The 57,671-nt window shown below is 66.3% G+C and carries 46 protein-coding genes and 1 tRNA gene (2 of these 47 running past the window's edge); 20 read left to right on the plus strand and 27 right to left on the minus strand.

Annotated features, from left to right (window positions below; all coding sequences use genetic code 11):
* The 8 genes from AC1DD3_RS03475 to AC1DD3_RS03510 all read right to left on the minus strand — a co-directional run.
* Positions 1-1,254 carry the 5' portion of a SufS family cysteine desulfurase gene (locus AC1DD3_RS03475; RefSeq protein ID WP_230119838.1) on the minus strand. It extends 72 nt beyond the left edge of the window, so 1,254 of the gene's 1,326 nt are visible here — the first part of the coding sequence; the start codon lies at positions 1,252-1,254; its stop codon lies beyond the left edge, outside the window.
* Between the two features lie 504 nt (positions 1,255-1,758).
* Positions 1,759-4,503: a LuxR C-terminal-related transcriptional regulator gene (locus AC1DD3_RS03480; RefSeq protein ID WP_476880942.1), complete on the minus strand. Its 2,745-nt coding sequence runs from the start codon at positions 4,501-4,503 to the stop codon at positions 1,759-1,761.
* Positions 4,481-7,219 carry a LuxR C-terminal-related transcriptional regulator gene (locus AC1DD3_RS03485; RefSeq protein ID WP_476880943.1) on the minus strand — a complete coding sequence of 913 codons (2,739 nt, stop codon included), beginning with the start codon at positions 7,217-7,219 and terminating at the stop codon, positions 4,481-4,483. The genes AC1DD3_RS03480 and AC1DD3_RS03485 overlap by 23 nt, the downstream gene beginning before the upstream one ends.
* 226 nt (positions 7,220-7,445) lie before the next feature.
* Positions 7,446-8,030 carry an aminoacyl-tRNA hydrolase gene (gene pth / locus AC1DD3_RS03490; protein ID WP_230119841.1) on the minus strand — a complete coding sequence of 195 codons (585 nt, stop codon included), beginning with the start codon at positions 8,028-8,030 and terminating at the stop codon, positions 7,446-7,448.
* 100 nt (positions 8,031-8,130) lie between these two features.
* Positions 8,131-8,730: a 50S ribosomal protein L25/general stress protein Ctc gene (locus AC1DD3_RS03495; RefSeq protein ID WP_230119842.1), complete on the minus strand. Its 600-nt coding sequence runs from the start codon at positions 8,728-8,730 to the stop codon at positions 8,131-8,133.
* 245 nt (positions 8,731-8,975) lie between these two features.
* Positions 8,976-9,956, minus strand: a complete 981-nt coding sequence (locus tag AC1DD3_RS03500; RefSeq protein WP_230119843.1) for a ribose-phosphate diphosphokinase — start codon at positions 9,954-9,956, stop codon at positions 8,976-8,978.
* Positions 9,953-11,446, minus strand: coding sequence for a bifunctional UDP-N-acetylglucosamine diphosphorylase/glucosamine-1-phosphate N-acetyltransferase GlmU (glmU, locus tag AC1DD3_RS03505; protein WP_230119844.1), 1,494 nt, complete (start codon positions 11,444-11,446; stop codon positions 9,953-9,955). Before glmU ends, AC1DD3_RS03500 begins: the two co-directional genes overlap by 4 nt.
* A 109-nt stretch (positions 11,447-11,555) precedes the next feature.
* Positions 11,556-11,627 (minus strand) — tRNA-Gln (locus AC1DD3_RS03510).
* A gap of 213 nt (positions 11,628-11,840) precedes the next feature.
* Here AC1DD3_RS03510 and AC1DD3_RS03515 point away from each other — a divergent pair.
* Positions 11,841-12,485, plus strand: a complete 645-nt coding sequence (locus AC1DD3_RS03515) for a TetR/AcrR family transcriptional regulator (protein WP_476880997.1) — start codon at positions 11,841-11,843, stop codon at positions 12,483-12,485.
* Positions 12,486-12,634: 149 nt separating this feature from the next.
* Here the strand turns inward: AC1DD3_RS03515 and AC1DD3_RS03520 are convergent, their stop codons facing one another.
* From AC1DD3_RS03520 to AC1DD3_RS03540, 5 genes are all read right to left on the minus strand, one after another.
* Positions 12,635-14,464, minus strand: a complete 1,830-nt coding sequence (locus tag AC1DD3_RS03520; RefSeq protein ID WP_230119845.1) for an ABC-F family ATP-binding cassette domain-containing protein — start codon at positions 14,462-14,464, stop codon at positions 12,635-12,637.
* Between the two features lie 50 nt (positions 14,465-14,514).
* Positions 14,515-15,477 (minus strand): 4-(cytidine 5'-diphospho)-2-C-methyl-D-erythritol kinase, encoded by a 963-nt coding sequence (locus tag AC1DD3_RS03525; protein WP_476880944.1) that lies wholly within the window; start codon positions 15,475-15,477, stop codon positions 14,515-14,517.
* Positions 15,478-15,574: 97 nt separating this feature from the next.
* Positions 15,575-16,462 carry a 16S rRNA (adenine(1518)-N(6)/adenine(1519)-N(6))-dimethyltransferase RsmA gene (rsmA, locus tag AC1DD3_RS03530; protein WP_230119847.1) on the minus strand — a complete coding sequence of 296 codons (888 nt, stop codon included), beginning with the start codon at positions 16,460-16,462 and terminating at the stop codon, positions 15,575-15,577.
* Positions 16,463-16,573: 111 nt separating this feature from the next.
* Positions 16,574-17,764 carry a resuscitation-promoting factor gene (locus AC1DD3_RS03535; protein ID WP_230119848.1) on the minus strand — a complete coding sequence of 397 codons (1,191 nt, stop codon included), beginning with the start codon at positions 17,762-17,764 and terminating at the stop codon, positions 16,574-16,576.
* Positions 17,765-18,029: 265 nt separating this feature from the next.
* The gene (locus AC1DD3_RS03540; protein WP_230119849.1) at positions 18,030-18,917 is read right to left on the minus strand and encodes a TatD family hydrolase; all 888 of its coding nucleotides are present in this window, start codon (positions 18,915-18,917) and stop codon (positions 18,030-18,032) included.
* Positions 18,918-19,130: 213 nt separating this feature from the next.
* On the opposite strand from AC1DD3_RS03540, the gene AC1DD3_RS03545 reads away from it, so the two are divergent.
* The 3 genes from AC1DD3_RS03545 to AC1DD3_RS03555 are packed head-to-tail and all read left to right on the plus strand — an operon-like array spanning position 19,131 to position 24,289.
* Positions 19,131-20,282, plus strand: a complete 1,152-nt coding sequence (locus AC1DD3_RS03545; protein ID WP_230119850.1) for an AAA family ATPase — start codon at positions 19,131-19,133, stop codon at positions 20,280-20,282.
* Positions 20,283-20,294: 12 nt separating this feature from the next.
* Positions 20,295-21,722, plus strand: a complete 1,428-nt coding sequence (locus AC1DD3_RS03550; RefSeq protein ID WP_230119851.1) for a DUF58 domain-containing protein — start codon at positions 20,295-20,297, stop codon at positions 21,720-21,722.
* Positions 21,719-24,289 (plus strand): transglutaminase TgpA family protein, encoded by a 2,571-nt coding sequence (locus tag AC1DD3_RS03555; RefSeq protein WP_476880945.1) that lies wholly within the window; start codon positions 21,719-21,721, stop codon positions 24,287-24,289. The genes AC1DD3_RS03550 and AC1DD3_RS03555 overlap by 4 nt, the downstream gene beginning before the upstream one ends.
* Here AC1DD3_RS03555 and AC1DD3_RS03560 read toward each other — a convergent pair.
* Complete coding sequence (locus AC1DD3_RS03560; RefSeq protein ID WP_476880946.1) at positions 24,286-25,785, minus strand: NAD-dependent succinate-semialdehyde dehydrogenase; 1,500 nt, start codon at positions 25,783-25,785, stop codon at positions 24,286-24,288. The genes AC1DD3_RS03555 and AC1DD3_RS03560 overlap by 4 nt on opposite strands.
* A 193-nt stretch (positions 25,786-25,978) precedes the next feature.
* Entirely contained in the window at positions 25,979-26,824 is an 846-nt protein-coding gene (gene rsmI / locus AC1DD3_RS03565) for a 16S rRNA (cytidine(1402)-2'-O)-methyltransferase (RefSeq protein WP_476880998.1), read from the minus strand.
* Positions 26,825-27,025: 201 nt separating this feature from the next.
* Here rsmI and AC1DD3_RS03570 point away from each other — a divergent pair, with 201 nt between their 5' ends.
* The gene (locus tag AC1DD3_RS03570; RefSeq protein ID WP_476880947.1) at positions 27,026-28,729 is read left to right on the plus strand and encodes a dolichyl-phosphate-mannose--protein mannosyltransferase; all 1,704 of its coding nucleotides are present in this window, start codon (positions 27,026-27,028) and stop codon (positions 28,727-28,729) included.
* Positions 28,730-28,781: 52 nt separating this feature from the next.
* Here the strand turns inward: AC1DD3_RS03570 and AC1DD3_RS03575 are convergent, their stop codons facing one another.
* The 5 genes from AC1DD3_RS03575 to AC1DD3_RS03595 all read right to left on the minus strand — a co-directional run bounded on the left by AC1DD3_RS03575 (position 28,782) and on the right by AC1DD3_RS03595 (position 33,933).
* Positions 28,782-30,029, minus strand: coding sequence for a TIGR01906 family membrane protein (locus AC1DD3_RS03575; RefSeq protein WP_476880948.1), 1,248 nt, complete (start codon positions 30,027-30,029; stop codon positions 28,782-28,784).
* Positions 30,030-30,204: 175 nt separating this feature from the next.
* On the minus strand, positions 30,205-31,437 hold the full coding sequence (locus AC1DD3_RS03580; protein WP_476880949.1) for a L,D-transpeptidase: 1,233 nt from the start codon (positions 31,435-31,437) through the stop codon (positions 30,205-30,207).
* Between the two features lie 207 nt (positions 31,438-31,644).
* Complete coding sequence (gene ahcY, locus AC1DD3_RS03585) at positions 31,645-33,132, minus strand: adenosylhomocysteinase (RefSeq protein WP_476880950.1); 1,488 nt, start codon at positions 33,130-33,132, stop codon at positions 31,645-31,647.
* 53 nt (positions 33,133-33,185) lie between these two features.
* Entirely contained in the window at positions 33,186-33,467 is a 282-nt protein-coding gene (locus AC1DD3_RS03590; protein ID WP_476880951.1) for a Trm112 family protein, read from the minus strand.
* Positions 33,468-33,543: 76 nt separating this feature from the next.
* Positions 33,544-33,933 (minus strand): DUF3499 domain-containing protein, encoded by a 390-nt coding sequence (locus AC1DD3_RS03595; protein WP_253073894.1) that lies wholly within the window; start codon positions 33,931-33,933, stop codon positions 33,544-33,546.
* A 119-nt stretch (positions 33,934-34,052) separates the two neighbouring features.
* On the opposite strand from AC1DD3_RS03595, the gene AC1DD3_RS03600 reads away from it, so the two are divergent.
* The gene (locus AC1DD3_RS03600; RefSeq protein ID WP_476880952.1) at positions 34,053-34,565 is read left to right on the plus strand and encodes a metallopeptidase family protein; all 513 of its coding nucleotides are present in this window, start codon (positions 34,053-34,055) and stop codon (positions 34,563-34,565) included.
* 39 nt (positions 34,566-34,604) lie between these two features.
* Here AC1DD3_RS03600 and AC1DD3_RS03605 read toward each other — a convergent pair whose 3' ends face one another.
* Genes AC1DD3_RS03605 through AC1DD3_RS03615 form a run of 3 tightly spaced genes read right to left on the minus strand, consistent with a single transcriptional unit; the run spans position 34,605 to position 40,313 of the window.
* Complete coding sequence (locus tag AC1DD3_RS03605) at positions 34,605-36,389, minus strand: DUF5719 family protein (RefSeq protein WP_476880953.1); 1,785 nt, start codon at positions 36,387-36,389, stop codon at positions 34,605-34,607.
* A complete protein-coding gene (locus tag AC1DD3_RS03610; protein WP_476880954.1) occupies positions 36,382-39,741 on the minus strand; it encodes a glycosyltransferase in 3,360 nt (1,119 codons plus the stop codon). The genes AC1DD3_RS03605 and AC1DD3_RS03610 overlap by 8 nt, the downstream gene beginning before the upstream one ends.
* A 29-nt stretch (positions 39,742-39,770) precedes the next feature.
* Entirely contained in the window at positions 39,771-40,313 is a 543-nt protein-coding gene (locus AC1DD3_RS03615; protein WP_476880955.1) for a WhiB family transcriptional regulator, read from the minus strand.
* A gap of 410 nt (positions 40,314-40,723) precedes the next feature.
* Here AC1DD3_RS03615 and AC1DD3_RS03620 point away from each other — a divergent pair, with 410 nt between their 5' ends.
* Positions 40,724-41,422, plus strand: coding sequence for a TIGR03089 family protein (locus AC1DD3_RS03620; protein ID WP_476880956.1), 699 nt, complete (start codon positions 40,724-40,726; stop codon positions 41,420-41,422).
* 48 nt (positions 41,423-41,470) lie between these two features.
* On the opposite strand, the gene AC1DD3_RS03625 is transcribed toward AC1DD3_RS03620, so the two are convergent.
* Positions 41,471-42,037 (minus strand): GtrA family protein, encoded by a 567-nt coding sequence (locus AC1DD3_RS03625; RefSeq protein ID WP_230117175.1) that lies wholly within the window; start codon positions 42,035-42,037, stop codon positions 41,471-41,473.
* Between the two features lie 244 nt (positions 42,038-42,281).
* Between AC1DD3_RS03625 and AC1DD3_RS03630 the strand changes: the two genes are divergently transcribed.
* The 5 genes from AC1DD3_RS03630 to AC1DD3_RS03650 are packed head-to-tail and all read left to right on the plus strand — an operon-like array spanning position 42,282 to position 47,912.
* Positions 42,282-43,430: a 5-(carboxyamino)imidazole ribonucleotide synthase gene (locus AC1DD3_RS03630; protein WP_476880999.1), complete on the plus strand. Its 1,149-nt coding sequence runs from the start codon at positions 42,282-42,284 to the stop codon at positions 43,428-43,430.
* Entirely contained in the window at positions 43,427-44,014 is a 588-nt protein-coding gene (purE, locus tag AC1DD3_RS03635) for a 5-(carboxyamino)imidazole ribonucleotide mutase (RefSeq protein ID WP_476880957.1), read from the plus strand. Before AC1DD3_RS03630 ends, purE begins: the two co-directional genes overlap by 4 nt.
* Before the next feature lie 9 nt (positions 44,015-44,023).
* Complete coding sequence (locus AC1DD3_RS03640; RefSeq protein WP_476880958.1) at positions 44,024-45,661, plus strand: LCP family protein; 1,638 nt, start codon at positions 44,024-44,026, stop codon at positions 45,659-45,661.
* Positions 45,662-45,696: 35 nt separating this feature from the next.
* Positions 45,697-46,947, plus strand: a complete 1,251-nt coding sequence (gene manA / locus AC1DD3_RS03645; RefSeq protein ID WP_476880959.1) for a mannose-6-phosphate isomerase, class I — start codon at positions 45,697-45,699, stop codon at positions 46,945-46,947.
* Positions 46,948-46,952: 5 nt separating this feature from the next.
* A complete protein-coding gene (locus AC1DD3_RS03650; RefSeq protein WP_476880960.1) occupies positions 46,953-47,912 on the plus strand; it encodes a lipid II:glycine glycyltransferase FemX in 960 nt (319 codons plus the stop codon).
* A 93-nt stretch (positions 47,913-48,005) separates the two neighbouring features.
* On the opposite strand, the gene glpX is transcribed toward AC1DD3_RS03650, so the two are convergent.
* Positions 48,006-49,028 (minus strand): class II fructose-bisphosphatase, encoded by a 1,023-nt coding sequence (gene glpX, locus AC1DD3_RS03655; RefSeq protein ID WP_230117193.1) that lies wholly within the window; start codon positions 49,026-49,028, stop codon positions 48,006-48,008.
* 193 nt (positions 49,029-49,221) lie between these two features.
* Here glpX and AC1DD3_RS03660 point away from each other — a divergent pair, with 193 nt between their 5' ends.
* From AC1DD3_RS03660 to AC1DD3_RS03670, 3 genes are all read left to right on the plus strand, one after another.
* Positions 49,222-49,917 carry a DUF4245 domain-containing protein gene (locus AC1DD3_RS03660; protein WP_476881000.1) on the plus strand — a complete coding sequence of 232 codons (696 nt, stop codon included), beginning with the start codon at positions 49,222-49,224 and terminating at the stop codon, positions 49,915-49,917.
* Between the two features lie 10 nt (positions 49,918-49,927).
* Entirely contained in the window at positions 49,928-50,542 is a 615-nt protein-coding gene (locus AC1DD3_RS03665; protein ID WP_476880961.1) for a carbonic anhydrase, read from the plus strand.
* Between the two features lie 87 nt (positions 50,543-50,629).
* On the plus strand, positions 50,630-52,051 hold the full coding sequence (locus AC1DD3_RS03670; RefSeq protein ID WP_476880962.1) for a class II fumarate hydratase: 1,422 nt from the start codon (positions 50,630-50,632) through the stop codon (positions 52,049-52,051).
* Between the two features lie 95 nt (positions 52,052-52,146).
* Here the strand turns inward: AC1DD3_RS03670 and AC1DD3_RS03675 are convergent, their stop codons facing one another.
* The gene (locus AC1DD3_RS03675; protein WP_476880963.1) at positions 52,147-52,632 is read right to left on the minus strand and encodes a VWA domain-containing protein; all 486 of its coding nucleotides are present in this window, start codon (positions 52,630-52,632) and stop codon (positions 52,147-52,149) included.
* Positions 52,633-52,866: 234 nt separating this feature from the next.
* Here AC1DD3_RS03675 and AC1DD3_RS03680 point away from each other — a divergent pair, with 234 nt between their 5' ends.
* Positions 52,867-53,559 (plus strand): TetR/AcrR family transcriptional regulator, encoded by a 693-nt coding sequence (locus AC1DD3_RS03680; protein WP_230117167.1) that lies wholly within the window; start codon positions 52,867-52,869, stop codon positions 53,557-53,559.
* The gene (locus AC1DD3_RS03685) at positions 53,556-55,316 is read left to right on the plus strand and encodes an MDR family MFS transporter (protein ID WP_230117166.1); all 1,761 of its coding nucleotides are present in this window, start codon (positions 53,556-53,558) and stop codon (positions 55,314-55,316) included. The genes AC1DD3_RS03680 and AC1DD3_RS03685 overlap by 4 nt, the downstream gene beginning before the upstream one ends.
* Before the next feature lie 115 nt (positions 55,317-55,431).
* Here the strand turns inward: AC1DD3_RS03685 and AC1DD3_RS03690 are convergent, their stop codons facing one another.
* The gene (locus AC1DD3_RS03690; protein ID WP_230117165.1) at positions 55,432-55,989 is read right to left on the minus strand and encodes a prepilin peptidase; all 558 of its coding nucleotides are present in this window, start codon (positions 55,987-55,989) and stop codon (positions 55,432-55,434) included.
* Positions 55,990-56,047: 58 nt separating this feature from the next.
* Between AC1DD3_RS03690 and AC1DD3_RS03695 the strand changes: the two genes are divergently transcribed.
* The 3 genes from AC1DD3_RS03695 to AC1DD3_RS03705 form a co-directional block, all read left to right on the plus strand.
* The gene (locus AC1DD3_RS03695; protein ID WP_230117164.1) at positions 56,048-56,842 is read left to right on the plus strand and encodes a hypothetical protein; all 795 of its coding nucleotides are present in this window, start codon (positions 56,048-56,050) and stop codon (positions 56,840-56,842) included.
* A 93-nt stretch (positions 56,843-56,935) separates the two neighbouring features.
* Complete coding sequence (locus AC1DD3_RS03700; protein WP_230117163.1) at positions 56,936-57,478, plus strand: hypothetical protein; 543 nt, start codon at positions 56,936-56,938, stop codon at positions 57,476-57,478.
* A 90-nt stretch (positions 57,479-57,568) separates the two neighbouring features.
* Positions 57,569-57,671 carry the 5' end (the start) of a GNAT family N-acetyltransferase gene (locus AC1DD3_RS03705; protein ID WP_476880964.1) on the plus strand. Its footprint extends 542 nt past the window's final position, so 103 of the gene's 645 nt are visible here — the first part of the coding sequence; it begins with the start codon at positions 57,569-57,571; the stop codon falls past the right edge of the window.

A 57,671-nucleotide genomic window follows, 5' to 3' on the forward strand; every position in this document is an offset into this window, starting at 1 on the left:
CAAATAGGCGCTGGCGCGCGTTGTGGCCGTCAGGCCGAGGCGCCGGTGCAGCGGCTGGGCGCAGTGGTGACCCACGCGGACGGCGATTCCGCGCGCATCGAGGAACTGCCCGACGTCGTGCGCATGCACGCCCGCCACATCGAACGCCGCCAGGCCAATACGCTCCTTGCCGGCCCCCGGGCCAAGCACACGGACGCCGTCGATGGCTTCAAGGCCTGCCACCATGCGCTGGCCAAGTTCGGATTCCCAGCGGTGGACACGGTCGATGCCGGTCTCGGTCAGGTAGCTGACGGCTGCGGCGAGGGCCACGGCCTGGGAGATCTTTTGCGTCCCGGCCTCGAACCGCTGCGGTGCCGGAAGGTATTCTGCCCGGTCCATGGTCACGGTGGTGATCATGGAACCGCCGGTCAGGAAAGGAGGCAGCACGTCCAGGAGCTCCTGCTTGCCGTACAGCACGCCGATGCCGGTGGGGCCCAGCATTTTGTGGCCCGAGAACACGGCAAAGTCGACGTCCAGCTCCTTGACGTCGAGGGACAGGTGCGGCGCCGACTGGCACGCATCCAGCACCACCAGGGCGCCGGCCCGCCTGGCCAGCGCCACGAGCTCGTGTACCGGATTGATCGTGCCGAGTACGTTGGACGCATGCGTGAAGGCGAGAAGCCGCGTCCGTCCGCCCACGATTTCCGCCGCCTGGTCCAGGTGCAGCGCCCCGGCGTCGTCCACCGGAATGTGGCGGAGCGTGGCTCCGGTTCTGTAGGCAAGTTCCTGCCAGGGGATCAGGTTCGCGTGATGTTCCATCTCGGTGACCACGATCTCGTCCCCCGGGCCGAGCCCGAGTTCCCGGAGCCGCGCATCACCGCGCCCCTGCGCAGCCCACAGGCTGGCGTTGGACAGCGCATAGCTGATGAGGTTCAGGCCCTCTGTGGCGTTGGACGTCCAGACGATTTCCTCGTACTGAGCGCCGACGAAATCGGCAACCGTCTGCCGTGCGTCCTCGAATACCTCCGTGGCCTCGACGGCAAGGTGGTGTGCGCCCCGGTGTACCGCGGCGTTCCGCTGCTCGTAGAATTCCTGCTCGGCCTCGATAACGCTCAGCGGATTCTGCGACGTGGCACCGGAATCCAGATAAATGAGCGGTCGGCCATTGACCAGCTGGTCCAGGACGGGAAAGTCGTTCCGGATCCGCAGGACCTCGGCATTATCCATCGCGGGAAGGGCGCGCTCCAGCGTGGTTGGCGTTGATATTACGGCCAATGGGACTCCTTGGGATGCCTTGAGGTACCTCTCAATTGTCCCACAGAGCAGCCTTGTCCAAACGGCAGCGAAAGCGGCCCGTCCAACTGGAGGGCCGCCCTCGCGGTGCCGGCGCGTGCCGGCTGTTCTACTACTTGTAAGGGCCGGCGACGGCTGGGGGGAGAGCCTCGGTCTCAGAAGGCTCTGACGTCGCCGGCCCCGCCTGAACCCGGTCCCTGGGGCCGGAAGTTCGTGTGCGAGACCTGATGTGCTGGCGGCAGCTTCGGCGATGGAGTCCTCCTCCGCATTCCGCTGCCACTAATAGTTAATCGCGTACTGGAACCCACAGCACGAGTACCGAGTACTCGTTTTTTCAGGTACTCGACTACTGGTTTCCGCAGGTGGTCATGCTGGCGCGGAAAAGCTCAAGTTTCCCGGCGGGCACGGCATTAAAAACGGCGGCATTGAGCACGTACTTTTGGGAAGGGCTTACTTTTTGGGCAGCGCTTACTTCTTGGGAAGTGCTTACTTTTTGGGAAGGGCCAGGGCGAGCTCGTCCCGCCGGCGCACTCCAAGCTTGACGTAGCTTCGGTACAGATGCCCTTCAACAGTCCTGACCGACACCATCAGCTGCTGGGCGATTTCCCGGTCAGAGAGTCCTTGTACGGCCAGCTCCACGATGTCCCGCTCCCGGCGTGTCAGGTGGACGCTGGGCACCGAGGCAATGAAGGGACTCTCCCGGAACCGCTCACCAAGCTCCTGGTCACATTTCTCGCGGTGGGCCACTGCCTGCCGGGCGCGGCGCCGCTCCCCCGCAGCGTCCCAGATGGCGCCCGCCTGGGCATACGCCTCGCGGGCGAGGTTGATCAGGCCCGCCTCCTCCAGCCCGGCGGCGGTTTCCATGAGCACGTCTGCGTCCCCGGTGGCCCACGCCTGGGCTACCTGGTGCCAGCCTGCTGCCCAGCGGCCCTCGACGGCGTCCGCAAGTGATGCGAGCTCTTCAATTACCGAGCGGTCGCCAAGATCGGAACAAAGAATCAGGCACTCCATGCTGGTTCCCGGCTGCGCGGCGACCGGCGGTGACGCGGCCAGCTCACGAAGCTTGGCGAGGCCGCTGCCCTTGCGGTCCAGATATTCAGCCGCGGCGGCCGCGTACCCTTCGGCGAGCAGTTCGCACCCGGGTCCGCTGGCGTGCCTGGCGGCGATCAGATCCTGTTCGAGGCGCTGGGCCTGCGCTCCATCCCCCAGGCGCGCGGCGGCGTAGAAGGCGAGGGACGAACCGAACCGGAACTGCTGGAGCGGATCATTGACGCGCAGGGCTTCAACAGCTGGCAGGAGAATCCGGTAGGCCCGTTCCAGCTGTCCCTGGCGGAGGAAGCCCAGACCGCGCAGCACCTGGATGCCGCCGCCAAAAGTGGCTGCCCCCTCGTTCACCTCCGTGGGGTAGCTGGCCAGCTCATGTTCCGCCGCCTCCCAGTTACCGGCGGCGAGCGAAGCCGACACAAGGCGCGTCAGGACGAACTCATTGAAGAAGTACAGACCGTCCTGGAGCGCCGGCAAGGACGGCGCTGCGCCCAGGGCGGCGGTGTGCGCCTGGTGGGCCTGACCTGCAGACACCAGGGTCTGGGCGAGCAACGCGTGTGCCACGGCGTGAGTGGCTTCGGCCACAGTTGCCGTGCTGGGGTCTGCCCGGGCGCGCTGCAGGACCGTCTCACCCTGTTCGGCTGCCCCGGCCATCGCTTCTCCGGTTGAGGCTATAAGAGTCCTTATCCCCTCGTGATCGCCGGCATCGGCCATCTCAAGCAAATGGTGGATCCTGTCCTGCCAGGAAGCCGCGACCTCTTTCCCGGCGTCCGCGAGCTGGTGGCGGGATTCGGCCCGCAGCAACCCGGTGGATTTCCCCAGCGCGAGATGCGCCGACGCCCTGAGCATGAGAATGTGCGGGGCTTCGGGTTCCCCGGCCAGTTCCAGCCAGCAACCGTCCAGGAGAGTCGCAGCCTCCCGGTACTTGCCTTCGTTGAAGAGCGCCCTCGCGGTGATCGACTGTGCATGGGCCTGCAGTTCCGGCGCCCGGACATGCCCGGCCATGAGCCGCGCACCTGAGTTGTTGAACATCGTCACTGCCAGCAGGGCAGCGTCAAGCAGTTCGAGATCAGGCACTTCCAAACCGCATTCCAGCGACCACTCCACCATCCGCAGCCTGCCCTCGGCGCCTGCCGTCCGCGTGTCGAGGTAGTTGTCCAGTTTTTGCCGGAGCTGCAGGCTCCGGGAGACAGACACCTGGTGCCTCATGGATTCGCCGAGGATGGGGTGCCAAATCCGCAATTCCGTGTGCCGTCCGGTGGATTCGCGGACCATCTGGTGGTCCAGGAGGGACCGGACCACCGCGCCCCCGCACACATCTTCGATGAGGCTGCGGTGGACGGGCTCAGCCAAGGCGATGAGCCTCAACGCGTCCTGCTCTTCCGTGGTCCTGCGGAGGAGGTCTTTGATAACAACGTCGGAAAGCCTGGGGCCGTCAGCCGGAAGGAGGCCCAGGAGCAGCCAGATCCCGTTTCGCTTCGCCAGTATGCCCGCTTCGACCGCATCACCCAGCAGGCAGTTCAGGAGCAGGGGGTTGCCGCCGGAGGCAGACCACAAAGACTGCACCGTGCTGGCGGGGACTGTCCCGTGGAGTGTGTGCTCCACGACCTCCGTCACCTGGTCTCCGTTGAGCGGCCGCAGATCGATCCGCTCGGCCTGGCCGTCGTACCACAGCTGGTTCAGTGCCTGCGGCAGTCCGGGCCGCGGGCGCCCGGATGCCAGCACGCGGGCCCATCCCGCCGACATCATGTCGACCACCATGTTCGCGGTGGCTTCATCGAGGTGGTGGGCGTCATCGACTACCAGGAGCAAGGGCACGTCCTTGCCGGCCTTGAGTTCCTGGAAATAGGTCCAGACCGCCCTGAGCACTGCGACGGGCGAGTCTGCTTCTTCTGGAGGGAGGTCCGCCGTGTACGGGGCGAGCACGCCGTAGGGGACCTTGGCCAGCGATGAGCTCCCGTGGATCCGAAGGATTGTCATCTCAGTGCTCATCTCCTCGCTGACGGCGTCCGTCACGGAAGACTTCCCGATCCCCGGGCCGGCCATGAGGAACACAGCCTGGCTCGCACGGCTGCGGATGATGCTGCAGACGTGGTCTATTACTTCACGCCGCCCCGTAAGCTGCCGGTCGTCAGTCTCCGGTTCCGGTGTCTGTGGGCGGCCGTTAGACGAGTCCAGGCAGATCACCCCTGGACGTCACACCAAGCTTCGTGAAGACCTGGTACAGGTGCCCTTCCACTGTCCGCACGGAAACACCCATTTCCAGGGCGATGTCCCGGTTGGATACTCCCCGCCCGGCCAGGCGGGAGATCTGGCGCTCCCGTGCGGTCAGCAGCGGGCTGCCGCTGCTCGGGACGATCGGGAGACTGGGAACGGTGGCCGTGAGGGTGTCCAGCCGGGCCTGGGCGACGCGGGCCGACGCGGAGTCCCCGGAATGCCTCGCAAAGTCCACCGCGAGCGCTACGCACCGGGCTTCCACGGCATCCAGTTCGAGCTCTGCGGCCAGATGCGCGCCTTCCAAAAGCACCTTTGCGTCCTTGGTGCGGCTACCGACAGCGACGAGGCGGGAAATCTCGGCCAGCTTTCCCTGCCGGTGGCCCGCGACCTCCTCCATCAGGCGGAAGTCGTCGTCCGTACCGTTCACGGTGGCACCCAGCAGACTGATCCCGGCGAGGGTGTATCGCCCTGCCGCAATGTCGACGCGGGCTGAGTCCAGGAGCCGCCTCACGGCATCGGTGTCTCCCAGCCATCTCCCTGCCATGTCGGCGCAGAAATCCGTGATGTTCTGGGTGCGGAAATTACAGTGCCCGCGCGCCCCACGCAGCTTGTCAAGGTACTTGTGCGCCTGGCCTGCGTTGCCGATTTGTGCGTAGGCGAACGCCGTGGCGGCATAGGCCGCCTGGAGCATGTTCACGACCGGACGGAGTTCCAGCTGGGCCACGGCGGACAGCAGCGAATCCAGGGCGACGGCGCCGCGGCCCGAGTAGACGTACGCGATGCCGGTAACCAGCTCCATGGCGGACGTCCGGTGAGCCAGGCGTCGTTCCTCATGCCCTTTCGGCGGCCCGACGAGGTCCAGGCACCTCCGCCACTGGCCAGCCTGCAGCAGCACGTTGACCGCCGTCATGGCGAACCGCTCCCGCAGACCGGTCATGTGGCCCGAATCCGAGAGCTGGCCGCCTACCCTCCTCATCAGCTGAAGCGCGTCCATTTCCCTGCCGACAGCCGAAAGAACAGGCATCAGGATCAGGGCAGCCTGGATGCGGAACCCGGTGTCTTTGTTGAGCGCCGGATCGGCCGCTTCCTCCAGAGCCGCAACCATAGGTGCATAGTCGCCGATGAAGGAGCGGTACTCGAATTCCGCCAGCGTGATGACGTTCGCGGCAGCGCCCAGGGCATCAGGCCAAGTGCTCGCGGCGCCCGGAGCGACACCCAGACGCTGGCGCGCCTTGGCAATCTCATCCGGGACTTTGTCGCACTGCTCAGGCAGCCACACCATGACCCTGCACTTGGCGGCTACAATCCTGGCGAAGTCCTCTGCACCGAGCTGGTCCAGCTGCGCCTGGGAAATGTCGTCCAGGGCGTCCATGGCCTGCACGGGCAGATCCAGCAGCAGGTAGGCCGTCCCCTTGTGCTGCTGTCCCACCACCCACTCCGCGTCAGTCCTCTTAAGCCCGTCGACACAGCTGAGCGCAAAGCGGGGATCGAACATCTGTATGGCCGCTTCGGCGGCGGCCACAGCCATGGCAGGGCTAAGCTCGGCCTGGCACTCACGAGTCCAAGCGGCAAACTCAATGCGCTCTTCCAGACTTAGCTTCGAAAGCTCGGGTTCCGCTTCGCCCAGCAGTTGGCTCCGGAGCTCCCGCCTCCGCGCGATGCTCAACCAGGACCGGACAACGTCCCCAAGGTATTGCTCCCGCAGGGACACCCAGCGGGCCTCGGTGTCACCCACCTTGAGCAGTCCGGCATCCTCCATATCGGCCACGATTTCAGTGCCGTAGATGTCGGTCAACCGCGAGAGGGACACTCTGCGCGCGCAGGCCAGCATCTCCATGACCTCGCGGCTTTCCGGAGATTCCCGGGACCAGCGCGAGCGGACAATATCGTCCAGTCCCGTTGCACCGTCGAGGACGACCTTGTCCCGCAATGTCCATACAGAGTCAGACAGCACGAGGTTTCCGGACTGCTGCTGCTCCGTAACAAGTGCTTTGAGCAGCAGCGGATTGCCGCCCACGATGCTGTGGTATGTGCTCACCAGTGAGGCCGATACGCGGTGGCCCAGCAGGGTCAGCAGCACCTGCCGGGTCTGCAGTTCGTTCAGGTTTTCCAGCCGCACCTCAGTGAGACGGCGGTCTGTGAGCAGCCAATGGAAGTCTGCCGGCAGGTCGCTTGTACCGGGGGCGATCGCGATAACGCGTGCGGTGCGGGTCAGCATGATGTTCAGGAGGACACCGGCACTCATGTCGTCGATCATGCCCGTGGTGTCCAGGGTGATGATGCAGTCCCTGCCGGCGGCGTCGCTTCGGATGAGGGACGTGATGCCCTGGAGGATGGCGGTTGGCGATCCCATCGCCGATTGGGGAAGCCGCGCCAAGAGGAACGCCAGACACCCGTAGGAGGTCTGCGAGCCGGTCAGGGGACTGCGAAGCTGGAGCGCCCAGACATCAGGTCCGAGTTCTGCCACCGCGGTCCGGGCCAGCGACGATTTGCCCACGCCGCGGGAGCCGGTAATAACTACGCCCAGGGAATCAGGATCCGTCAGACCATTGCGGATGGCTTCAAGGTCTGCGCTGCGCGCCGGAACGGACCATCGTTGAAGGTCCGTTCCGCCAGTGGCAGCCGCGGGCCCGGCCAGCACGCCCGCTGTAGACCCACGTCCCCAGCTCAGTGGCTCATTTGACATGAACTTTTCCTTACATCCCGCTTTGCAGGATCAAGGCCCCATCGCCTCCCCCGCTTAGGTGAAAGACTACCCCGTCACCCCGGCCCTGAAACAGGGCAAACCATTCACATTTCGTCGAGATCCTTAATTGGCTGGCGGATTATCAAATTGTTTGGATTAATTCCCGACACGCGCGGCGGAAAGAGGCGTGAAAGCGCGTCTGCAGCAGTATGCTCGGCACCCGCCGTCAGGCGTTGGCCGAGTGGAAGCGCTGCTGGGCGGCGGTCAGTCCCTCCCGGACCAGCAGCTCCACTGCATCCGCAGCATCGTCGAGCAGGAAGGGCAGTTCCTTCTTTTCCGCCGGGGTGAAGTCGCGGAGCACGTAGTCCGCGGTGTCCATCCGTCCGGGCGGCCGGCCGACCCCAACCCGGACCCGAAGGTAGTCTTTGGTGGCGAGCGCCTTGGAGATGTCCCGGAGTCCGTTGTGGCCGCCTTCGCCACCCCCGATCTTGAGCTTCACAGTATTAAAGGGAATGTCGATTTCGTCGTGGACCGCCACAACCCGGGACAGGTCAACGTCGTAAAACCTGGCCAGGGCAGACACCGGTCCGCCGGAAACGTTCATGTAGGTGGCAGGTTTGGCCAGCACGAGGCGCGGTCCACCGATTCCCAACCGCCCCTCGAGGACCTGGGCGCGGGATTTGGAGGCCTTGAAGTTTCCGCCGATGCGCGCGGCGAGTTCATCGAGGACCATCTGGCCCACGTTGTGCCGGTTGCGGCTGTACTCGGGCCCGGGGTTTCCAAGGCCTGCGATGAGCCAGGTATCAGTCATGGATCAATCCTAGTGAGCGGGAACACCAGTGGCCGGGCCCAAACGGGGCCCGGCCACTGGTGCGATGCGGTAAACGCGGTACGCGAATAAGGAACCGTAATTACTCGGCTGCGGCCACGGAAGCCTGGGCGGTGGCTTCCTCGGAGGCCTCTTCCGAGGTAACTTCGGTGGCCTCGGAGATGTGGACGACGAGAGCGTCAGCGTCCGCAAGCAGAACCGAGCCCTTGGGCAGCACGAGGTCGGACGCGTGGATGTGCTGACCGGCGGAACGGCCTTCGATGTCGACCTCGATGCCGGTGGGCAGGTGGGTTGCCTCGGCCTCGAGGGAGATGACGGTCATCTCCTGGTTGTAAGCGTTGCCCGGAGCCAGTTCGCCGACGAGGTGAACGGGAACGTCAACGGTAACCTTCTCGCCCTGGCGGACGGTCAGGAGGTCGATGTGCTCGATGATCTGCCTGATCGGGTCGCGCTGGATGTCCTTGACGAGGGCGAGGTGGCCTTCACCGTTGATGTCCAGGGACAGCAGGGCGTTGGCGGTGCGCACGGCCAGCGTGGTGGCCTTGGCCGGAAGCGTGATGTGGATGGGCTCGGCGCCGTGGCCGTAGATGACGGCGGGAATCAGGCCGGCCATGCGGGCGCGGCGGGCAAAACCCTTGCCGAATTCGGTACGTACTTCTGCTGCGAGCTTCTGCTCAGACATGTGCATCTCCTGGAGGCTTTTCGGTGTTCAGCAAGGGCGGAGGTCTGAAGCGACCTTCAACGCCGGGCGCCTGTCGGCGGCCCTTCCAGAAGGGAGGTACAGACCCAGTCGATAACGGAGACCAGCAGTCCGGATGTCCGGAGGTGCTCTCCCTCGCCAAGGTATCGGGAAAATCCTACCAGCGTTGGGCCCGATTCCTGAAAACGGGCCCAACGCCGGCCCCACCAGCGCCCTAAGGCGGGAAGTCAGGCGTTGCCGTCGAACAGGCTGGTGACGGAACCGTCGTCGAACACTTCACGGATGGCGCGGGCAATCAAGGGTGCGATGGACAGTACGGTGAGCTCAGGGAAGCGCTTGTCGGCCGGGATGGGCAGCGTGTCGGTGACTACCACTTCGCGGGCGCCCGACTCGGACAGGCGGCGGGCCGCGGGATCGGAGAACACAGCGTGGGTCGCCGCGATGATGACGTCCTTGGCCCCCGCGTTCTTCAGCACCTGGACAGCGCCGGAGATGGTTCCGCCGGTGTCGATCATGTCGTCGATCAGGACGCACGTGCGTCCTTCGATCTGCCCCACCACTGTCTTGGACACAGCCTGGTTCGGAACAGTGAGGTCACGGCTCTTGTGCACGAACGCGAGCGGCGCACCGCCGAGGCGCTCAGCCCACTGTTCGGCCACGCGGACGCGGCCGGTGTCCGGCGAGACAACTGTGATGTTGTCCGCGGCGACCCGCGTACGGATGTAGTCCGCAAGGAGCGGGATGGCCATGAGGTGGTCCACCGGTCCGTCGAAGAAGCCCTGGATCTGCGAGGTGTGCAGGTCCACACTCATGATGCGGTCAGCGCCGGCCGTCTTGTACAGGTCCGCCACCAGACGGGCCGAGATCGGTTCCCGGCCGCGACCCTTCTTGTCCTGGCGGGAGTACGGGTAAAACGGCGAAACCACTGTGATCCGTTTGGCGGACGCCCGCTTCAGCGAATCGATCATGATCAGCTGTTCCATGAGGTGGTTGTTCAGGGGTGCCGGGTGTGCCTGGATGACGAAGGCGTCGGTTCCGCGGACGCTTTCACCGGCGCGGACGTAGATCTCACCGTTGGCGAAATCGTAGGCGTCCACGGGCAGCAGCTCCGTGCCCAGCTCCTTGGCGATTTCCCGGGCAAGCTCCGGGTGCGCACGCCCTGCGGCGAGCACCAGCTTCTTTTCGCCGCGAGCCGTAATTTCGGTCATGGTTGCTTGCCCTCTTCTGTAGATGCCGGGGAAATTGAGGAGTCGTTACTGGCTTTGCCGGCTGCCGCCGCCAGGTCCGCGGAGAGCGAGCCAGGACGGTTGGCGGTAACCCAACCCTCGGCATTGCGCTGCGCGGCCATGGACAGCGCCAGGGCGCCTGCGGGAACGTCCTTGCGAATCACGGCACCGGCGCCGCTGTAGGCGCCGTCCCCCACCGTGACAGGAGCGACGAATACTGTATTGGAACCGGTGCGGACGCCCGAGCCGATCACCGTGCGGTGCTTCTTCTCGCCGTCGTAGTTGGCAGTGATGTTGCCGCAGCCGATGTTGGTGTCCTCGCCGATTTCGGCGTCACCGGCGTAGCCCAGGTGGGACAGCTTGGAGCCGCGGCCAATGGTGACGTTCTTCGTCTCGTAGAAGGCGCCGATCTTGCCGGTCTCCCCCAGGACAGTGCCGGGGCGCAGGTAAGTGAACGGACCCACAGTGGCCGCCGCGCCGATGACCGCACCGGAACCGTGCGTGCGGGTCACTTTGGCTCCCTCGCCGATGCGGACATCGGTCAGCGTGGAGTCTGGGCCGACGACGGCGTCCCTCGCCACGGTGGTGCTGCCGTGCAGCTGCGTGTTGGGCAGGATCCGGACGTCCTCAGCCAGGGTGACGGTGGAATCGATCCAGGTTGTGGCGGGATCCACCACCGTGACGCCGGAGCGCATCCATGCTTCCACGATGCGGCGGTTGTGCTCTGCGCCGAGGGCCGCAAGCTGCACACGGTCATTGGCGCCTTCGACCTGCCAGCGATCGGCGGTGACCACCGCGGCAACCCTGCCGCCGGCCTTGCGGGCCAGCCCGAGGACGTCGGTCAGGTACTTCTCGCCCTGCGAGTTGTCGGTAGTGACGTGCCGGAGGGCGTCCCGCAGCACTGCTGCGTCGAAGGCGTAGATTCCGGAGTTAATTTCACGGATTTCGCGCTCGGAGTCGGAGGCATCCTTGTGCTCGCGGATGCCGGTCACCGTTCCGTCGGCTCCGCGCAGGATGCGGCCGTAGCCCGTGGCATCATCGAGCAGCGCGGTCAGGACCGTGATGGCGTTGCCTTCGGACTCGTGGGTTGAAACAAGTTCGGCGAGCATCTCGCCGGTAAGCAGCGGCACGTCGCCGTAGGTCACCACAACGGTTCCCGCGACAGGGGCGGCAGCATCCAGGGCCTCCAGCGCGACTTCGACGGCCCGTCCGGTGCCGGGAACCTCGTCCTGGTCGACGATCAGGGCGCTCGGGTCCAGCTCTGCGAGGTGGGCGGCCACACGGTCCCGCTCGTGACGGACCACGAGGGCCAGCCGCTGCGGGCTGATGCTGCGCGCGGCCAGCAGTGCGTGTCCCACCATCGAACGGCCGCCGATTTCGTGGAGAATCTTGGGGGTACGGGACTTCATCCGGGTACCGGCACCTGCAGCTAAGACGATTACGGCGGCTGGGCCGGACTTCTCGGGGCTCACGTACAGGCTCTCCTTGGTCGATTGCGCGGTACTACATGCGCGGCGTCGTCCGAGCCTGTGCCCGGAGCCGGCAACAGGCTTATCCTACTGGACACCTCTGATGCAGCAGTTCCGCCCATAGGATTCGAACCTATACTCCACGGCTCCAAAGGCCGGGGTGCTGCCATTACACCAGGGCGGATCATGCCAGGCACGAAGCCAAGGCACGAGAACCAATTCTGCCACGAACGCCGAGGCTCGTGCGACCTCGGCCAACGCGTGCCGCCAGCCCCGTCAAAGAGGCGGCCTGCACAGCGGGCAGCACCCGCCCAGGACCACCAGCGTCCGTGTTGGCGTAAGGCATGATTGGACGGTGAGCAACAGCACAGGGACAGCCGAGGGCGCGGGGAACCCGATGGCGAAGGCGGATGCCGCTCCGGCGCGCATCCCGCGGTCCCGGATGACCGGACCCCAACGGCGTTCCCAGCTGGTCGACGTGGGGCGCGGACTGTTCGCGCTGCGTGGCCTCGACGGCACCACGATCGAGGAAATCGCCGCTGCCGCAGGTGTCTCCAAGCCGGTGATCTATGAGCACTTCGGCTCGAAGGAAGGTCTGTACACCCAGGTGGTGGAGTTTGAGTTCAGGATCCTGCTGGCCTCCATCAACGACGCCCTCGCCGACGAAGCCAAGCCCCGGGTCCTGGTGGAACGTGCTGCCTTGGCGTTGCTGACGTACATCGAGGACCGCACCGACGGCTTCCGCATCCTCATGCGCGACGCTCCCCCGTCGCAGCCGGAAGGCGCCTTTTCCACCCTGCTGTCCCACATTACGGAGCGCGTGGAGCACATCCTGTCCGACGAATTCGCCCGCCGCGGATTCAGCGCCGCCGACGGCGCCATGTACGCCCAGATGCTGGTGGGCATGGTCGCCATGACCGGCCAATGGTGGCAGGACGGCCGGCAGCCCGACAAACACGCTGTGGCTGCGCACCTCGTGAACCTCGCTTGGAACGGCCTGACCGGCCTCAAGAAGGAACCCGAGCTGCGCAGCGACGGCTGAGCCCGCCGAACGGCGGTTCTTCCGAAAGGAGCGCATCGCAGGGCATCGGGACGTGGAGGTCGCCCAGCGACCGAAGCGTCCCTTTTGCCCTGTGTCTAAGCGACGCGGAAGGGCCGCCGTCCGGCGCCCAAGCTGCACCCCGCCCGGAGCTACTCCCCCAGGACTTCGAGCGCCTCGAGCCATTCGAGCTCCAGGGCTTCGCGGTCTGCGGAGAGGTCTTTGAGCTTTTTGTTCAGTTCCGCGAGCTGACCGACGGCGGAGGGGTCCGCGGAAGCCGTCGTCATCTGGGCGTGGATTTTTTCTTCCTGCTGGGTGATCTTGCCCAGCTGCCGTTCGATGCGGTTCTTGGCCTTGCGGGCGTCACGCTTTTCGGCTTCCGAAGCTCCCGAGACGGCCTGGGCCGGGGCGGAGCTGGCGGACGTGACAGGGTTTCCGCCGCCGGTGACCGTGGAACCGGCGAGGGCGGACTCGCGGAGTTCGAGGTACTGGTCCACTCCGCGCGGCAGGGCACGGATCTTGCCGTCGCCCAGCAGGGCCATCTGGTGGTCCGTGACTCGCTCCAGCAGGTAGCGGTCGTGGCTGACGACGACGAGCGTGCCGGGCCAGCCGTCGAGCACGTCTTCGACGGCGGCGAGGGTGTCGGTGTCGAGGTCGTTGGTCGGTTCGTCCAGCATCAGCACGTTCGGCTCCCCCACCAGCAGCCGCAGGAGCTGGAGGCGCCGGCGTTCGCCACCGGAGAGGTCCTTGACCGGGGTCCATTGCTTCTCGTTGGTGAAACCGAGCTGCTCCACAAGCTGGCCGGCGGTGAATTCCTTGCCGCCGACGTTGAAGGAGCGTTTTTCGCGCTCGATCACTTCGATCACGCGCAGGTCCGAGACGTCGTCGAGCTCCTTGACTTCCTGGGTGAGGACCGCGGTGACGACCGTCTTGCCGCGTTTGACCTTCCCGGAGCTGGGCTGGATCTCGCCGTTGAGCAGTTTCAGCAGGGTGGTCTTGCCGGCCCCGTTGACGCCCACGAGCCCCAGCCGCTCACCCGGCGCGAGGCGGAGGGTGATGTTGTCGAACAGCTTCTGGCCGGCGTCGCCGCCCAGAAAATCCAGTGACACGTGTTCAAGGTCCAGGACGTCCTTGCCAAGGCGCGCCGTGGCCATCTTACTCAGCGCCGTCGAATCACGCGGTTCGGGCACGTCCGCAATCAGGGCGTTGGCGGCCTCGATCCGGAACTTGGGCTTGGCCGTGCGGGCCGGGGCGCCCCTGCGGAGCCAGGCCAGTTCCTTCTTGACGAGCTGCTGGCGTTTGCTTTCCACCACCGATGCGGAGCGGTCGCGCTCGGCGCGGGCCAGCACGTAGGCGGCGTAACCGCCGTCGAACGGGTCCATGATGCCGTCGTGGATTTCCCACGTCTTGGTGCAGACTTCGTCGAGGAACCAGCGGTCGTGGGTGACCACGAGGAACGCGCCCTGGTTCGCCCGCCACCGGGTCTTCAGGTGCCGGGACAGCCATGCGACGCCTTCGACGTCGAGGTGGTTCGTGGGCTCGTCAAGCATGATGACGTCGTGGTCCTCGATGAGGAGCTTCGCCAGCGCCACGCGCCGTTTCTGGCCGCCGGAGAGTGCGTGGACGTTGGCGTGCCAGTCGACGTCCGACACGAGCCCGCCCATGACCTCGCGGATCTGCGGGTTGCGGGCCCATTCGTAGTCCGCCTGGTCGCCGACGATGGCGGCACCGACCGTGAGGTCGCCGTCGAGCACGTCGCTTTGATCCAGGTAGCCGATGTTGACGTCCCCACGCTTGGTGACCCGGCCGGAATCAGGCGTGGACCGCAGCGCCAGCAGGCGCATGAGCGTGGACTTGCCGTCGCCGTTCCGGCCCACCATGCCGATCCGGTCGCCCTCCTCGAGTCCGAGAGTTACGCCATCGAGAACGGTGCGGGTTGCGTACGAGACCATGAGGTTCTCGCCGCCGAGCAGGTGTGCCACTGGGAACTGCTTTCTTCTGCAAACGGGGGGGTCAGAAAGTTGGAAGGGTATTAAAGGAGGGTATCGGAGATGATGCGGGCACCGGGAACGGGTCCATGGACGGCCAACGCCGTGAGGCCCTTGTGCTGCAGCTCCTCGGCGAGCCCCTCGGCAGCCTCCGGGTTGTGCGCCAGGAGGGCGATGGTGGGACCGGAGCCCGAAACGATCCCTGCGATGGCTCCGCAGGACTCCCCCAGGCCGAGGGTGTCGCGGAGGCTGGGCGCGAGTTCGATGGAGGCCCGCTGGAGGTCGTTGACAAGCACCCGGCTCAGGGCATCGGGGTCACCGCTGCGCAGGGCCTGCAGGATCTTCGGATCCACCGCCGTGGGTTCATCGATCTCCACCCCTTCGGCGTCCCGCAACCGGTCCAGTGTCCGGAACACCTCCGGCGTCGAAAGCCCGAACTCTGCAGTGACCAGGACCCAGTCCATCTGCGCCCTGGCCAGGGCCGGGGAGAGGTCGTCCCCCACGCCAAGTCCCACGGCCGTGCCTCCGAGCAGCGCAAAGGGGACATCCGCCCCCAGCTCCGCGGCCAGATGGGCAAGCTCATCCCGGGACAGTCCGCTGTTCCACAGCGCGTCGCAGGCCAGCAGCGTGGCCGCGGCGTCGGCGGATCCGCCGCCCATGCCGCCGGCAACCGGCACGCGCTTGGTGATTTCCAGGTGCACTCCGGTGGGGTGCTCGGACACTTCGGCCATGATGGCGGCAGCCTTGTAGGCCAGATTGTGTTCGTCGAGCGGGATGTCCACGCCGTCGAGGTCAAGTGTGCTGGCGGGGCTGATGCTCACGGTGATGCCGTCATTGGCGGTGCTGGTGGCGGCCACTTCCTCATACAGCGAGACGGCCAGGTACACGCTGGCCACGGAATGATACCCGTCCGCCCGTAAGGGCCCCACGTCCAGCGAGACGTTCACTTTGCCCGGAGCTTTGACCCGGACGGTCCTTGCCGCAAAGCGCCCTCTCACTGCGTTCATGACTCCAAGCTAGGGCATGGCGACGCCCGGCTCCAAGAAGGACGCGGCCTCCTGGCGTCACCCAGGGACGCTGTCGCCGGCCGCTTGCCCCGGCCGGTCAAGCGTCCGCGGCCTGGCGGGCCTCGGCGATCCGGGCGAAAGCGGCAATGTCGATGACCTCACCGCGGGCCGTGGGGTCCACCCCGGCCGCGACGAGGCAGCGCTCCGCCTCGGCCGCACTGCCGGCCCACCCGGCCAGGGCCGCGCGAAGGGTTTTCCTGCGCTGGGCAAAGGCCGCATCGATCACGGCAAAGACGCGCTCCCGGCTGGCGGTGGTGGCCGGTGGCTCCCGGCGGGTAAAGGCCACGAGCCCCGACTGGATCTTGGGGGCCGGCCAGAACACGTTCATGCCGATCACTCCGGCCTTGCGCATGGTGCTGTACCACGCGGCCTTGACGGACGGCACACCGTAAATTTTGGAACCGGGACCGGCGGCAAGACGGTCCGCCACCTCGTCCTGAACCATTACCAGACCATGACGGATCGATGGGAAATGCTGCAGGAGGTGAAGGACCACGGGAACAGCGACGTTGTACGGAAGGTTCGCCACGAGCGACGTGGGCTCCACCGGGAGCTCGGTGACCTTCATGGCGTCGGCGCGCACGAGGTGGAATTCGCTGGCAGCCTCCGGCCTCCACTGCCTGACAGTTTCAGGCAGCTTGGCCGCCAGCACAGGATCAATTTCGACGGCGACAACGGACTTCGCGGCATCCAGCAGCCCCAGCGTCAGCGAACCGAGACCAGGCCCGATTTCGAGGACCGTTTCGTCCGGCCCGACGCCCGCTGCCGCCACAATCCTGCGGATCGTGTTGCCGTCGATGACAAAGTTCTGGCCCAGCGTCTTCGTGGGACGGACGCCGATTTCCTCGGCCAGCCTGCGGATATCTGACGCACCAAACAGAGGAGCAGGCGCGGTACCGGGGGCGGAAGGAGTCGGGTCAGTCACCTAGGTATCCTATCCCGCGGCGGGTGCCGCCGCGGTTCGGCAGCTGGCAGGCCACGAAAGGCCGGGCCCGGAGACTCCGGACCCGGCCTTTCGTGGCCTCAGCGGCCGTGGTCAGCTGCCGGCTGCCCAGCCGCAGCCCCACGGCGAGAGGCCGCGCTCTGCATAGACGCGGTTGGCGACGTCGATCTGCTGCGCCTTCGAGGCCTGGCTGGCGTTCGGGGCGTAGGCTCCGCCGCCGGCGCCGATCCAGGTCTGGATGTCGAACTGCAGGCCGCCGTAGTAACCGTTGCCGTTGTTGATCGACCAGTTGCCGGTCGATTCGCACTGCGCGATCTTGTCCCACATGGCTTCATTCATCATGGCGGGGGCCGCCGCACCAGAGTTGGCGGCTTCCGTCTTCGCGGCGGCTGCGGGCTTGGGCTTCTCCTTGGTGCCCACGGTGATCTTTTCCGTTACCGGCTCAAGAGTTGCCGTCGTGGAGACAAGCGTGCGGGAGGCTTCGCGGCCATCGACCAGCACGAGCTTGAACTTCTTCGTCACGGTCCCGGGAACGCCCTCCTGCGTGACTTCCTCTTCGCCCTTGAGAACGTCGGCGCTTTCCACGGTCAGCGTCTTGAAGGCAACTTCTTCGGTGACGGTGGCGGTCTTGCTGGTGTCCACTCTGGAAACCTTAATCACCATGTTGTTGACCACGTGCGCGTTGGCCGGCTGGGAGGTGCGGTCTGCGGCTGCCAGCCTCACGCCGGCGTCCTTGAGCACCTCTCCAACGTTAGTGGCCGTGGTGGTGGTCTTGGCGGCCTTGCCGTCGGCAAGGATACTCACCGTCTTCGGCGTGGAGATGGCGACAAAGGAGCCGTCAACGGACAGGTGGGCGCTCTTCGGAACCGAAAGTTCGGAAGCACTGGCCACCCCGAGCTGGGTTACGAGTCCGGCAACGTCCGGGGCAGTGGTGCTGACAGTCTTTTCAGCGCCGTCCAGGCTCACTTTCACTGCCTTGGCCAGGTTGACGTTGATCACCGAGCCGTTCTCAACGTGCGCCTCCGGCGACGGTGACACGCGGTCGGCGGCGTGCAGCTCCACCTGGGCGCCCCTGACCACCTGGGCCACGGTGCCGCCAAACGTCTGAACGGAACTCACTTTGCCGTCAACGTTCAGGGTGACTGTTTTGTTGTTGCCCACAAAGGCAACCAGCCCCAGCACGAGCGCCGAGAGCACCACCATTTGGGCGGCTACCTTGACGAAACTGAACTTGCCGTCCGACGTGAAGAACTTGATCACGATTGCCCGTATCTTTTGAACCATCCGGGCACGGGGAAAAACGCACAGAGCTCTCCGCGGCAGTCACCCCAAGGGTGGATCCGGACAGGCCGGAGGTCTGCAGCAGGCATGTGCGCCGCCACACTCACAGGGCAGGGCACCAGAGGCGCCCTGCCTGAAAAGTGAGTGACATCATCCGGAGGCCTTCCCCGACCCCGGCTAATAGTTCTTCACTGTAATCGATCCGTTATAAAGCGGCCAAATTATCACATACCGCGTATGCAGAAGGGGGCTTCTTCAGGCCGAGCGATCAGTCCCAGGATCCGTATGCCCTCAGGGTATTGGCGCTGATTTGACTGCACAGGCCGGCGAGGTCCGAATCTGTCAATTCGGCCATGGCCCGCACTGTGTAGGGGACCATGTAGCTCGCGTTGGGCCGTCCCCGGTGCGGGTGCGGGGTGAGGAAGGGCGAGTCGGTTTCGACCAGGACGAGTTCGGGATCCGCAGCAGCCAGTGAAGCCCTGAGGTTTCCCGCATTCTTAAAGGTGAGCGTTCCGGCGAAGGACATGAACCACCCTTCCGTGTTGCAGATCCTGGCCAGGTCTTCGTCGCCGGAGTAACAGTGGAACACCACCCGGTCCGGGGTGCCCTCTTCCCGCAGGACCTGCACGACGTCCTCGTGGGCGTCCCTGTCATGGATCTGCAGGGTCAGGTCCAGCCGTTTGGCAATGTCGATATGCCGCCGGAACGAATAGCGCTGGTGGACCAGCCCCTCTCCCTCGGTGCGGAAGAAGTCCAGACCGGTTTCCCCAATCGCCCGGATCCGGGGATGGGAGGCGAGATCCTCGATCTCCCGCAGCGCAGCCTCCAACTCACCCCGCCGGGCATACTCGGGGGCATCGTTAGGGTGGATCGCCACGGCACCGAGCAACCGGGCATCCATGTCAACGGCACGAACCGTGAACCTGGAGGATTCCAGGTCGGTGCCAACCTGCACGGCACCGCGGACCCCTACCGCCTCGGCGGCGTCCAGGGCAGCGCCGACCTCTACCTGGATGTCGGCGCCTGGGAAGTCGAGATGCGTGTGGTTGTCCATCACGGGAACGGGCAGGGGCGCGGGCGCAGGCGGGTAGCCCTGCTTGCCGGAACCGTCGCTGCCGGGCTCGCGATAGGGGCGGGGAGTCAGGGAGTTACACATCCCTCCAGCCTAGCTGCGGCGGACGTAAGCCCGCGGAAGAGCCGAGGCGGCCCCGGGCCGTCCAGGCAGCGGGTGCAGATTTACCCGGAACTCTCTGTCAGGTACGGCAGTTGTGTTAGTACGCTGGTACGGACAGATGTTAACGCCCAAGACGGGCAACGGCAGACTTCCGCCGCTCCGTTCCGCGCGCCACCCAGGGATGAAAGGTTGCCGATGGAACCGCACCGACGCACCACGATGGATGAAGTACTCCCGGGCGGGCAAGGCTTCGCAGGAACTGCTGCGCAGGGCGGAAACCAGCTTAACGGCCACAAACAGTCAGCCCTGGACGCCGCGGCCTTCCGCGCCGCGACCGAACGCATCCTGGACGCCATTAATACGGTGATCGACGGCAAAGCCGAGGCAGCGAAGCTCGCACTCACGGTCCTGCTCGCCCAGGGCCACCTGCTCCTGGAGGACGTGCCCGGCGTGGGCAAGACGCTCCTCGCCAAGACGCTGGCGCGCACGATCGACTGCTCAGTCAGCCGGATCCAGTTCACTCCGGACCTTCTTCCCTCCGACGTTACCGGCGTGTCCATCTATAACCAGTCGTCGCGCCAGTTTGAGTTCCGTCCCGGCGCGGTCTTCGCGAATATCGTCATCGGTGACGAAATCAACCGCGCCTCGGCAAAGACGCAGTCCGCCCTGCTCGAATGCATGGAGGAGCACCAGGTGACGGTGGACGGAAAGTCATACAAACTCGCTGAACCATTCATGGTGGTGGCCACCCAGAATCCGATCGAGATGGAAGGGACCTATCCCCTTCCGGAAGCCCAGCGGGACCGCTTCATGGCCAGGATCTCCATGGGTTACCCGGACAAGGACTCCGAAATCGAAATGCTGGAAACGCACCAGGCCACGTCCCCGCTGGCCCGTGTGTCTTCCGTGGTTACGTCCGCGGACGTCGCCGCGATGATTGCCACGGTCCAGCGGGTGTACGTTTCGCAGTCCGTCAAGGAGTACACCGTTGCAGTGGGGCGGGCAACCCGGGACAGCGCCATGCTGCGCCTTGGGGCCAGCCCGCGTTCCATGCTTCAGCTGCTTCGCGCGGCCAAGGCCACGTCGGCGCTGGACGGCAGGGACTTCGTGCTGCCGGACGACGTCGTCGCCGTTGCAGAATCGGTGCTGGCGCACCGGATCATCCTCGACCGCAAAGCAGCCAGCACCGGCGAGACGCCGCAGAGCGTGATCCGCGGAGTACTCGCCAAGCTTCCCGTCAGTCAGGAGATGACCGAGTCCGCCCACGCCTCCCGGCAAGCCAGGGCGGCCGGATCCCCGGGCGCGCCTACCGCGCGGCCGTCCCCCGAACTGCGGCCCAGCCGCTAGTCAGGATTCGCCGTGGCACTGCTCGACAGCCTCCCCCGCCACCTTTTCAGCTCCCGCGGCTGGGGACTCCTCGCCGCCGGTGTCATTTCCCTGCTCTGCGCCCAACTCATGGGCCGCCGGGATCTCCTCGCCCTGGGCGTGCTGCTGGTGGTGCTGCCCCTTATTTCCCTCGCCGGCATCAGGCTGGTCAAGCCCCGGTTCCGCGTGTACCGCGAGTTCAGCCCCTCCACTGTCGAAACAGCCTCCATCACCACCGTGCGGCTGGCCGTTGCCAGGACAGGCCCGGGAGTTGGCAGGGTGATCATGGAGGAACGACTTCCGACGAGATTTGGGGAATCGCCGGCGTTCCGGTTTCCCGCCAGGTCCGCCAGCGGCGGAACGAGCCGCTACGAGTACCGGCTCCGCTCCGGGAAGCGGGGGCAGTTCCTGATCGGCCCGGTGACGGCCGAGTTCACAGATCCGTTCGGGCTGTCGCTGCACAGGCACACCATTGACGACGGCGACACACTTACCGTGACGCCGGCCGCCGTCGAACTTCCTGCGACGGGACTGGCCGGGGCCCGGGGAAACGACGGCATCACGGCAACCCGGATCCGGGCCAATCCCAGTGACGACGACGTCATGACCAGGGAGTACCGGCACGGTGATCCGATGCGGCGGGTCCATTGGCCCGCGACCGCACGCCACGGCGTTCTGATGGTCAGGCAGGAGGAATCGGTCACCACGCCGGAGGCGACGATCATCCTGGACCAGCGGTTCATCGCGTACTCCACCGGCTTCGGGTCGGTATTCAGCGGTGCCGGCGGTGATGACGGCCACGACCTCGTCACAAGTGACACCTTCGAGTGGGCTGTCACGGCCACCATGTCCGTCAGCGCGCACCTCGCCGAGCGCAATTACGCCCTCCGGTTCCTGGACGCCGCGGGGGAACCTGCCTTTCACCGCTCACCCTCCGCACCCGAACCCGACAATGAGGAATACAGCGGAGCAGGCGGACTCCAGTCCATCGCCGAAAGCCTGGCCGCCATCCAGCTGTCCGGCCCGCACCACATGCGCCGGGACCATGACACGGCCCGCAGGGAGCATGCCGGGAGCACCGAATACGGGCAGGCTGTCTTCGACGACCGGCTCATTGACAAGCTCGCAGCCCACCGAATGCGCGGTCCGGTTCTGGCGGTCCTCGGCAAAATTACGCTGGCCGAGGCCCGGTCGTTGGCGCCCGCCGCGGGCTACGCCGCAAACGCTTTCGCCATCGTGATCAGCGACAGGCCCGCGGAGTCCCACGATGCACTTGAGGCCCTGCGCCTCGGCGGCTGGCGAGCCGTCGCAGTGGATGCCTCCACATCACTGCCCGCCGCGTGGACCTTCTTCGATGAAGGCGGAGGGGCCCTTTCAGCCGCGGCTGCCGACGTACGCCGGGGTGCGGGGGTGGCGCGGTGACGCTTGCCCCCCAGCGCCAGACGGACGCCAGTTCCCGGCCGTCCCCAGTCTCGCCCGGCCGGAGCCCGCGGCGGCCCGGTGCCGGCGCCTACCCGTGGGCCATGTCAGGAGCCGTGGCGTTCGCCGTGGCCGGGGCGGCACTGTCCCTCAACGGCGTGCTCAGGGGCTGGGGTTGGTACCTGCCCGTGCTCACGACCATCGTGGTGGTTTCCCTGGCCGTGGCCGGACTCCGCGCCCTGAGGTCCCAGCCGTTGCTGGTCACCCTGGGGGCCTTCGTTTCGCTGGTGTTCATCCTGACCTTCACGTTTTTCCGGCGGGACAGCATTGTGGGCTTCATCCCGTCCGACGCCACCATGGCCGCGCTGGGCAGGTATCTCCGCCGGGCCAGCGAGACGGTGCTGTCCGAGAGCTCGCCGGTGGCTCCGAACGCCGGCATCGTTCTCGTCACCTGCGCCGCCCTGGGGCTGGTGGTCATTCTCGTGGACGCGCTTGCCCTGCCACTGGGCATGCCGGCCACAAGCGGCCTGGGCCTGCTGGCCGTACTCGTGGTGCCGGCCATGATCAAGCCGCAAAGCGTCGGTCTGGCGGGATTCCTCGCAACGGGTGCCGGGTTCCTGCTCATTCTCGCCTGCAGCCAGTGGTTCGCTCCGGATTCACGCATCCAGGCTGACACCGCCCGGAATCCCGGCCAGGTCAAGCGCGCCGCAATGACCGGCGCCGTTGCGCTGGTGGCCACACTGCTGCTGCAGCTGGTCATCCCGGGCTTCGACGAGGGCACCTTCCCCCAGGGTTCACGGCTGAATCCGTGGGCCTCATCGAATGGCCTTAACCCCATGATCAGCCTGGGGAACAGCCTGCGCCAGCCGACAGGCGACGGCCGGATCACGTATGCCACCAATGCGACCACCCCGCTCTATCTGCGCTCCGTGACCGTGGACCGGTTCGACGGCGATGCCTGGTCACCCGATGACCGCGATTCGACCCGACGGGCGGGCGCCGGCCGCATGGAGGTGGGCCATGAGATCCTGGCGCCGGAACAGGTCCGCGAGGTCACGGCTGTCAATACCGGGGATTTCACCAGCCCTTACCTTCCGTTGCCCTACGCCCCTGAGGCGGTTAACGGCCTGACCGGCAGGTGGAGCTGGGATCCTGCCACACTGAGCATCAAGGGCACGGACACCAACTCGAGAAACCAGCAGTATCTGGTCCGGTCCTCGGCCCCGAAACTGACGACGGAGCTTCTGGACCAGTCTTCGGCGCCCGTGCGGGGGATCCCCGATGAGTTCATCAGGCCACCCGCCAACGTGCCGGACATCGTCCGGACCACCGCCGACTCCATTACGCAAAACGGCAGAACCGCGTATGAAAAGGCAATGGCAATCCAGAGGTACCTGCGTTCCGGAGATTTCACCTATTCCCTGGAATCGCCGGTCCAGGGCGGCTATGACGGCAACGGCTTGTCCGTGCTCGCGGACTTCCTGACGCAGAAGAGCGGCTACTGCATCCACTTTGCGTCTGCCATGGCCGTGATGGCCAGGGTCGAAGGGATCCCCAGCCGGATCGCGGTGGGCTATGCCCCGGGCAGGCTGACCGGGGCCACGGTGTCCGTCGCGGGCCAGGGTGCACTTCCCGAGTTCGAGGTGGACGCCCGCGACGCACATGCCTGGCCGGAACTGTATTTCCAGGGACTCGGCTGGGTTCCGTTCGAGCCCACTCCGTCGCGCGGTGTGGTGCCGCCGTATGCCCAGGACGCTTCGTCCTCCGGGGGGGCCAGCACGAATGATGGAAACAATGACGGCCTGCTGCCCACCAATGGTGCCACTGCCGCTCCCGCGCCCGGACCGGCACCCCTCCCCCTTCCAGGGACGGGGGGAGCCACTTCCGGGAGCCAGCTGGTTCCGGCGCTCTACGGTACGGCAGCCGTTCTCCTGCTGGTCCTGGTTGCCGGTACCCCGCGGCTCGTCCGAACCAGCCTGCGGCGGCGCCGCCTGAGGGGACCCGCCCGGAACGGGCTGGCTGCGAGGAACGGGCGGGCACCGCAGAAGGGGCAGGCAATGGCACCGCTCGCGTGGGCTGAGCTGCAGGACCTCGCCACGGACTATGGCGTACGGCCAGTACCCAGTGAAACGCCCCGCACCTTTTCTGCCCGCTTCCGGGGTTCACCGGCACTGATCCGGTCCGACGAAGCGGGGCCCGAAGCCTCGGAGGATTTGGTGCATCGCGCGGCTGAGGCAGCGGTGACGGACCTCACTGGCGCCTTCGAACGGCATGAGTACGGACGGCCGGGCAGACCGGTTGAGACGGCCGGTCCCGCTGAGACTGTCCGGCTGCCGGACCCCTCCGCGGCGGACAAGATCCGTGCGGTGCGAAAGGCGTTGCGCCGCAACGCCGGCCTTCCCGGCCGGCTTCGCGCGGACTGGCTGCCGCCGTCGGTCATGTCCCGCTTCGGCAGAATCGCGGGTGCGCCCTTCCGGGCCGCAGGCCGCGTCGCGGCAAAAGCCGGACGCGCCGCCGCGGGCTCCTGGAACAGGGCCCGCGACGGCCTGCGGCGGTTGCGCGAAGGCTAGCCGGCGTAGGGGTCGGCGATGCCGATGTACTGGGTGTAGAGGTATTCCTCGATGCCCTCGAGGCCGCCCTCGCGTCCCAAGCCGGACTGCTTGACGCCGCCAAACGGTGCCGCCGCGTTGGATACGACGCCGGCGTTCAGGCCGAGCATGCCGGTCTCAAGGCGTTCGCCCATCCGGATGCCGCGGTTCAGGTCCTTGGTGAAAACGTAGGCAACGAGTCCGTACTCGGTGTTGTTGGCCAGTCGGATGGCCTCGTCTTCGGTGCCGAAGGTGATGATGGGGGCGACGGGTCCGAAGATTTCCTCGGACAGGATCCGGGTGCCTTCGGTGACGCCCTTGAGGAGGGTGGGCTGGTAGAAGTAGCCGGGCCCGTCCACGGGAGCTCCGCCCACGACGGCAGTGGCTCCGGAGGCGAGGGCATCGGTGACGAGTTCGTGGACCTTGTCCCGGCTCTTGGCGTCGATCAGCGGGCCCACCTTGGAGTCCGCCTCGGTGCCGCGGGCGGTGGTCATGTCCGCCATCTTCGCGGCGAATTTCTCGGCGAACTCGTCCGCGACGGATTCGTGCACGATGAAGCGGTTCGCTGCCGTGCAGGCCTCACCCATGTTGCGTAGCTTCGCCAGCATGGCCCCGGCGACGGCGGCATCCACGTCGGCGTCCTCGAACACCACGAACGGGGCGTTGCCGCCGAGCTCCATCGAGGTCCGCAGCACCGTCTCGGAGGCGTCCGAGAGCAGGCGGCGGCCAACTTCGGTGGAGCCGGTGAAGGACAGCTTGCGCAGCCGGGCATCCTTGACCAGCGGGCCGGTGGTGGCGCCGGCCGTGGACGTGGGGATCACGTTCAGGACACCGGCGGGCAGGCCGGCCTCCATCATCACGGCGGCGAACAGCTGGGACGTCAGCGGTGTCAGGTTCGCGGACTTCAGGACCATGGTGCAGCCGGCGGCGACGGCCGGGGCGATCTTGCGCGTGGCCATGGCCAGCGGGAAGTTCCACGGGGTGATCAGCAGGCACGGGCCCACAGGCTTCTTGGTGACCAGCAGACGGGACTTCCCGTCCGGGGACACCGAGTACCGGCCGAACGCACGGACGGCTTCCTCGGAGAACCAGCGCAGGAATTCGGCGCCGTAGGTGACCTCGCCACGGGCCTCGGCCAGCGGCTTGCCCATTTCCAGGGTCATCAGCAGCGCGAAGTCTTCGGCCCGCTCGGTGACCAGTTCGAACGCCCGGCGCAGGATCTCTCCGCGTTCACGGGCAGGGACCTTCGCCCAGGAATCCTGCGCGGCGGCGGCCGCGTCAAGGGCGGCCATGCCGTCCTCGGGGCCCGCGTCAGCGATGCTCAGCAGGACCTTGCCCGTGGAAGGATCCTCGACGTCGAAGGTCTTGCCCGACGCCGCGGGACGCCACTCGCCGTTGATGAGCAGGCCAGTGGGAACAGATGCGAGCAGTTCGCTTTCGCGCTCTGCGGTAACAGTGGACTGTGCAATAACAGACACGGTGACTCCCTCGTCAGCAATTGGGGTTGCGGGTTGTTTCAGCTCCTGCAGCGGACGTGGTGCCCGCTGCCTTCGGCTTTCTTGACTGGTTTAATGCCACGGTACTGCCCGCGTCTCTCCAGTGTCTACGCATGCGCGCACTACAGGTGAACCCATCCGCTGTGCACCTGCACAGCCCCAAGCCGCCTTGGAATTAGCGCGCTGCGAGTACCGCTGCGTAGAGCTCCCGCTTGCTGACCCGGGCCTCCTCGGCCACGGCGGCCACGGCGTCCTTGAGCCGGAGGCCCTGCGAAACCAGCTCGTTGACGGCGGCCACATTGTCCTCCGGTGTTCCCGGAGCCTGCTCCGGCGCGCCACCCACAACCACGGCGATTTCACCGCGAACCTCGTTGGTCTCCGCCCACTGGAGCAGTTCACGCAAGGATCCGCGAATGACTTCCTCATACGTCTTCGTCAGCTCGCGGCACACGGCTGCTTTACGGTCCGGCCCGAACCGTTCATGCAGCGCCCGGAGCATGGGTTCCAGCCGGTGCGGTGCTTCGAAGAAGACCATGGTGCGGCGTTCGGCGTCGAGATCCGCCAGCCGCGATGCCCGTTCCCCTGCCTTGCGCGGGAGGAACCCCTCAAAGCAGAAGCGGTCGGTGGGGAGGCCGGAGAGTGCCAGCGCGGTGAGCACCGCGGAGGGGCCGGGAACGGCGGTGACCGTTAGCCCTGCCGCCACGGCGCCCTCAACCAGGCGGAACCCGGGATCGGAAACCGCCGGCATGCCTGCGTCCGTCACCATGACAATCGTCTTGCCCGAGCGGACCTGGTCCAGTAGCTCTGCTGTCTTGGTGGCCTCATTGTGCTCGTGATAGCTGATGACCCGTCCGCTCACGGTGACGTCAAGGCTCTGCACCAGCCGGTGCAGGCGCCGGGTGTCCTCGGCGGCGACGATGTCGGCGGAGCCCAGCAGTTCGATGAGCCTGGCCGAAGCGTCGCCCACGTTGCCGATGGGCGTGGCTGCCAGGATGATGCGCCCGTGACGGTCGCTGGAAATGTCCGGCCCCGAGTCCGCGGCCGGTTCGGAGGTGCTGGTCTGCGGCTTGCTCGGTTCGTGGTCCACATGTCCAGCCTACTGCCGGCCAGCGGCTCCGCGGCACAAGTCCCCGCGGAAGGAAAACCCTGCAGAACGACCTGGCAAAATGACCCCTGCAGAAGACGCACGGCGGCAGAAGGCAGCAAAAGGTAGCATGGGCACGTGACGCAGACCTCCGTGCGGCCTGACGCGGCCGGTTCAGCCAGTACACCGGCTTCCGCCGCACCCGAGGGCCGCGGCCTCGAGGGTCACGGCTGGATCAGCCGGCCCTCGGAGGCGTTTAACGTCGAAGCCCTGAGCCAACGGCTTATCGGCGGCATCCGCAGCTGGCGCGACTACCCGCCGTCCCTCAGGCTCTGGTTCTGGCTGGTCCCGGCACTGACCGCCGCGGTGGGCGGCGTCCTGCGGTTCGACCGCCTGGACATGCCGCGGAGCCTAGTCTTCGATGAGACGTACTACGTCAAGGACGCCTACTCGCTCCTGGTCAGCGGCTACGAGCGGAGCTGGCCGGACAAAGCCAACGACTCATTCGTCGCGGGCAACCCGGGGGTGCTCCTGACTACCCCGGAATACGTGGTCCACCCGCCTGTGGGCAAGTGGATGATCGCCGCGGGCATGTGGCTGTTCGGCCCGGACAACCCTTTGGGCTGGCGGTTTTCAGCGGCGCTGACGGGCACGCTGTCCATTGCGCTGCTCGCGCTGATCGCCCAAAAACTCTTCCGGTCCGTGGTGCTGGGAGCAGCAGCGGGGCTGCTGCTCGCCGTCGACGGCCACCACCTCGTCATGTCGCGCACATCGCTGCTGGACATCTTCCTCATGTTCTGGATCCTGGCCGCCTTCGGGGCGCTGCTGATGGACCGTGACGACGGCCGGCGCCGGCTGGCGGTCCGCCTGGCCCGGCAGGCGGCTGCCTCTCCCCTCGGGAGACCGTCCCGGCTGCAGCTCCTGTCCGGGCCCTGGCTTGGTATCCGGTGGTGGCGTGTCCTCGCGGGTGTCTGCCTCGGCCTCGCCGTCGGCACCAAATGGTCGGCGCTCTTCTTCATCGCCGGCTTCGGCCTCCTGACCGTCTTCTGGGACCTGAGTGCGCGCCGGACCGCGGGCATCCGGAGCTGGATCAGCGCCGGAATCATCAAGGACGGCCTCTTTGCGTTCCTCAGCATCGTCCCGGTGGCCGCGGTGACCTACGCCGCCACCTGGACGGGATGGTTCCGGTCTACAGATGCCTACTACCGGCAATGGGCCAGAACGAATCCCAGCGCTGAATGGGGCTGGCTCCCGGACTCCGTGCGGTCTCTTGGGCACTACCACATGGAGGCCTACAAGTTCCATCAGGGGCTCAGCTCGGAGCATCCCTACGAGGCGAGCGCGTGGAGCTGGCTGGTGATGGGCAGGCCAACGTCGTTCTACTATGAATCCCCGAAGCAAGGCTCCCCCGGCTGCGATATTGCCCACTGCACATCGGCCATCCTTTCAGTGGGAAACCCGCTGATCTGGTGGGCTGCCACCGTTTCCCTGGCGGTACTGCTCTTCTGGTGGGCGGGCCGCAGGGACTGGCGGGCCGGCGCCGTGCTGGCGGCGGTGGGATCCGGCTACCTCCCGTGGTTCCTCTATCCGGAACGCACCATGTTCTTCTTCTACGCAGTGTCCTTCGAGCCGTTCCTGATCCTAGCCCTCGTGTACTGCCTCGGCCTGGTCCTGGGCCGAAGGACGGACCCGCTGTGGCGACGGCGGTCAGGACTCTACGGGGTGGTCCTGTTTCTCGTCGGGGCGGTGCTGCTCTCGGCCTTCTTCTATCCCGTGTGGACTGCCGAGATCATCTCGTACCAGGACTGGCGGATCAGGATGTGGATGCCTTCCTGGATCTGAGGCACGATTGCTTCGAGCAGCTGTACGGCAGACCGGCCTCGCCGCTGAAGGCTTAGAGCCGAACTGGCCGGTCTTCACCTGATGGCGTTTCGGCGTCTGTTTCCGGGTCCGCGGCATCGTTTTTCCGGGACTTTTTGGCGGCCTTCGGCAGGCCGCGGCGGCGCCGCGTGGGCCACGTCAGGATCAGCGTAACCACCGCAGCGACCAGGACAAGCCCCGCGATGACGATGCCGGAGTCGACCCAGAACTGTCCGGGGAACAGCCGGATAAGCGTGTCCTCCAAGGCAAACGTCCAGGTACCGTTGGCGAAGAAAATCCGGTGGAATTCGGTGAAGAACTGTTCCCACCCCAGCACGGCCAGCACGCCGAGGCCGATGATGATCGCCAGCGTGACGATGGAACCGGCGAACAGACCGCGCCGAACCCCGCCCGTGCTGCGGCGGCGAAGGTAAATAATGGCTGCGATGCTGACCAGCGCGAGGAGCGCTCCGGCGCCGAACGCCGATAGGATCACGAGCTTGACGTCGGCCATGTGGCTGACTTCGCCGTCCTTGAAGAGCTTCTCCCCGCTGCGGTTCACCAGCTCGCCCAGGTACCGGGGCCCCGACCAGTTACTCAGGTAATCCACGGCGTAAGATCCGTAGGTCATGCGGTCGTCGGAATTGAAGCCATAGCCGTCGCCCGGAAAGCCCGGGCGGTGGTACTCCGCCCAGAGAAAGAGAGGACTTGTCACTGCGCGCACGGCAAGGACCAGGAGGATCACGGGGTAGAAAACAGCCAGCAGGACCTGCATGACGCGCGGCAGCACCGGCTTGGCGTTCGCCGCCTGCTCGCGCTCCGCGTTGCGCCGCTCCACGTCTTCGCGCGGAGGGCGGATCTGGAGGGCCGAGGTTGGCAGCGGTTCGCTGAAGTGGGCGCCCGAGGCGGGCCCGGATGCTGGTGGGGCGGTGTCCGGCGCCTCAGCCGTGGCATTGTCCGCAGCGGCAGCCTCTGCTGCTTTGCGGTCGGCCCTGCTGCCTGGCTGGGCTGGTTCGTCCCGCGCCTGGTCTTCACGGCGGCTGCCTTCTGTGGCTGCGCCGTCCATGGCTGCGTTCGCGGGAACTGCGTCGTTGCGGGTTTCATTCCCGCGGTCCGAGAGGCCCCGCCCTTCGGCCGGCCGGGACGACGGGGCAGCCGTCATCCATTCGAACGCCGGCTCGTCTGAATCGTTGGCAGGATCAATCGCAGGATCGTCGGCTCCCGGCTGCGGATCCAGCTGCGGATCGAGCCGTCCGGACGGGGTCGGAGTATTGTCGTTCACTGCAGCTTCACTTCCGTAGGCGTCCGCGCTCCGGGTCGAGACCAGGCAACGCTGTGTATCTCCTGAAGAGCCTACCGTCAGGCACTCCGGCACGGCGAGGTGACACCCGCGCAGCCGGAATCATGCCGCTATTTCGTTATAACCCGCGAGGCTGCCTGGCGGCGGATGCCGTCGGCTAGCGCTTGGCGTACTGCGCCCAGGGAATGTTCCAGTCCCCGTAACCCTCGAGCGGTTCAACGGGTGCCGCGCCGGTATTGAGTACCTGGACCACGTCCCCTGTCTTCATATTGTTGAAGAACCACACGGCGTCTGCGGGCAGCAGGCCCACGCAGCCGTGCGACACGTTGGAGACTCCCACGTAACCCCACGCAGATTCGAGGGCCTGGTGGACGTACACCCCGGAGGATGTGAGCCTGTTGGCGTACTCCACGGTGAGGGGCGGGTAGTAGCCTTTGTCGCCGGGTTTGAGGCCGATGCTGCCGGCGTTGAACTTGGAGCGGCGTTCCTGCTCCATGATCACCGCGAAGCCGGAAGGTGACAGCCAGTCGGAACCGCCCAGGGTGACGGGAGCTGTCTTCACGAGCTTGCCGTCGAAGTAAACCTTCATGGTTTTCGTGTTGTCGTCCACCACGGCCAGCCTCTGCGGTCCCACCTTGAACTGCACTTTGGCATTGAAGTTGCCAATCATCTTGTTGCCGAAATCAACGCCGAAGAGCTTCATGTCCAGGGCGACCCGGCTGTTGGACGCCCAGAACTTTTCGGGGCGGATGCGCACGCGCTGGTCCGAGTACCAGTGCCAGGCCACGGGCTGCTTGGACGAAACAGTGATCTTGACGGCCTTCTCCACGGCCGCCTTGTTGGCAACTGGCTCGCTGAAGACGATGTCGATGGGCTGCCCCGATCCGACGGTGCTGCCGTTCTCCGGGTACACGGCGGCATCCGCCTCGTTGGCGCTTTCGACAGTGGTGAACGTCTGCGCCTTCCTGGTCTCCCGGCCCGCCTGGTCAACGATCGTGAAGCTGTAGCTGTACGCCGTGTTGAACTGGAGGGGATCCAGGGTAGTCCAGGTGGTGCCGTCGGCGCTCACGCTTCCTTTGACCGGCGCGCCTCCCGCCGGCGCGGTCAGGACAACGTCCTTGACCTTGCCGTTTACGGCTTTGACTGAAGGTGCCACGGCGGGATTGACGCTCTTCGCGCCGTCGGTGGGGGTCACACCAAGTTCCACGGCCTTGACCACAGGGGCAGCGAGGCCCGGCTCGTTGCGGACCGGGGTGGAGGCCTCGGATTCCGGCGCGGGGTTGGCCCACCCTGGCGCGGTGGCGACGCCGATTCCGCCGGCCGCGACAGCAGCGCAAATCGCAGCGACCGCGAGGATCTTGCCGATCTTCCGGGTGCTCTTTTCCGTCATGACTGGTTCTCCATGTCCCCCGCCGGGCCGCCAATCGGCGTCCATCCCTGTGCCCAGCAGAAACGCTGGCCTGTCAATTTTATCGCACAGGAGGGCCGCGCCCGTCCGGGCGGCGCGGCAGGTCTTCGTGCCGGGAGGCCCGCTCAGGGCTCCCGGCACGAAGATCCGGCAATCAGAACGACACGGCAATCAGAACCGGTTCGAGTCCTAGTACCGGTAGTGCTCCGGCTTGAACGGGCCGGCCACGTCCACGTCGAGATAGTCTGCCTGGTCCTTGGACAGTTCCGTCAGTTCGACGCCCAGGGCACCGAGGTGCAGCCGTGCCACCTTCTCGTCAAGGATCTTCGGCAGGACGTAAACCTCGTTGGCGTACTCCCGCTCCCCCTCAGGCTGGTCCTTCTTGGTGAACAGCTCAATCTGGGCGATCGTCTGGTTGGCGAACGAGTTGCTCATGACAAACGACGGGTGGCCTGTGGCATTGCCCAAGTTCAGGAGCCGGCCTTCTGAAAGGACGATGATGGACCTGGCATCGGAACCTGCCGGGGCGTCGCCTTCGAACACCCACTCGTGGACCTGCGGCTTGATCTCAACTTTTTTGATTCCGGGCACCCGGCCGAGGCCGGCCATGTCGATCTCGTTGTCGAAGTGGCCGATGTTGCCCACAATGGCCTTGTTCTTCATTCCGACCATGTGTTCGGCCATGATGACGTCTTTGTTGCCCGTGGTCGTGATGAAAATGTCTCCCTGAGCCAGGACGGACTCGAGCTTGGCCACCTGGTAGCCGTCCATGGCGGCCTGCAGGGCGCAGATGGGGTCGATCTCGGTGACGATCACCCGGGCTCCCTGGCCGCGGAGCGCCTCGGCGGCGCCCTTGCCGACGTCGCCATAACCGCAGACGACGGCGACCTTGCCGCCGATGAGGACATCGGTGGCCCTATTGAGGCCGTCCGGCAGGGAGTGGCGGATGCCGTACTTGTTGTCGAACTTGCTCTTGGTCACGGAGTCGTTGACGTTGATGGCCGGGAAGAGCAGCTTGCCCTGTTCCGCCAGCTGGTAGAGACGGTGCACGCCAGTGGTGGTCTCCTCGCTGACGCCGTGGATGCCGGCGGCGAGCCGGGTCCACTTCTTCGGGTCCTCGGCAAGGGTCCTGCGCAGGAGATCCAGGACGATAGCGTATTCCTCGGGGTCGTTCGCTGCGGCGGCCGGAACGGCGCCGGCTGCCTCGAACTCGACGCCGCGGTGCACCAGCAGCGTGGCGTCGCCGCCGTCGTCGAGAATCATGTTCGGACCCAGCTCGGGGTTCGTGTCGGCGCCCGGCCAGGTGAGGATCTGCTCGGCCGTCCACCAGTATTCCTCAAGGGTTTCGCCCTTCCAGGCAAAGACCGGAACACCCTGGGGGGCTTCGACGGTCCCCGTGCCCACGACCACGGCGGCGGCGGCCTCGTCCTGGGTGGAGAAGATGTTGCAGGATGCCCAGCGGACCTCTGCCCCGAGTGCGGTGAGGGTCTCGATGAGGACGGCGGTCTGAACGGTCATGTGGAGCGAGCCGGCGATCCGCGCACCCTTCAGCGGCTGGCTCGGCCCGAATTCCCTGCGGAGCGACATGAGCCCCGGCATTTCGTGCTCGGCGAGGCGGATCTGGTGGCGGCCGGCCTCTGCCAGGGAGATGTCGGCAACCTTGTAATCGAGAGTCATGGGAGTCCTTTGCTGTATCCGGCGTCTTGCCTTCTGCGGTGCGGGCTGGAGTTTCAGGCGGGGGGCGCGGCCGGAGTCTTGAGGCCGGCAGTTTCGGGGCTGGGGGTTTGGGGGCTGGGGGCGGGGCCGTCATGCTGGTCTGACCGGGCGGCGTTCGCCGCGGCGAGCAGTTCCGGGGGGAGAAGCAGCGGAATGCCGTCCTCGATGGCGTAGCGCAGCTTTTCGCCGCCCTCTGCCGCCGCCGTCGACACGAGTTCCTCGCCCTCCTGCGTCAGGGCCGAGCCTGTGACCGGGCACCGCAGGACGGACAACAGTTCGGGACTGATCTTTGGCATGGTTGATGCTCCCTGCTGGGCGAAGGCGCGCTGTGGCTGACGGATTTGCAGCTTCCAGCCTACCGCCAGTTGCGGTTCAGGACGGTTCGCGCAGTATGCGGAGGTGGCCGCGGCGCACGCCCTCCGCCCCGGCGGGCGCCTCGAGCGCGGAATGGGCGCCGCGCTGCCCCTGCGAGGTTCCGGAGGCAGCCGGCCGGGATGCCGCCTCACGCACGGCGTCGGCCAGGGCAAGCAGGTCGTCGGGCCCGGGCTGCGGCGGCTGGGACGGCATGGCAAGGCGCAGGACTTCCCAGCCCCGCGGAACGGTCAGTGAGCCCGCGTGCTGCGCGCAGAGGTCGTAACAGTGCGGCTCGGCGTAGGTGGCAAGCGGTCCAAGGACCGCCGTGGAATCCGCGTATACGTACGTCAAAGTGGCCACCGCGGACTGGCGGCAGGCTGACCTGGAACATTGACGGATAGCACCCACGACATCACAGACTACTCCGGGTGCGGCGCGAATCCGACATTGACGGCGGACGCGCCACGGCCGTGCCGCCCGGCGTGGATTATGTCGCGCAAATCATCCGGCGGGTTTAGAGTCGGTATATGCAGTCATCGCACCATGATTCGGGTTTTACGGTCCGGTTGGCTGACCCCGGGGCTCCCAAGGAAGCCGCCGGCCCGGCCGCCGGGCGGAGCTTTGCGCAGCGGAGGCGCAACCGCCATGGTCGGGGACTGCGCGGCGAGCTGTTGCTGCCCACGCTTCCCGCCTACCGGACGCGCTCTGACAGGTTCGACGAACTGGTCATGGATTCCGCCCAGCGGCTCCACGACATCTGGGGAAAGACGCTCGACGGCGTACGGTTTGCGGTCGACGAGATCCCGCCGAACCTGGAGCAGCTGGTGGCCGACGGTTCGCCGGCTCCCATGGGCTGCTACACGCCCGCCACGGAGGACGAAGGGCCGGTCATCACGCTGTACCGCCGGGTTGTCGAGCAGGGGTGCCCGGTCCGGGAGGAGCTGCAGGACCTGGTGCACGATGTCGTGGTGGAACACACCGCCGAAATGCTGGGTGTGGCGCCGGAAACCCTGGACCCCGTCTACCGGCGGCGCTACTGACCCTTAACGGCGCAGGCACGTGGCCCGGCCCCGTTCCGGCTAGTATCCCAGCTTGACCGGCACCTTTTCCTGGCCCTCTGCACCTGGCGTTATGGCGACAGTGGCGACGTCGTTCCTGTCTTCCTGTTCGAGGAGCACGGTGCCGTAGGCTGCACCGCCGGCTGCCGAAACCACGTAGGCAACGACCGGCGACTTCCCAATCCGGTCCGGCACCGTCAGGGACGTGGTGGTTCCGCCGGCGATACCCGCGGTAGCCGCCGGACGGACTTTACCGTCGGCCGTAATGGGTGTGTAGGAGATGGTGGCGCGGTCTTCCAGCGCACCGAAGACCAGGAACCGCTCGCCGCCACCGGGAACCGGGACTATGTGCTGACTGCCGAGCCTGCCGGTTGACGGAGCCCACGCGAAATCCAACGTCTGGGCGGTCTTCAGCCCGCGGCTGACGCGCGCCGCGGCCGCGATGGCCACATCCGAACTCGCGGAGACCGTGTACTGCCCCGCCGGAACGCCGGCCAGCGGGACCTCAGTCACGGTGCCTGCCTTGGCGGTGACAACTCCGCCGCCAGGCAGCGCTTTCTGTCCGCCGCGGCCGAAGAGCTTGACTTCAACCACGGCGTCCACGGGTCCCGGCACCGTGATCTGCAGGGACGGTGCGGCGTCGCTGAAGCCACGGGACTTCGTGAGCGATTCCAGTCCGCCAGGATCCTGGATGTCGATTCCCGTCATGACCTGGAGGGACGAGGGTGCCGTACCCGGAGCTATGAAATCGACCCCGCCAGGCGTCAGCCCCCGCAACACACTCTGCTGGATGAAGGCGCTCACGGGGCCGCCGGTGCTGCGGGCGTGGATGCTCAGCCGCTCCTGGCCGGGAGCGAGGCCGGCGAGCACAATGGACCGCGTGGTTCCCGGTGCGACCAGGAGCCCGCGGCTGCCGGGAGCCTTGATCTGCCCGTCCTTGCCGTAGAGTTCCAGGCTGACCGTGGCCGGAGTCGTTGACGCGTTGGTGAGATGAAGGACACTGCTGCGGCCCACTGCCGTATTGGCGCCTGCCAGCCAAAGGTCATTCAGCGGCGCCTGGCACGCGGCGGCGGCCAGCCCCTGGAGATCGCCGTCCGTTGCCGAGTAGCTCATCACTCCGGCGGCAGCTGCCTGCCGGTTGCCCAGGGCGTCGGCGCTCAGGACACTGACGTCCTTCACGCTCCGCTGGGCGATGGTTCCGGCAAGCTGCGCCGAGGCTCCGGCGGGAGCCGTTGCGGAGCCGGGGTCTTTCGCGATCCGCACCAGCTCGGAGCCATCCAGTGCTGACAGTCTGCTGCCCGGGAGCAGTGCCCCCGCCGCACCGACAACCGCCGCGGATACACTGCTCCTTGCCGTAGCGGACTCGGGGCTGAACTGCGGGTCGGTACCCACAGGCGTCCCCTCGAGCAGCTTCGCCGGGCCGGGGCAAACGTCCTGGCTGCTTCCGGCCGGAACGGACGCCAGTGGAACTTCCAGCTGCCGGTTGCCTGCAGGCTGCGGCGCAAGCGAGGCTGCCGCCACCATGCCGCCCCCGGCCGCAACAATCGCTGCCGCCGACAGCAAGCCGGCCACCATTCCCCGGCGGGCGGGCCGGCCGCCCTTTTTCGCTTGCTTGGGGCCGCCCTTTTTCGCTTGCTTGGGGCCGCCCTTTTTCGCTTGTTTGGGACCGCCCTTTTTCGCTTGTTTGGGACCGCCCTTCTTCGCCGGCGCGGTCCTCTCCCCGGTTCGGGCTACGGAACCTTCTGTGGACTCAGGTGCAGGTGCCGGCGCTGCCGGTGTGCCGCCGTCGTTCTCTGTGTTAAGCATTCTGGTTTTCCTTACGCAGGGAGCCTTCGTCCCTGGACAGGCCGGTGTGGGGGCGCCGGGCCGGCATGGGCAGCGCCAGCAGGACGGTCAGGCCGATCACCCCGGCCTGGATGATACCCGCCCAGAGCGCCCAGGGGTTGTCGTAGCGGACCGTCACGTGACCGGCTTGCGGGGGCAGCGTAAAGGCCTGCGACCAGCCGGATGTTGTGGAGGTCAGTTTCCGCCCGTCGAGCCAGGCGGTCCAGCCCGGATCCGCGCGTTCGGCGAGGACCAGCAGCCTGCCTTCCGGCCCCTTCGGCACGGCCGTGTCCACGCCGGTCAGCCCGGACGGAAGAAGGTTGGTGGTGGCGCCCTTGCCGTCAACGACGCGCACGCGGTGTGCAACGTCGGCTGGCTGCAGGACGGCCTGGTTCAGCGGACTTACCCGCCACAGCCAGCCGGAGTCCGTCGGGCCCACAGCCACGAGGCCGGGAACGGCGTCCATGCGGCTCGCTGTCAGCTGGGCTGCGGTGTCGGCGGACCGCAGGACCACGAATCCCACACCGAGTTGTTCGAGTTCGGGCCGCGGATCCACTCCGTGGCCGGCAACCACGGTGGCCACGGTGGTGCGCAGCGCGGCGGTCACCTCGTCATCGTCGCGGACCGATTCTTCGCCCGGGTTGCCCCGGATGTTGCGGGCCGACGCGATGGCGGACAGGCCATCGAGGGTGGTGCCTCCGCCCCGCATGAGCGAGGCGTCGTAGCTTTCGTCCTCGCCGATGCTGATCAGCAATGTACGTGTCTGCTCCGGCCCCTCGCCCCGGTCAATCGCCGTGGCCGGCAGCGTCCGCGGATCGGCCGCATCCACCCTCCGGGGAGTTCCCAGGCCGGGCGTCTCCGCCACGCCCGCGGCCGTGGCGGCAGGCTGGAGCACGTTCTGGGCTGTCCAGGTGGCGAGTCCGGCCAGCGGTCCGGCCAGCAGGAGAACCATGGCCAGTGCGGTTGCGGAACGCGCCAGGACTGCGCGTCTTCCGCGGCCTTGAGCAGCCTGGCCGGCCGTGAAGCCCGCGGCTGGACTGGAGTGCGCGGAGACGGAGAAGAGCCCTTCCCCGCCGATGAGCGCAGCGCCCAGGAACGCGAACATGGCGGCAGAGACCGCCGGACCGGGGAACGGCGCCACGAGTGCCTCCGCGGTGGCGCCCGTGGCCACGTGGGCGGACAGCCAGCCGCCCGCCAGCACGATCAGGGCAGCCACCCACAGGGCGCGGGCAACGCGGGTGCGCCGGGACGGAATAACCAGTGCGGCCACGGCCAGCGCCAGCACGGGAGCCCCGACCAGGAGGGCGAGCAACAGGGCCCACGGCACGGGGCCATCCGCGAAAAGTCCAAGCCCTGACAGCCCGTCCGCTGCCTCAAAGCTCAGCGGCTGGCCAAGAACCTGCTGCCAGAGCGGAGCAGCATCGAAGCCCAGCGGAAGTCCGGGATCCGCAAGGAGGGCGCGGGGACGGTCCAGCGTGGACAGGGCAAAGGGTATGAAGAGCGCGGCGCTGGGCAGGAGAGCCCACCACAGGGTACGACCCCTCGCCCGCAGCAGGAAGCCCGCAAGGACAATGACGACGACGGCCGGCACCAGCAGGGACGGCGCCGCAGCGGTAACTACTGCCAGGGAAAGTCCGGCCGCTGCCGCCGCCGTCCACGACGGCGTCCCGTTGATGCCCGGCTTCAGCGGAGGCTTCTCCATGAAACGCCGGTCGGTTGGGGCGGGCAGGGCAAAGCGGCCGCGTCCAAGGGCCGTCCCCGTGGCTCGCAGCAGCGCGAGAACAAGCAGCGGCATCATGAGGTGGGCGAGGAGGGCCCCGATGCGCCCCTGGTTCAGTGCAATCTGCAGGGCCGGGGCGCCTGCCCATACCAAGGCGGCCGCCAGCCGGAACCTGCGGAGTGAGGTCAGGGCGCCGGCGGCGAACCAGGCAGTGAGCCCGGACAGTGGCATGGCCAGCAGGAGCAGCCAGACGATGGCACCGTTGGCGTTGCCGCCGCCCAGCACGCCCAAAACCCAGAGGACGTAGCCGAACGGGTCGCCGTGGCCGGGCAGCCCGGCCCCCAGCCCGATCCACCAGCCGGATGCCCGGTGCCAGATGTCTTCGAGCCGGGCTGAAACCGGCAGCAGGGCGCCGCCGGCCACGGCGTCGGCCCGGAAGAGCCCTGCCAAACCGGCAAAGGACGCGGCGCTGGCGAGGATGACGGCGGCGAGGGCCCCGCTGCCTATCCAGCCCCGTTCGTTGGTGGAGAGTGCGGCGAAGTCGTCGGTGGAGTCGCCGGTGGGCTGCTCCGCCAGCGAATCGGCTGCGTTTCCCTCAGCCTGTGCGTCGTCAGCGCCAAACGCCTCCATGAGGGAGCGCCGGTGGCTCCACACCTCGCGCCGTTCCGTCTGCAGTTTGTTCACCAGAGACCGCGGGACACGGCGCGTGCGTGCGGCATTCCGGCGACCGCGGAAAACAGCTGCCGGACGGCCCAGCGCGGCGGCCGTGGCCACGAGCTGGGAGAAACCGTGCCCTGGGTCCTTGACCGCGATACTGAAGACCAGTTTGAAGATGCTGCCGAGGAGTGCGGCCACCGCATGCACGGGAACGAGCCACAGCGGGGCGTGCTTGAGCCGGAGATGAACCTGTGCCCGGCGCGCAGCCGAGGCATTGCCCAGAGCGTGGGGGCGGTGAGACACGTGGAACATTTTCGCGCTCGGAACCACCACCACCCGGTGACCGGCAAGGCGGTTACGCCAGCAGAAGTCGACGTCGTCGCCGGTACCCGGCAGGGCGGGATCAAACCCCTTCAGGAGCTCCCAGACGTCGCGCCGGACCAGCATGCCGGCAGAGTTGACAGCGAAGGTGTCAGAACGGCCGTCGTATTGGCCCTGGTCAAGCTCATCGGCCTCGATCAGGGTGAGGCGTTCGGCCCAACGGCTCGTGGAAAGGCCGACGTCGATCAGCCTGCGTTTTGCGTCCCAGTCCAGCTGCTTACAGCCGGCCACGGTGACTGACGGCGCACGCTCCACGGCGTGGAGCAGCTCGGCCAGCGCCTCGGGGGCGGGTGCGGCGTCGTCGTGCAGCAGCCAGATCCATTCTGAGGCCGCATCCGGGGCTTCCGCGTTCCACGGCGCCAGGGCGGCCAGCCCGGCCGTGACGGCGACGCCCATTCCCGTCTTGCCCGCACTGATGCCGGTGACGTTGGGGGCGCCGAGCGCCCGTTCAAGGAGGGCAGCCGAATTGTCCTGCGAACCGGTATCAACGCCGATGGCCAGATCTGCCGGCCGGGTCTGACCTGCCAGTGCCGCCAGGGTCCTGGGGAGATAGTCACTGCCGTTGTGGGCAACCACAACGGCAGTGACGTGTACTTCCTGAAGAATTAGACTGCCCGCTTCCTCAGCCGACGGCGCTCACGCTCGGAGAGGCCTCCCCAAATACCGAAACGCTCATCATTCGCCAAAGCGTATTCAAGGCACTGCGACCGCACGTTGCAGGCGCCGCAAACCTTCTTCGCGTCCCTCGTGGAGCCGCCCTTCTCCGGAAAAAACGCTTCAGGATCAGTCTGCGCGCACAGCGCATCCGTCTGCCAGCCGAGCTCGCCTTCGTCGTCGAAGTCCTGCTGAAGGGGCAGACCGATCCACACGGGCTGTGTGAGCGTGCCGGCGCCGGGGTTCCGGAGTTCCATGGGCGGATCGTTGAGATCCTCATCCTGCTCCGGGCTTCCACCCAGCAGCGCCTCGTGCGCCGCAAGGAAGGCGGTGGCCTGGTCCTGCAGGGACGAGGCGGTGTCCAGGTTATACCGCTCGGCGGCGTCCGGATCAGCCGGATCTACGTACCAATCGCTTGGCACGCCGCGTGAACGGTATTTTGCCGTGGCCTGGCCGGCCACAACGGCATCTTCATGGATACGCTCTTGCCCCATGGCGTCCCCTCCTGAATTGTGCAGCCTGCCGGACACTCAGGGCACTAGGTTTGTGTGCCCGAGACTTCGCGGTGGCTTTCGATAACTAATTACACGCGTGTAACTAGGGGGAGTCAAGCCGCGAGGAATAATAATCAACTCCGGACCCGATCAGGTGCCGCGCCACGCCCGGGAATTTTTTCCGCAGCCCATGGCCGACACGCCTGAAATTTGACAGCAAGCTTACTACCTGGCATAAAATCTGCGCAATTCCGCGGAAAACGGGAGATGAATGCGGGTTAACGCAAATGACGTTAGAAAGTCTTATGTGTCGCAGATCATAGATCGTCTTGAACCTGACGTCTTCGCTGGTGCCCGGAAAGCACCGCGCACCCGGTGGACACGGGCGACGTGCGTGGCAAGATGAAGCCATGAATATCCCGGCCACTGATCTGATGACGGCCCTGCGCTCGGGCCACTCAACGTCACCCCGCCTGACCTGGTACGGCCCGGACGCGGAACGCGTGGAACTCTCCGGCCGCGTTCTGGATAACTGGGTGGCCAAGACGAGCAACCTGCTGCAGGACGACCTCGACGCCGAACCCGGCATGCGTCTCCGGCTGGACCTCCCGGCGCACTGGAAATCCATCATCTGGGCCCTCGCCGCTTGGCAGCTGGGGATGGAGGTCGTTCTGGACGACAACGGCGCGGACCTGCTCGCAACTGACGATCCGGCACAGGCCGGAGAAGGGTTCGACGCCGTGGTTGCCGTGCCGCTTCCCGCCCTGGCAATGAGGTGGCCGGGTGATTTGCCCTCCGGTGTGATCGACTACGCGGCGGAGGTCCGGTCACACGGTGACGTCTTCATGGCGCACAACGACCCCGATCCGGGGCATCCGGCAGTCCGGAGCTCGAGCGGAGCGGCCGTGCGCCACGCGGAACTACTGGACAGTTTCGCGGCCGGCCACGCGTCCGGCACCAGACTGCTCGTCCGGGCAAACGACGGGCTGGAGGCGGCCCTGGCCAACGCGCTCGGTGCATGGAAGAACGACGGTTCAGTGGTGCTGGTGCACGGGGACGTGGAACTCACTGACAAACTGCTCGCCGCGGAACGGGTCCACGGGGACTGAAGGAAAAGCGCCGGCCGTCTGGTCCGGCGCCGTCTAATCCCCCGCCGCTTAGTCCTGCCGGGCGGAGACTTCCGGATCCTCTGCCGCCGGCTCAGGCTGCCCCGCAGCCGGATGGTTGGCATGGTGGTGGCCTTCGATGAGCTCGTGGTCGTGCGAGAACTCCGGCTCCTGGTCCAGCTCCTGGTTGAACACAAGGAACCTGTAGGCGAAGAACCGGACCACAGTTGCCACCAGGATTCCGACCACACCGGCCGCGAACAGCATGTTCTTGTCGGTGACGCCCATCGAATACTTGGCCAAGGCAGTAAAGCCGGTGGAGATGCCGATGCCGATGCCGTTAATGAGGATGAACATCAGGAATTCGCGGAGGACATTGGCCTGGCGGCGGTGGCGGAAAGTCCACAGACGGTTGGCAATCCAGGAAAAGATTGTGGCAACGGTGGCACCCACGAACCGGGCTTTGGCCTCGCTGTCCGTCATGGGACCGTGCATCAGGTAGAAGGTCAGGCCGTTGTCAATGACGAACGCCACACCGCCGACGGCACCGAATTTCGCCACCTCGCGCCAGAAAAGCGAGGCTAGTCCCCGGATGCGCTCTGCAAGTGTGTTAATCATGACCCTCCGTGGCCGTATGAATAGTGGGGCCGATGGGCCAAAGTCCCATTTTAGCCCGGATTGCTGGGAGCGGCCTCAATCAGGCTGCAGCCAGCGGCTCCCCCGTGCCCTGTCCCGCCGTAGAATTTCGGGACTTTCCCGGGCTTCACTGCCATGAAAGCCGGTAACCCCGTTCCTTTTCTGTAGGCTGAGACTTGTGACTTTTCCAGTAATCGGCGTGGTTGGCGGCGGCCAGCTTGCGCGCATGATGGCCCCCGCCGCCACAGCCTTAGGCTTCGAACTCCGCGTCCTCGCCGAAGGTGAAGACGTCTCCGCAGTATCGGCTGTGCCCAACGCGCCTGTCGGCGACTACAAGGATCTGGCTGCCCTGCTGGAGTTCTCCGAGGGTCTGGACGTCATGACCTTCGACCACGAGCACGTGCCGGCTGACCACCTGCACGCCCTCATTGCGGCGGGAGTCAACGTCCAGCCCGGCCCGGACGCGCTGATCAATGCCCAGGACAAGCTTGTGATGCGCGCCGCCATCGACCGCCTCGAACTGCCGAACCCGGCATGGGCCTCCGTGGACAACGTGGACGCCCTGGTCCGCTTCGGCGACGAGACCGGGTGGCCCGTGGTGCTCAAGACGCCCCGGGGCGGCTATGACGGCAAGGGCGTGCGGATCGTCGGATCGCCCCAGGAGGCTGCGGACAGCGCCGACTGGTTCGAGGCCATGAGCCCTCTGCTGGCGGAAGCCAAGGTGGAGTTCAGCCGTGAGCTCTCTGCGCTTGTGGCGCGCACGCCGGACGGCGCATCCCGGGCCTGGCCCGTGGTCCACACCATCCAGGTTGATGGCGTGTGCGACGAAGTGATTGCTCCGGCGCAGGGCATCCCCCTCGAGGTCGCCGCGGCCGCCGAAGATGCGGCCCTGCGGATCGCCAACGAACTGGGCGTCACCGGCGTCATGGCCGTGGAGCTCTTCGAGACACCGGGGTCGGGGGCCGGGTTCCTCATCAACGAACTTGCCATGCGCCCGCACAACACCGGCCACTGGACGCAGGACGGCTCCGTCACGAGCCAGTTTGAGCAGCACCTCCGCGCAGTTCTGAACCTGCCGCTGGGAGCCACCGACATGCTCGGCACGGTCGTGGTGATGAAGAACTTCCTGGGCGGCGAGAACCAGGACCTGTTTTCCGCCTATCCAGTAGCGCTGGCCGCGGAACCCGCCGCGAAAGTGCACTGCTACGGGAAATCCGTGCGGCCAGGCCGGAAAATCGGCCACGTCAATCTCGTGGGCGCCTCCGTAGCGGATGTGCAGTCCCTGAGGCAACGGGCCACCACCGTGGCAAACATCATCCGTGACGGCAGGCTGCCTGCCGACGCGGGACCAGGCAACACCGAGGAGAACGCATGAGCCCCGAAACCGCCGCCACGCCCGGAACGGACAGCCCGTCCCCACTGGTCGGCCTCGTCATGGGGTCGGATTCGGACTGGCCCGTCATGGAGGCCGCCGCCGATGCCCTTGCGGAGTTCGGCATCCCCTTCGAGGCCGACGTCGTCTCGGCCCACCGCATGCCCACCGAGATGATCCGGTACGGCCAGACGGCGCATGAGCGCGGTCTTCGCGTCATCATTGCAGGAGCCGGCGGCGCCGCCCACCTTCCGGGGATGCTCGCCTCGGTCACGCCGCTACCCGTCATCGGGGTTCCGGTCCCGCTCAAGACCCTGGACGGCATGGATTCGCTGCTGTCCATCGTGCAGATGCCGGCGGGCGTACCGGTCGCCACCGTCTCCATCGCCGGTGCCCGGAACGCAGGCCTGCTCGCCGTGCGGATGCTGGCCTCGGGAACGGACGATCTCGCCGTCCGCCTCCGCACCGATCTTCTGGACTTCGCACAGGAACTCAATGACGTGGCCAGCCGGAAAGGCGCCAACCTCCGGCAGAAGGTCAATGAAGTCTTCTCCGAAGGAAACGTGGTTCTCCGGGGCAGCCGTTAAGGAACTCTCATGTCCAACACTGATCTGCCATCCCAGGGGCTCCTGACGGACCCCGTCCGGCATCCGGCGAGCGCGCCTGCGCCCTTCCGTACCAAGCGCGCCTTTCTGCTGATCCTCCTCACCCTGTTCGTTCCGGGGAGCGCCCAGATCGCCGCTGGGGACCGCAAGCTGGGCCGCATTGCCCTGCGGGTCACGCTGACGGTGTGGGCACTGGTCATCCTCGCCCTGGTGTTGCTTTTCACCAACCGGACACTGCTCATCAACATTGTCACCAATCCGGTGGCTTCCCTGCTGATCGTCCTGGTCCTGACCGCCCTGGCGGTGGGCTGGGCTGTGCTGTTCATCAACACCCTGCGGCTGATCCGGCCCGTGCTGTTGCGGCCGCGAATGAGGCCCGTGGTCGGCATCGCGCTGGCTCTGGCAATGGTTGCCAGCAGCGGCTCCCTCGGCTACGCGGCGTACCTGCTCAACGTCAGCCGCAACGCCATCGGCAGCATCTTCAACGCCAACGGCCCGGCCATCGACCCCGTGGACGGCCGCTACAACTTCCTGATGATGGGCGGCGACGCGGGCGCGGACCGCACCGGCCGTCGCCCCGACAGCCTGTCTGTCCTCAGCGTTGATGCCACGACCGGCAAGACGGCCATCATCTCGGTCCCCCGCAACCTGCAGAACGCCCGGTTCAGCGAGGGCTCCCCCATGCTGAAGATCTACCCTGAGGGCTACAACTGCGGCGATGAATGCCTTATCAACGCCATCAATACCGAGGTCACCAACAAGTACAAGGATCTCTATCCGGACGTTGCCGACCCTGGTGCCCAGGCCACCCTGGAAGCGGTCTCGGGGACCCTTGGCATCACCGTTCAGGCCTACGTGCTCGTGGACATGGACGGCTTCGCGAAACTCATTGATGCGATGGGCGGGATCAGGATCAAGGCCGGCGGCTGGGTGCCGATCAGCGGCGACATGATCGATGAGGCCAACGGCATCCACGGCATGCCGCTGGGTTGGATTCCGGCCGGCGACCAGAAGCTGGACGGCTTCCATGCGCTGTGGTACGGGCGGTCCCGGGAGTTCGTCGACGACTACGCGCGGATCCAGCGGCAGCAGTGCGTCCAGCAGGCCATGCTCAAACAGCTGGATCCTGCTACCCTCCTCTCGAAGTTCGAGGACATCGCCAACGCCGGAACCAAGGTGGTGGAATCCAACATTTCCTCAAGCCAGCTGGGCAGTTTTGTGGATCTTGCCATGAAAGCCAAAGGCAAGGACGTCAGCCGCCTCACCATTGGGCCGCCGGACTTTGCCGCATCCTTCTCCACCGTGCCGGACTTTGACGTTATCCATCAGCGGGTCAAGAAGCTGCTCAGCGACCAGAGCTCAGAGCCGTCACCTGCCGCGGCGCCCGACGACGCGCTGCAGCCGCAATACGCAGCTGGCGGCAGCGGGCTGACGGCAGCCGGACCGGCCGTGCCGGTCACCAAACCCTCGCCGTCGTCGCCGTCGTCGTCGTCGGACTTCACTCCGGTGACCACCACGCCGGAAGGTGAGCCCATCACCGAAAAGATGCTGAACCAGCTCAAGCGCGAGGGAAACGAGCAGGCTATCCGCGATCTCGTGGCCACCAACGGCCAATGCGCACCCCTGTGACGAACACCTGCTCCAAGAAAGAAGGACACCCGGCTGTGTACGAAATCGATAACGTCCTCAGGCCTTACGCCTGGGGATCGACGACGGCGATCGCCGGCCTGCTGGGCAGGCCGGAGTCGGGCGGCCCGGAAGCGGAGCTGTGGATCGGCGCGCACCCGGACTCACCTTCCCTGGCCAGCAGGCCCGACGGCACGGCCGTGGCCCTGAATGAACTTATCGCCGAGGACCCCGCTCATTTCCTGGGCGACGCCTCGGTGGCGGAATTCGGGCCCCGGCTCCCGTTCCTCGCCAAGGTGCTCGCCGCAGCAAAGCCCCTTTCGTTGCAGGTCCACCCCAGCCTTGAGCAGGCCAGAGCCGGATTTGCCCGCGAGAATGCCGCCGGCGTCCCCGCCGGCGCGGCCAACCGGAATTACCGGGATGACAACCACAAACCGGAGATGATCTTCGCGCTGACGCCGTTCGACGCGCTGTGCGGATTCCGCGAGCCGGCCAAGTCCCGGGACGTTTTCCTTCACCTGGCGGGGTGCCTGGAGCTCTCCGGATCAGGCGTTCCGAAAATCCTGACCGAGGTCATCGATGACCTGTCGCAGCCCGAGGAGGGTGCGGCGCTCCGGTCGGCGTTCGAGCGGATGATCGCGGGTGGTGATGGCGTCAAGGAGGCGACCTTAAGGGTCGTGGCGGCGCTGACCTCCGGCGCGCCCATGGCGCCGTACCAGCCGGAACTGTCCACGGTGCTGAGCCTGAACAGCGAATACCCGGGCGATCCCGGCGTGCTGATTTCCCTGCTGCTCAACCGGCTCTCGCTGGAGCCTGGCGAGGCAGTGTACCTCCCCGCCGGCAATGTGCATGCCTACCTCCACGGCCTGGGCGTGGAGGTCATGGCCTCCTCGGACAACGTGCTGCGCGGCGGCCTGACGCCGAAGTTCGTCGATGTGCCGGAGCTGCTGAAGACCATCGCGTTCGAGTCGGTGGGTGTGCCCATGCTCCGCGCCGAAGTCTCAGAACTCGGCCAAGAGCTGTACCAGCCGCCCTTCCGGGAATTCCAGCTCCAAAGGATCGAGCTGCTCCCGGACGGAAGCCCGGTGCCGCTGGCGCAATCGGGGGCCGCGGTGATCATCGTCACTGCCGGCTCCGTCTATCTGGACTCGCCGAAGGGCGACCTTCGGCTGAACCGCGGCACGAGTGCCTTCCTTCCGGCAGCTCACGCCCCTGTCAACGTCCACCCCGTTTCGGGCGCCGCGGACACCGCCGTGGCGTTCGCCGTGACCACGTCCATGAAAGCCTGACCGCCGTGGAATACTTCCTACAGAGCCAGGCGTGGGCCGACTTCCAGCGGTCCCTCGACCGTCCGGTTCACCGGCGGTCCGGCGAGGGCTGGAGCTTCCTGGCGGTTGAGGAGAAAAACCCGGCCGGGAAAGTGCTGTATGCGCCGTATGGTCCCGTGGCTGAGTCCGTCGATGCCTTTGACGCCGCGCTGGCTGAGCTCGTGGACGTGGCGAAATCCTGCGGTGCCGTTTTCGTCCGGATCGAACCGGTGACGGCGGGCCTGGAACCAGGGACGGCCGCAACCGCACTGAAGAGCCGCGGGCTGCGGCCCGCGCCCGTCAACCAGCAGCCCGAGCTGAGCTGGATCGTGGATCTGGACAGGGACTTCAAGGACGTGCTGGCCGATATGAAGCCGGTCAACCGGAACCTCTACCGGAACATCCACAAGAAGGGTGTGACGTTCCACGCCTCGCAGGATCCCGACGACATCCGCATCCTGCTGAACTTCCTGCACATGACGGCCAGGCGGAATGGCTTCAAACCGCAAAGCGACGAGTACCTGACCCAGGTCGCGGCGTCGCTGATGCCTGCCGGAGCGGCCACCCTGTTCGTCGCCGAATTGCACGGCGGCCCCATTGCGGCGGCGCTGGCCTATGATTCCGCAGACACGCGCACCTACGCCCACGCTGCCATGGACGACACCCACCGCAAGCTCAGCGCCGGCATTCCGCTCCTGGTCATGCTGATGGCCGATGCTAAGGACAAGGGCCTCAAGCACGTGGACCTCTGGGGCGTGGCGCCGGCTGACCAGCCGGATCACAAGTGGGCCGGCTTCACCGCCTTCAAGAAGTCCTTCGGGGGCCGGGAAATCGCCTACCCGGGAACGTGGGACCTGCCCGTCAACAAGCCCCGCTACGCGGCTTACCAGGTGGCCCGCAAGCTCCGCGAAAGACTCCGCAAAACCCTCGCGCGGACGAACACGTAAGCTTCGGGCCGTCAGCGCGCGAACGAACACGTGGGGGCCCCGAATCCGGTCGGATTCGGGGCCCCCACGTGTTCGCGCTATGGAGTCGGCGGACTAGCTCTTGCGGGCGTAGCCTTCCCACTTGCTGGCCTGGTGCTCGCCGTCCACGAAGCGGATCGTGCCGGACTTGGAGCGCATGACGATCGACTGCGTCAGGACCTTGTCCTTGGAGTAGCGCACACCCTTGAGGAGGTCGCCGTCGGTGATGCCCGTGGCAGCGAAGTAGCAGTTGTCGCTGGAGACGAGGTCGTTCGTGGACAGTACACGCTCGAGGTCGTGGCCGGCGTCGATGGCCTTCTGCTTTTCGTCGTCGCTGGTGGGCCACAGCCTGCCCTGGATGACGCCGCCGAGCGACTTGATGGCGCAGGCGGCAACAATGCCTTCCGGCGTTCCGCCGATGCCCATGAGCGCGTCAACGCCGGTTCCGGAACGCGCTGCTGCGATGGCGCCGGCGACGTCGCCGTCCATGATGAATTTGGTGCGCGCGCCGGCCTCGCGGATTTCCTCCACCAGCGGACGGTGGCGGTCACGGTCGAGGATCATGACGTTGAGCTGGTTGACCTTGACGCCCTTGGCCTTGGCGATCAGGTGCAGGTTCTGCTTGACGGGTAAACGCAGATCCACCATGTCGGCGGCCTCGGGACCGGTGACGAGCTTCTCCATGTAGAACACGGCGGAGGGATCGAACATGGAGCCGCGTTCGGCGACGGCCAGGACGGCCAGTGCATTGTTGATGCCGAGGGCGGTCAGCCGCGTACCGTCGATGGGGTCGACGGCGACGTCGCACTCGGGGCCTGTGCCGTCCCCAACCCGCTCACCGTTGAAAAGCATAGGAGCTTCGTCTTTTTCGCCCTCACCGATGACCACAACGCCGTTGAAGTGGACGGTCTGGAGGAAGGAACGCATGGCGTCGACGGCCGCGCCGTCTGCCTTGTTCTTGTCGCCGAATCCAACCCAGTGGCCACCGGCGATCGCGGCGGCTTCGGTGACGCGGACAAGCTCAAGTGCGAGGTTGCGGTCCGGCTCGTCGATCCCGACGGCGAGCGACGGGGAAAGCGTGGAATACTTCTGGGTCATTGACGCTGGTGACACGTGAACCTCTTCTTCGAGTGGCGATCATTGGACCCGCAGTGCCGAAGGAGGCTTCTGCGGTGATTCCTCTGCTACTGATCATAGTCGGGCTATGCGTCCCAGGTCATGGGATGACCACCACTCGAACCACGTGTTACTCCTCACCGCCGGGCACGGGGAATGTGAGTTCGGCGCCCGCATGGGCGACTATAGAGGGGTGAGTGAAACGCAGGACCAGTCCGCCCCCACCAGCCCGGCAGCCGGCCACGGCTCTTCCCCGGCTCCGGCTACCCAGGCGGTCAAGCCGGTAATCCCCGCCGCCGCGGCCAAGCGGGCCAATGCGTCCGTCATCGGAATGATCGTCGCGCTGGTGGTCAGCATCGCCGCCTTCCTGCCGATCGTCCTCATGAACCCGTCACCCAAGACTGACGGCTACCGCCCCAACATCGATGTGAGCGCGGTCGCCACACACGCGGTGGATGTGGCGGGATTCACACCCGTCGCCCCGGAAACGGGCGACACATTCAAGCCAAATTACGCCCGCTGGGAAGCCGGCACCGGAACAGGCGTCCCCACCTGGGAGGTTGGATACCTCACCCCGAAGGAAGCGTTCATCGGGCTGGTCCAGACGCGGAAGGCCAACCCGACCTGGCTCCTGCAGCAGACGAAGAATGCCCCAGTGACCGGAAACCGGAATGCCGGCGGGCAGGACTGGGAACTGCGGGACACCGGCAAGGGTGAGCGGAGTATGGTGCTGAACCACCGGGGGACCACCGTTGTCCTCAGTGGGAGTGCGCAACTGGACGAGTTTTCGGTACTGGCCGCCGCCGTCGTAAAGTCCCTCGACAGTAACCCGGTTGTCACAGTTTCACCGTCACCGAGCCCCAAGCCGTAAGGTAGGGGCCGTGGCAACCTACCTGACTCCCGCCCTGGCCTGGCGCCGTCTGCGCGAAGGCAACGAACGCTTTGTTAACGGTGAATCCTCGCACCCTAACCAGGACGCCTCGCGGCGGTCCTCCCTGGTGGAAAACCAGCACCCCTTCGCGGTGATCTTCGGGTGCTCCGATTCCCGGCTCGCGGCAGAAATCATCTTCGATCTGGGCCTCGGCGACGCCTTCGTGGTGCGCACCGCCGGCGAGGTCATTGATGATGCCGTGCTCGGATCGCTTGAATACAGCATCAGCGTGCTGAGCGTGCCCTTGATCGTGGTGCTGGGCCATGACAGCTGCGGCGCGGTCAGTGCCACGAAGTCGGCCGTGGAAACCGGCCAGATGCCCGTGGGCTTCATGCGGGACCTCGTCGAGCGCATCACGCCGTCCGTCCTGACGTCCCTGCGCAATGACGAAACCGAGGTCAACGACATGGTGGTGGAGCACGTCAAGCAGACCTCGCAGCGGCTCGTGGACAGCTCCCGTGTGATTTCCGACGCAATCGAAACGGGGCGGGCGGCGGTCATCGGCCTCTCTTACAGCCTCGCGGAGGGCCGCGCCGACCTTGTTTCCGGAATCGGCGAGCTCTAAAACCCCGCCGGGAGCGCCCGGTCAGCAGGCCCGTAGCAAGCAGTTCACGGTTTTCGGTGCGGCCCCTGATCGCCCTAAGCTAGCCCCATGACTTCCACTGAAGAGTTCCGCATTGAACATGACACGATGGGCGAAGTCCGCGTCCCCGTGAACGCCCTGTACCGCGCGCAGACGCAACGTGCAGTCGAGAACTTCCCGATCTCCGGCAAAACCCTTGAACGTGCCCACATCGAGGCTCTGGCGCGGGTAAAGAAGGCCGCTGCCCAGGCCAACGCAGAACTGGGCGTGCTCGACGGCGAGCTGGCCAAGGCGATCGCCGAAGCTGCCGATGAGGTGGCCGCGGGCAAGTACGACGGCGACTTCCCCATCGACGTATTCCAGACCGGCTCCGGCACGTCCTCGAACATGAACACCAACGAGGTCATCGCCGAGCTGGCCTCCAGGTCCCTCAAGGCTGCCGGCAGCGACAAGGTGGTCCACCCCAACGACCACGTCAACGCCTCGCAGTCCTCCAACGACGTGTTCCCCACATCGGTGCACGTGGCCGCCACCTCGGCCCTGATCAACGACCTCATTCCCGCCCTCGGCTACCTCGCCGAGTCGCTGGAGCGCAAGGCCGTGGAGTTCAAGGACGTGGTCAAGTCCGGCCGCACGCACCTCATGGATGCCACTCCGGTCACCTTGGGCCAGGAATTCGGCGGCTACGCCGCACAGGTCCGTTACGGCATCGAGCGCATCAATGCCTCCCTCCCCCGGGTTGCCGAAGTCCCGCTCGGCGGCACCGCCGTCGGCACTGGCATCAACACGCCGGCTGGCTTCCCGGAGCGCGTCATTGAACTGCTCGCCACCGACACCGGCCTGCCGCTGACCGAGGCCCGCGACCACTTCGAGGCACAGGCAAACCGCGACGGCCTCATCGAAGCCTCCAGCCAGCTGCGCAACATTGCCATCTCCTTCATGAAGATCAACAATGACCTGCGGTGGATGGGCTCCGGCCCCAACACCGGGCTCGGCGAAATCGCCATTCCGGACCTGCAGCCGGGTTCGTCGATCATGCCGGGCAAGGTCAATCCCGTCATCTGTGAAGCCTCCATCATGGTGTGCGCGCAGGTGATCGGAAACGACACGGCCATCGCCTGGTCGGGAACGAACGGCGCCTTCGAACTGAACGTGGGCATCCCCGTCATGGCCGCGAACCTGCTCGAATCCGTTCGCCTCCTGGCCAACACCAGCCGCGTCATGGCCGACAAGATGATCGACGGCATTACCGCCAACGTCGACCGGGCCCGCTTCCTCGCCGAGGCATCGCCGTCCATCGTTACTCCGCTGAACAAGTACATCGGCTACGAGAACGCAGCGAAGATCGCCAAGAAGGCTGTCGCCGAGGGACTGACCATCCGCGAGACCGTTGTAGCCATGGGCTTCCTGGAGCGTGGCGAGCTGACGGAAGAGCAGCTCGACACCGCATTGGACGTCATGTCCATGACCCGCCCGCCGCACAAGGCATAGTCTCCGCTACCAGAACCACGCATCCGACGCCGGCCGGTGCCTTCCAATGGAAGGTGCCGGCCGGCGTCGTTCTCCCCCGGCCCCGCGCAGTCCGGCTATGCGTCTCTCCCCGGCCCTCCTGCCGCTCTCCGCTCCTCCGGAGTGTAGGCCGCCGCTGCAGATGCCTGCTCCAGCGTGGCTCCGGAGACCCGTGCCTCCCGCAGCCTGCGCGTCTTGGCAGACTGGACGCTGAAGGCGGCGTCCACATTTCCAGCAGCATAGGTCAGCGCGTCCTCGGCCCTGATCCCCAGGCCCTGGGCCGTCAGAACGGCATCCTGGTTCGCACCGAGGTAGGTAAACTGCCATCCCCATTGCATCTGCTGCCGTTCCACAAGGCCCTTGACCATGGCTCCGTTCGCTTCCCGGGAGGCGTTCTCATGGCCGTCGGTCAGGACAGCCACCAGCACAGTCCCCGGACGCTCGTGTTCCGGCATTGCCGCAAGCTCCGCCCCGGCTTCACCGATCAGCCGCACCATGGCATCGTGCAGGGCAGTGGATCCCCTGGGCTGAAGAACAAGCGGCGGGACATCCTGGATATCCACAGATTCGTACACCCGCTCGTAGGTGTCGTCGAACTGGGCGAGGGACAGCCGGCACCGGCCTGAGCACGTAAACGTGTGTAAGCCCTGTGTCTGTCATGCTTCCCCATTTCCGGCCCCGGTCCCGCCGGTGCCACCTGGTGCCAGCGATAGTGCTGGGCAGGAACAGGCTAGGTACGGCCACCGACAATATCGTAAAAGTTGCACTCTAGATGAAGTAGTGTAAAAATTTACTATGTGACCAAGAGTGCAATTATTGAGGGCGGCCTTCGCGAGCGGAAGCGCGCGGCAACCCGGGCGGCGATTACCGCCGTCGCGCGTTCCCTGACTGCGGAACGCGGCCTGAACGGCTACACCGTGGAGGACGTCTGCGAACAGGCGGGCATCTCCCGGCGCACGTTCTTCAACTACTTCCCCACCAAGGAAGACTCGATCCTGGGGCATGTTGACGATGAACACCCCGAGGAATTCTTCGAAGACTTCATCCGGGGCGGTAGCACGTCCCCCGCGGGAGAGATCTCGGCCAGCCTGCTTCAGGATCTTGCGGAGTTGTCGCTGCACCTGTCTGAAAGGATGAGCGCCTCCGAAGAAGAGACCCGGCAGCTGATCGGCGTCATCAAGAAAGAACCCCAGCTGATGCTGAAAATCATCGGCGCCACCGAGGAACGGGAGGCCCATTTCGCCCGCGTCGTCGCCGCCAGGGAAGGCGTAGCCCCGGACCATCCGGTGGTCAGGATGGCTGTTGTGGTGATGGGCAGCATCGCCAGGCACGCCAGCATGACCTATTTCTCCGAGGGCAACACCCGCCCCTACCGGGACCTCCTGCTCGAAAATCTCGAGGGTGCGAGGCTACTGCTGTCCCAGCCATTTTCCCGCCCCGCATCCCCGTCCGCGGACACCCCATCACCCTCCACAGAAGGAAGCAAATGAGCACCGCCGTCATACCCAAGGCAGCAGCCGAACCGCTGCTCCTGACCCAGAAGCGCATCTGGATCATCTTCTCCGCGCTCATCGCCGGCATGCTGCTCTCCAGCCTGGACCAGACCATCGTGTCCACCGCCATGCCCACCATCGTTGGTAAACTCGGCGGCGTAGAGCACCAGGCCTGGATCACCACCGCGTACCTGCTCGCCACCACCATCGTGATGCCCATCTATGGCAAGTTTGGTGACGTCCTGGGCCGCCGGAACCTGTTCCTCGTGGCCATCGCGCTGTTCACGCTCGCCTCGGTCGGCTGCGCATTCGCCACCGATTTCTGGGGCTTCGTGGTGTTCCGTGCCGTCCAGGGCCTCGGCGGCGGCGGCCTGATGATCCTCTCGCAGGCCATCATCGCCGACATCGTCCCGGCCAAGGAACGCGGCAAGTACATGGGCCCGCTGGGCGCCATCTTCGGTCTCTCAGCCGTTGCCGGGCCCCTCCTGGGCGGTTACTTCGTGGACCACCTCACGTGGGAATGGGCTTTCTACATCAACATCCCCGTCGGCATCGCCGCGTTCACCATCGCCTGGTTCACCCTGACCCTGCCGAACAAGAAGGCCGCAAAGCGGATCGACATACTGGGCGTCCTGCTGCTCTCCGCAGCCACGACCTGCCTGATCTTCTTCACCGACTTCGGCGGCAAGAAGGACGAAGGCTGGGATTCGCCCCTCACGTGGGCGTTCGGTGCCGGCCTGGTTGTGGCTGCTGCCGCGTTCGTCATGGTGGAACGCCGCGCCGAGGACCCCATTATCCCGATGAGCCTGTTCAGGAACCGGATCTTCGTCAACTCGACGGCCATCGGCTTTACGCTGGGCCTGGGCATGTTCGCCGCCATCGCGTTCGTGCCCACGTTCCTGCAAATGTCCTCAGGGACCTCGGCCGCCGAGTCCGGGCTGCTGATGCTTCCGATGATGGTGGGCCTCATGGGCATGGCCATCTATTCGGGGATCCGGATCTCCAAGACCGGCAGGTACAAGATGTTCCCCATCCTGGGAGCTGTCCTGACCATGGGTGCCATGCTCTGGCTGACGACCCTGACGGCAGACACCCCGATCTGGGTCATCTGCGTCCAGCTGTTCGTGTTCGGCGCCGGCCTGGGCTCCATCATGCAGGTCATCGTCCTGGTGGTCCAGAACTCCGTCCCGGCGGACCAGATCGGAACCGCCACCAGCACCAACAACTACTTCCGCGAAGTGGGCGCGTCCCTGGGCGTGGCCGTGTTCGGTTCCATCTTCACGTCCCGGTTGTCTGAGTCCCTTGGCAAGGCCTTCACCGGTGCCGGCGCCTCAGCCGAGCAGGCCACGCAGTCCACCCGGACGCTGGACCCGCAGGCCCTCAGCCAGCTCCCGGAGCAGCTCCGGGACGCCATCGTGAACGCCTACGCCGATTCGCTGGCACCGGTGTTCTGGTACCTGCTGCCGTTCCTGGGCATCGCGCTGATCCTGGCACTGACCCTGAAGCAGATCCCGCTCTCGGACACGGCCGGCATGGTGGCCCGCGGCGAAGCTGTGGGCGGCGAGGAGGCCGAGCGGCTGGAAGCTGCGCGGCTGGAGACTGCACGGCACGGTGCCGGTGGAGCCGCCGTCGTCGGCATCGCGGCATCCGCGGAGGCGCTGGACGCTCCCGCTGACAGTGAGCCGGCCGGCAACGCCAAGAACGACGACGGCGAGCTGGCCGGCCAGCGCAGCCGACCCTCCGCCGGGCAATAGTCCGGGGGAAGTTGCGGGGTCGTCGCAGTCTTTTGGGGTTGCGGCGGCCCTGCCTTTTAGTCCCGCTTGTCGCGAGGAGGGGGTGCTCAAATGTGCGTTCCCTCCCAGGGGCTGCTCAAGCCGGCAGCAGCACCATTGCGGCGGCCGCTCCTCCGAGCATGAAGGGCCCGAACGGAATGGCCGACTTGAGCGTTCCGCGCCGCGACGCCAGCAGGCCGATGCTCCACAAACCCCCGAGCAGGAAGGCGGCGAAGGTGCCGGCGAAAATGTGCGGCCAGCCCAGATACCCCAGGTACATGCCCAGCACCCCCGCCAGCTTAACGTCACCGAATCCCATCCCCGGCGGATACACCAGCCGCAGGACAAAGTAGAACAGCCACAGCACCGCTCCCCCGGCCAGGATCCGGAGCGCAGGCACGCCGAACAGCTGCGCGGCGGCGGCCGGAACGCTCCCGCTGCCCTGAGCCGACACGGCCAGACTGATCACGGCCCCGAGCAGGAGCGCGCCCGCCACCGCATACGACGGGAAGACGATCCGGTTCGGCAAAAGATGGTGGCGGACATCGATCACCGTGAGCCGGGCGGCCATCACAGCGAAATAAGCGCACGCGGCCAGGACCAGCCAGAAGGCCGGCGGTGCTGCTTCCCAGAGTTCGCCAAGTCGTTGGATCACTCTCGGATGCTACTGGATTTGCCCGGTCCGCCGCTGGACCCGTGGGTAAACTGTGGATATGGGGACCTGGGACGCCAAGCACCGGCAGGAACACGGCGGGGCCTCGACGCCCTCGGATTCCGTCGCATCCTTCCGGAACCTCTGCCGCTCGTCCCCCTGGAAGTGGCAGTCCCTCAGGTTCGAATACCGCGAAACGCCCGAGGGCGGCGGCACGGTCCCTGTGCGCGCCTGGCTGCGCCGCCCTGGCGCCCTTCGTCTTGAGTCCACGGACGGAACCCTTCTGCACAGCACCACCGGCATCAACGACTCGCGCGACGGCCTGTACGTCAGCGCCACCAGGCGGTCATGGCTTCTGCCGGCGCATCTGGTCACCCCCGTTTACGACGACGGCGGGCTGGTCAGGCGCCGCCCGGAAGCGGCATACGGTGAACCGTCGTTCGGCAACAGCCGCTTCGGAGCGGCCCTCGACCCGGTGGAGCTCGCGGGAAATGCGCCCGTTCCCCTGGAATTCCCCCGTGCCAATGCCGTGGAATTGCTTGAGCCCGTGCGCGAGGTGGAGCACGAGGGCCGCAGCGCGCTGGAGACTGTGGTTTCGCCAAACGCCAGCTACCGCCCGCTGGATCCGGCGCGGCCGTTGTGCGGACCGGGCCGGACAAGGATCCGGGTGGACGCCGGAACCGGCATCTGCGTGGCCAGCGAAGCCCTCGACGGCGGGACGCAGCAGCCCGGCCACTGGATCCGTATCCTGGCCGTCGACGAATACATGCTCGATGATCTCTTCGTGGCCGAGCCCGTGAACCTGACGGATGTGCGCGAGCATATCCAGTGGCCGCCGCGCCCCAACCGGGCCTGAGCAGCCACCGGCCCGGTAGGGAACGCTCCGGAGCCGCCCGGATGCGGGGGCCCGTGCAGGGTTTTCCCAAGCTGGGCATCGCAGACTCGGGGCATGTCCTCGATTGCCACCGAACAGCCGCCCGCCGCAATGACGTCCAAACGCAGGCGCAGACGCATGATGCTGATACCGCTGGCCCTCATCGCTGCCTTGGCATTGTTCTTCGGCTATGTGTTCCTGAGTGCGAAGCCGGAGCCAAGCGTGCCGTTGGGCGCGAGTGCCGCTGTCCCTGGCGGAATGGCGAGGGTGAACGGAGTTGTCCCGCTCGAGAAGGACGGCTGGCTGCCGCCGGAGCATGTGCAGGCCCTGGAGGAGGGCGCGTCCGCGGGCACCCACCGGGTCCGAGTACTGGTGCAGTTCACCGCCCTGGAAGGCGCCGGCATCACGCTGGATTCGTCCCAGTATGTGGTCACCGGCCTGGGCGGCAGTGACGTAAAGCCGCTGTGGACGTCAAACCCCCGGGCTGAAGTTCGCCAGGGCGACTCACTCAACGCGACCATGGTCTTCGAGCTGCCGGACAAGTCCATCGCCCTGGTCCTGAAGGGACCCGGCGGAACGCGGCTGTCCCTGGGGCTGTCGCACCACACCGGCAGCTAACCCACGCTCGGGCCGTCGCCGGTTCGGTCGTCCCGTTCGACCGGCGTTCTCGTCCGGCCGCTGTAACGTCCCATCGGCTAGGCTTCCCTCATGACCGAGCTGATCTCCGTTTGGCCGCCCTTCGCCCTCGCCCTGACCACTCCCAGGCTCATCCTTCGTCCTCTCCGGGACGACGACATCCCCGCCGCCGTGG

Source organism: Arthrobacter sp. 05T444 (assembly GCF_056395905.1).

What these genes read in the sequence shown, in the direction of transcription:
- AC1DD3_RS03605 (WP_476880953.1), bottom strand. Translation starts at nt 36,389, where the DNA reads ATGCTTAACACAGAGAACGACGGCGGCACACCGGCAGCGCCGGCACCT.
- glpX (WP_230117193.1), bottom strand. Translation starts at nt 49,028, where the DNA reads ATGACCCAGAAGTATTCCACGCTTTCCCCGTCGCTCGCCGTCGGGATC.
- AC1DD3_RS03500 (WP_230119843.1), bottom strand. Translation starts at nt 9,956, where the DNA reads ATGACCGAAATTACGGCTCGCGGCGAAAAGAAGCTGGTGCTCGCCGCA.
- AC1DD3_RS03600 (WP_476880952.1), top strand. Translation starts at nt 34,053, where the DNA reads ATGCAGTCATCGCACCATGATTCGGGTTTTACGGTCCGGTTGGCTGAC.
- AC1DD3_RS03670 (WP_476880962.1), top strand. Translation starts at nt 50,630, where the DNA reads ATGACTTCCACTGAAGAGTTCCGCATTGAACATGACACGATGGGCGAA.
- pth (WP_230119841.1), bottom strand. Translation starts at nt 8,030, where the DNA reads ATGACTGATACCTGGCTCATCGCAGGCCTTGGAAACCCCGGGCCCGAG.
- AC1DD3_RS03660 (WP_476881000.1), top strand. Translation starts at nt 49,222, where the DNA reads ATGGGCGACTATAGAGGGGTGAGTGAAACGCAGGACCAGTCCGCCCCC.
- ahcY (WP_476880950.1), bottom strand. Translation starts at nt 33,132, where the DNA reads ATGACTCTCGATTACAAGGTTGCCGACATCTCCCTGGCAGAGGCCGGC.
- AC1DD3_RS03640 (WP_476880958.1), top strand. Translation starts at nt 44,024, where the DNA reads ATGTCCAACACTGATCTGCCATCCCAGGGGCTCCTGACGGACCCCGTC.
- AC1DD3_RS03525 (WP_476880944.1), bottom strand. Translation starts at nt 15,477, where the DNA reads ATGAACGCAGTGAGAGGGCGCTTTGCGGCAAGGACCGTCCGGGTCAAA.
- purE (WP_476880957.1), top strand. Translation starts at nt 43,427, where the DNA reads ATGAGCCCCGAAACCGCCGCCACGCCCGGAACGGACAGCCCGTCCCCA.
- AC1DD3_RS03685 (WP_230117166.1), top strand. Translation starts at nt 53,556, where the DNA reads ATGAGCACCGCCGTCATACCCAAGGCAGCAGCCGAACCGCTGCTCCTG.
- AC1DD3_RS03515 (WP_476880997.1), top strand. Translation starts at nt 11,841, where the DNA reads ATGGCGAAGGCGGATGCCGCTCCGGCGCGCATCCCGCGGTCCCGGATG.
- AC1DD3_RS03590 (WP_476880951.1), bottom strand. Translation starts at nt 33,467, where the DNA reads ATGCCAAAGATCAGTCCCGAACTGTTGTCCGTCCTGCGGTGCCCGGTC.
- AC1DD3_RS03495 (WP_230119842.1), bottom strand. Translation starts at nt 8,730, where the DNA reads ATGTCTGAGCAGAAGCTCGCAGCAGAAGTACGTACCGAATTCGGCAAG.
- AC1DD3_RS03485 (WP_476880943.1), bottom strand. Translation starts at nt 7,219, where the DNA reads ATGTCAAATGAGCCACTGAGCTGGGGACGTGGGTCTACAGCGGGCGTG.
- AC1DD3_RS03545 (WP_230119850.1), top strand. Translation starts at nt 19,131, where the DNA reads ATGGAACCGCACCGACGCACCACGATGGATGAAGTACTCCCGGGCGGG.
- AC1DD3_RS03540 (WP_230119849.1), bottom strand. Translation starts at nt 18,917, where the DNA reads ATGTGTAACTCCCTGACTCCCCGCCCCTATCGCGAGCCCGGCAGCGAC.
- AC1DD3_RS03630 (WP_476880999.1), top strand. Translation starts at nt 42,282, where the DNA reads ATGATGGCCCCCGCCGCCACAGCCTTAGGCTTCGAACTCCGCGTCCTC.
- AC1DD3_RS03695 (WP_230117164.1), top strand. Translation starts at nt 56,048, where the DNA reads ATGGGGACCTGGGACGCCAAGCACCGGCAGGAACACGGCGGGGCCTCG.
- AC1DD3_RS03615 (WP_476880955.1), bottom strand. Translation starts at nt 40,313, where the DNA reads ATGGGGCAAGAGCGTATCCATGAAGATGCCGTTGTGGCCGGCCAGGCC.
- AC1DD3_RS03620 (WP_476880956.1), top strand. Translation starts at nt 40,724, where the DNA reads ATGAATATCCCGGCCACTGATCTGATGACGGCCCTGCGCTCGGGCCAC.
- AC1DD3_RS03535 (WP_230119848.1), bottom strand. Translation starts at nt 17,764, where the DNA reads ATGGTTCAAAAGATACGGGCAATCGTGATCAAGTTCTTCACGTCGGAC.
- AC1DD3_RS03580 (WP_476880949.1), bottom strand. Translation starts at nt 31,437, where the DNA reads ATGACGGAAAAGAGCACCCGGAAGATCGGCAAGATCCTCGCGGTCGCT.
- AC1DD3_RS03700 (WP_230117163.1), top strand. Translation starts at nt 56,936, where the DNA reads ATGTCCTCGATTGCCACCGAACAGCCGCCCGCCGCAATGACGTCCAAA.
- AC1DD3_RS03625 (WP_230117175.1), bottom strand. Translation starts at nt 42,037, where the DNA reads ATGATTAACACACTTGCAGAGCGCATCCGGGGACTAGCCTCGCTTTTC.